The sequence below is a fragment of the Streptomyces chartreusis genome (genome assembly GCF_008704715.1).
Classification (GTDB): domain Bacteria; phylum Actinomycetota; class Actinomycetes; order Streptomycetales; family Streptomycetaceae; genus Streptomyces; species Streptomyces chartreusis.
Window position 1 is genome coordinate 3,093,409 of sequence record NZ_CP023689.1, and the last position, 57,671, is coordinate 3,151,079.

Here is a 57,671-nt window from a genome sequence, read left to right on the forward strand (position 1 = left end):
ACGCGGTCGGCTGACCAATCTCCGTCGGGGTATCGCACAGGGTCGTCAGGCCGGTACCGGTACCGGTCAGACCGGCAGCTTCCCGAGCCCCACTCACCAGCAGGAGCGTTAGTTGAGCCAGATGAGCCAGGCGGCACAGAATCTCAACTGGTTGATCACCAACTTCGTGGACAACACCCCGGGTGTGTCCCACACCGTCGTCGTGTCCGCCGACGGTCTGCTGCTGGCGATGTCGGAGGGCTTCCCGCGCGACCGAGCCGACCAGCTGGCGGCCGTCGCGTCGGGCCTGACCTCGCTGACGGCGGGCGCGTCCCGGATCTTCGAGGGCGGCGACGTCGCCCAGACCGTCGTGGAAATGGAGCGGGGGTTCCTTTTCCTGATGTCGGTCTCGGACGGCTCGTCCCTCGCCGTACTGGCTCACCCCGAATGCGACATCGGCCTCGTCGGCTACGAGATGGCGCTCCTGGTCGACCGCGCGGGCGCGGTTCTCACGCCCGACCTGCGCGCCGAACTGCAAGGCAGTCTGCTCCACTGATCGCCCGGATCCAACCCGTCTCACCAAATCACCGTCCGGCCGCCACAATCCCCCCACTGGCCCTCACCCAGACGGCTTGACTGACCGACTTGCTGTCCCAGCCCGGAGGATTCATGACCCCGCCCACCGCCTCTCATGATCCGTACGCGGAGCCGTACGAGGATGAGGGCGACCAGCCGCTGGTACGTCCGTACGCGATGACCGGTGGCCGGACCCGGCCGCGGTACCAGCTGGCCATCGAGGCCCTGATCAGCACGACGGCAGACCCGGCAGCGCTCATGGGGCTCCTCCCGGAGCACCAGCGGATCTGCCACCTGTGCCGTGAAGTGAAGTCGGTCGCCGAGGTCTCCGCTCTGCTGTCCATGCCGCTGGGCGTGGCCAGGATCCTCGTCGCGGACCTCGCCGAAGCCGGCCTGGTCGCCATCCACCAGCCTGGTGGCGACGAGAACAACGGCGGCGCTCCGGACGTGACGCTGCTCGAAAGGGTGCTCAGTGGACTTCGCAAGCTCTGAACCGGGTCGGGCGACCACTTCCGCCAAGATCGTGGTGGCGGGTGGCTTCGGCGTGGGCAAGACCACGTTCGTCGGCGCCGTCTCGGAGATCAACCCGCTGCGCACCGAGGCCGTCATGACGTCCGCCAGCGCGGGCATCGACGACCTCACGCACACCGGTGACAAGACCACCACCACGGTGGCCATGGACTTCGGCCGTATAACCCTGGACCAGGACCTGATCCTGTACCTCTTCGGTACGCCGGGACAGGACCGCTTCTGGTTCATGTGGGACGACCTGGTGCGCGGCGCCATCGGCGCGGTGGTGCTCGTGGACACCCGGCGCCTGGCCGACTGCTTCCCCGCGGTCGACTACTTCGAGAACAGCGGCCTGCCGTTCGTGATCGCCCTCAACGGCTTCGACGGGCACCAGCCGTACACGCCCGACGAGGTGCGCGAGGCACTGCAGATCGGTCCGGACGCGCCGATCATCACGACCGACGCCCGGCACCGGTCCGATGCCAAGAGTGCGCTGATCACGCTGGTCGAACATGCGCTCATGGCCCGGCTGCGGTAGGGCAAGTCAACAGCGCCATACGGCAGTTGTCGTAGATGTGCCGGAGCCGGCTGTGGCCTTTGACACGGTCGGCTCCGTTGTTCATAACGTTTCGGCAGAGGAATCGGGTGGTACGGCCACTCGTCGCGTTCGAGCCGTCTCGCTGCGCGTACAAAAGCCCCGCCTTTTGGCGGGGCTCGTTCTTTATGACCGTTTTATCTAGGGCATTCACGGCTCGGAATCTGTTCCTTCCACTGTTTGGAAGAGCGCAGGCCCCCGTGCTGGAATGCGAGAACTGCCCAATAGTCAAAGACGTACTCAGCAGTACTGCGTACTCCTCGATGACGAACTGGGCTCTGAGACACAGCGGCACAACGTTGGTGCCGACCCCGCCGGAAGGTTGTTGGTCGAGTGAGGCGAAGCAAGAACAGTCCCGAGCCGTCGGCCCGGGGCAACTTCACCCCGCCGCCGCGCGGAGCGGCGCCCGCCCCTGTGCCCGGATCGGAACCTACGGCGGCGCCCGCCCCGAGCGGCGGCCGCCTCTCGCCGCGCAACTGGCGCGTGCCGACCCGGCTGAACGCGATCCTGCTCATACCCGTGATGGTCGGCCTCGTCATGGGCGGCTTCCAGGTGAAGAGCTCGATCGACACCTGGCAGGAGGCCGAGGACGCGGAGAACACCGCGCGCCTGGTCGCCGCCGCCCTCACCTACGGCGACGCCCTCCTGGTCGAGCGTGACGTGTCCGCCGCCCCCCTCCTCCAGGGCAAGGGCGAGGACGACCCGACCGTCGTCAAGGTCCGCGCCGCGACCGACAAGGCCGCCGACGCCTTCGACGAAGCCGCCCAGAACATGCCTGACCGGGCCAACCTGGAGCGCCGTCTGGAGCGCTTCCGCGAGGTCGAGCCCGAGCTGACGGACCTGCGTGCCGCCGCCTACACCAACAAGCTCCAGGGCGTGGAGACCGAAGAGGGCTACGTCGAGGTCGAGCACCGTCTGCTCGAGTTCTCCAACGAGCTGGGTCTCGGCACCGGAAACATCACCAGCTACGGCCGTACCGTCTACGCCATCTCGCTGACCAAGGGCGCTCTCTCGCTGGAGCGCTCCATCGGCATGCACATGCTGGTCAAGCCGGGCCCCAAGGCCACGGACCTGTCCCGCCAGCGGATCGCCCTGTCCTCGTACGCCTACCTGGAGGGCATCGCCATCCAGGAGTACACCAGCGGTGGTACCGAGGAGGACAACCAGAAGCTGGTCGACGCCACCAAGGAGATCAAGGCCGAGGGTGCTGCGATGGCCAAGGCGGCCGCGCAGAAGAACCCCGACTACGTGGCGCCGCCGGCCGACCCGGTCAAGATGGTCGGAGCGCTGGCCCAGCTGAGCTCCACGGACACCAGTGAGCGTGCCGCGCTCGCCTCGCAGGGCATCACCGCCGAGAACTGGTGGGCGGTCAACACCCTCAAGTACAACGCCTACCGCGACATCGAGAACGACCTCGCCAACACCGCGGTGAACGAGGCCTCCGTCATCTCCGACGACGCCAAGCGCGACGCCCTGATCACCGGTGCCGCCGTCGTGGTCGCCCTGCTCGCCGCGTTCATCCTGGCCGGCATGGTGGCCCGCCAGATGTCCCGCTCGATGCGCCAGCTGCGCAACGCCGCCTTCGGCATCGCCGAGCAGCGTCTGCCGATGCTGGTCGACCAGCTCTCGCGCACCGACCCCGGCCGCGTCGACACCCGGGTCGCGCCCATCCCGATCAACACCCGGGACGAGATCGGCGAAGTCGCCCGCGCCTTCGACCAGGTCCACCGCGAGGCCGTCCGGCTCGCCGCCGAGCAGGCTCTGCTGCGGGGCAACATCAACGCGATCTTCACCAACCTGTCGCGCCGCAACCAGTCGCTGATCGAGGGCCAGCTGACCCTGATCACCGACCTGGAGAACAACGAGGCCGACCCGGACCAGCTGGAGAACCTCTTCAAGCTGGACCACCTCGCGACCCGTATGCGCCGCAACGGCGAGAACCTCCTCGTCCTCGCCGGCGAGGAGCCCGGCCGCCGCTGGGACCAGCCGGTCCCGCTGGTCGACGTCCTGCGCGCCGCCTCCTCCGAGGTGGAGCAGTACGAGCGCATCGAGCTCTCCGGCGTCCCGGAGGCCGAGATCCACGGCCGCGCCGTGACCGACCTCGTGCACCTGCTCGCCGAGCTGCTGGAGAACGCGACGACGTTCTCCTCCCCGCAGACCAAGGTTCGTGTGACCGCCACCCGTCTCCCCGACGGTCGGGTCATGATCGAGATCCACGACAAGGGCATCGGCCTCACCGCCGAGGACTTCGCGGACATCAACCACAAGCTGGCCAACCCGCCGACCGTCGACGCCGCGATATCCCAGCGCATGGGCCTGTTCGTGGTCGGCCGGCTGTCCGACCGGCACGGCATCCGCGTCCAGCTGCGCCCCTCCGGCGAGCAGGCCGGCACCACCTCGCTGGTCATGCTGCCGGACGCCATCACCCACGGTGGCGGCGGCGAGCAGCAGGCGCCGGTCGACGAGTTCACCGTCTCGCAGATCATCCCGGAGCAGCACTTCCAGGGTGAGAACTTCAACCAGCAGCCGATGCGTACGGCCGCCGAGCTCGGCTTCGACGACAGCCGCTACACCGAGGTCCCTGACGACCTGCGCGACCTGGACCCGGTCGGCCGCTCCCTGATGCGTGAGGAGCGCCGTGCGGCCCTGGAGGCCGAGATCCACGGCCCGGGCGAGACCCCGGAGCTGACCGCCTACGCGAACGACTTCCCGGCCGAGCCCGCCTACGGCAACGGTCAGAACGACTTCGGCGACCAGCGCGAGGGCTACGACCGCCAGGCGTACGAGGACCAGCAGCAGGCGGCGTACGACGAGCAGCAGATGCCGTCGTACGACGAGCGGCAGCAGACGTACGACGACACGTACTACGCGCCGAACGGCGGCCTGCCGCGCAACGACACCTTCTCGTCCGGCGGCGGCTACCCCGAGCCCTCCTACGCGGAGCCCGCTCGTGAGGAGCCCGCAACCCGTCCTTCCGCCCCGGAGTCCTTCCCGGCCTTCGAGCAGCGGCGTACCCAGGACGACTGGCCGCAGCAGGACGGCTACCGCAACGGCTACCCGGACCAGTACGCTCCGCAGGCGGAATCCGCGCAGGCCGATGACGCAGGTGAGCGCGACCGCGTAGGCTTCGACCGTCCGGGCGCGGCCCCCGCCGCCGGCCACACGATGACCGACGCCGGGCTTCCGCGCCGCGGAGCCCCCGCGAACGGCAGCAACGGCGCACGGCCCGCGCGGCAGGAAGCGCCGACGCCGGCGCCCGTACCGGAGAACAACGGCGACGACTCCTGGCGCTCGCAGAACGACGAGCGCTGGCAGCAGGCCTCGGCTCTTCGCAAGCCCAAGGCAGGCGGGGTCACCTCCTCCGGTCTGCCCCGGCGGGTACCCAAGGCCAATCTGGTCCAGGGAGCCGCCGAAGCCACCCCTCAGGGCGGCCCACAGGTCTCCCGCGCTCCCGAGGACGTCCGGGGCAGGCTGAGCAACCTGCGCCGGGGCGTCCAGCGGGGCCGCAGTGCGGGAAGTGAAACGAACGGCCAGGGCTTCGGTCCTGACAGCACCTACAACCAGGAGCGTTAGTGTGAGCCCGATGAGCCAGGCGGCACAGAACCTGAACTGGTTGATCACCAACTTCGTGGACAACACCCCCGGGGTGTCGCACACGGTGGTGGTCTCCGCCGACGGACTCCTTCTGGCGATGTCCGAAGGCTTTCCGCGCGACCGCGCCGACCAGCTCGCGGCCGTCGCCTCCGGTCTGACGTCTCTGACGGCAGGCGCCTCCCGCATCTTCGAGGGCGGCAGCGTGAACCAGACGGTTGTGGAGATGGAGCGGGGATTCCTCTTCCTGATGTCCATCTCCGACGGTTCCTCCCTCGCCGTGCTCGCACATCCCGAGGCGGACATCGGCCTCATTGGGTACGAGATGGCGCTTCTGGTCGACCGTGCCGGTACGGTCCTGACGCCGGATCTGCGTGCGGAGCTCCAAGGGAGCCTGCTCAACTAACAGACAGCGGTGCGTTTTGGCGTCCCGTGGCCGTAAGGTTTCGGGACGCGGCTCCACATGATGGGTGCCAGGCACAGTCGGAGGAGGAGAGAAAGTGGCAACACCCCCAGACGGTTCGTCATCGGGCAACTGGTCGTACGGCCCTGCCCAGGGCCAGAACGACGGTTCCCAGAACCGGTACAACTTCCCCTCCCAGCCGAGCCAGAGGCAGCCGTACGCGCCGCAGGGCCCCGGGCCCTCGCCGTACGACCAGCCCCCGGCACCGCGCATCCAGCCGGTGCAGCCGCAGCGACGCGCCCCTGAGCCGGCGCCCGCCGGGGCGTCGAACAACCCCCTGGTGCGCCCGTACGCCATGACCGGCGGCCGGACGCGCCCTCGCTACCAGCTCGCCATCGAGGCGCTGGTGCACACCACCGCGCAGCCGCATCAGATGCAGGGCCAGTTGCCCGAGCATCAGCGGATCTGCAACCTCTGCCGTGAGATCAAGTCGGTCGCCGAGGTCTCGGCCCTGCTGACGATCCCTCTCGGCGTGGCCAGGATCCTCGTCGCCGACTTGGCGGAGGCGGGACTGGTCGCGATCCATCAGCCCGGCGGCGACGAGAACGCCGGCGGCCAGCCAGACGTGACACTGCTCGAAAGGGTGCTCAGTGGACTTCGCAAGCTCTAGCGGCGGTCCTTCCCGCTCCACCACCTCCGCGAAGATTGTGGTGGCGGGCGGCTTCGGCGTGGGCAAGACCACGTTCGTCGGCGCCGTCTCGGAGATCAACCCGCTGCGCACAGAGGCCGTGATGACGTCAGCTTCGGCGGGCATCGACGACCTCACTCACACCGGGGACAAGACGACCACGACGGTCGCCATGGACTTCGGACGCATCACCCTGGACCAGGACCTGATCCTGTACCTCTTCGGTACGCCCGGTCAGGACCGCTTCTGGTTCATGTGGGACGACCTGGTACGCGGCGCCATCGGCGCGATCGTCCTGGTGGACACCCGACGTCTCGCCGACTGCTTCCCCGCGGTCGACTACTTCGAGAATTCGGGTCTCCCCTTCGTGATCGCCCTGAACGGCTTCGACGGCAACCAGCCGTACAACCCGGACGAGGTCCGTGAGGCCCTCCAGATCGGCCCCGACACCCCGATCATCACGACCGACGCCCGCCACCGCGCGGACGCGAAGTCGGCCCTGATCACCCTGGTCGAACACGCCTTGATGGCCCGCCTGCGCTAGCGGCCCCCCTCTCCGGCCCGTTTCGGTCGCGGCCCTCGTTCCTCCTGCGGGAGGGACGGGGGCCGTTCGCCGTTCGTGGGCAGGGCCCGTCCGGCGCGCTCGATGCCCTCTCTGCGGGCCGACCTGACGGGCCGTGAGGAAATGGGCCGCGAGTCCTCCGCGATGCGCGTGGCGGCCCCTCTGCGGGCGGGACGCACCACGGCCCCGCTCTCCCTCGGGGAGAGCGGGGCCGTGGTGACCGGCAGATGTCAGCGCCAGCTGTGCGGGGCGCGGAAGCCCGGCTCGCGTTCCAGGCGGCGCCAGCCCGCCTTCGGGCGGCCTCGGTGGGTCGGCGCGGCGGTGGGCCGGGCGGCGGCGCGGGCCAGGAGGATCGCCGTGATGGCGGCGACTTCCTCGGGCTCGGCGTGGCCCTTCTCGACGCGGATATCAGGGAGGTTCATGGGTGTCAGTCTCCGTGAGAGAGGTTTCCGCAGTGGTACCGGTGGGTTACTGCGGGGGGTTGCCGTGCTTGCGGGACGGCAGGTCGGCGTGCTTGGTGTGCAGCATCGCCAGGGAGCGGACCAGGACTTCGCGGGTCTCGGCGGGGTCGATCACGTCGTCCACCAGGCCGCGCTCGGCCGCGTAGTACGGGTGCATGAGCTCGGACTTGTACTCCTTGACCATGCGCGCCCGCATGACCTCGGGGTCCTCGGCCTCGGCGATCTGCCGGCGGAAGATGACGTTGGCCGCGCCTTCCGCGCCCATCACGGCGATCTCGTTGGTCGGCCAGGCATAGGTGAGGTCCGCACCGATGGACTGGCTGTCCATGACGATGTAGGCACCTCCGTACGCCTTGCGCAGGATGAGCGAGATCCGCGGCACCGTCGCGTTGCAGTAGGCGTAGAGGAGCTTCGCGCCGTGCCGGATGATGCCGCCGTGCTCCTGGTCGACACCGGGAAGGAACCCGGGGACGTCCAGGAAGGTGACGATCGGAATGTTAAAAGCGTCACACATCTGGACAAAGCGCGCAGCTTTTTCCGACGCCTCGATGTCGAGGACACCCGCGAGGGACTGCGGCTGGTTGGCCACGATGCCGACGACCTGGCCGTCGAGCCGGGCGAGGGCGCAGATGATGTTGCGCGCCCAGCGCTCGTGGACCTCGAGGTACTCGCCGTCGTCGACGATCTCCTCGATGACCTTGGCCATGTCGTAGGGACGGTTGCCGTCCGCCGGGACCAGGTCGAGGAGCACCTCGCTGCGGCGGTCGGGCGCGTCCGTGGACTCCGCGCGGGGCGGGTTCTCACGGTTGTTCTGCGGGAGGAGCGAGAGGAGGTAGCGGACCTCCGCGATGCACGTCTCCTCGTCGTCGTAAGCGAAGTGGCAGACGCCGGAGGTCTCGGCGTGCACGTCGGCGCCGCCCAGGCCGTTCTGGGTGATCTCCTCGCCCGTCACGGCCTTGACCACGTCCGGGCCGGTGATGAACATCTGCGAGGTCTCGCGGACCATGAACACGAAGTCCGTGAGGGCCGGCGAGTACGCAGCGCCGCCCGCGCAGGGGCCGAGCATGACCGAGATCTGCGGGATGACGCCGGACGCCTTGGTGTTGCGCTGGAAGATGCCGCCGTAGCCGGCGAGCGCCGAGACGCCCTCCTGGATACGGGCGCCGGCGCCGTCGTTGAGGGAGACCAGCGGCGCACCGGCCGCGATGGCCATGTCCATGATCTTGTGGATCTTCGTGGCGTGGGCCTCGCCCAGCGCGCCGCCGAAGATCCGGAAGTCGTGGGCGTACACGAAGACCGTGCGGCCCTCGACCGTGCCCCAGCCGGTGATGACACCGTCGGTGTACGGCTTCTTGGCTTCCAGGCCGAATCCGACCGCGCGGTGCCGGCGCAGCTGCTCGACCTCCCGGAAGGTACCCGGGTCCAGGAGCAGCTCGATGCGCTCCCGGGCGGTCAGCTTGCCCTTGGCGTGCTGCGCCGCGGTCGCCTTCTCGCTCGGGCCGGCCAGCGCCTGCGCACGGATCTCGTGCAGCTCGGCCGTCCGCCCGCGGGCGTCGATCGGCTCACCCGGTGCCTCATCCAAAACGGTCATGTAGCGACCTTACGAAGGACGCGCGCGAAAGCGAGCCGTTGACTCCGTACAGTCTCCGGACCCATTTCCTGGTGCCACTGAACAGAACCCTGACCGCATGCAGCCTTTCCGACTGCTCAGAGGGCGTCCGCGTTGTGGAGGTCGCACAAAGCCGTCACGCGAGAGCCACCTCACATCGATGGGTCGCACATACCATCCCCGGAGTGACGCGGACGCGCAGTCGGCGTCCTGTCGCGAGGATCTCGACCGACTCGTCCGCCCGCAGGATCCGTCGTACGGGATGGTCCCAGACGATCTCCAGCGGCTCGCCGGTGCGCGGCGGCTCGCTCACGCAGAGCGTAGCGGTACGGCCCCGGCGCCGGAGCAGCACACTCGCGCCCGCGGAGGCGGTGAGGTCACCGGCCGTGCCCGGCTGCCAGAAGTTCGCGGCCGTCAGCCCCAGGGAGGGGACACGGACCGCCTGGCGGCCGGCGTCGTTGGCGAGGACCGACAGCCATGTCCGGTCGGCGGCACGGGCGGCCACCTCCGCGCGGCGGGCGCCGGGCATGAGCAGATAGACGTAGGCCGCGTCCGTCGGGTCGGTGCCGTGCTCCAGCCACAGGGTCTGCCAGCGGCGGGTGCGGCGCTCGATGGTGCTGGTGGTGTTGATGTCGGCCCAGGCGCCGGTGCGCTCCTCGCGCAGGGTGCGCAGTTCGCCGTACGGCACCACCCAGCCGCCGTGGCCGGCGAGGTGGGCCCAGCCGGGGCCGCGCAGCAGGGCCTGGGTGCCGTTCTCCCCCAGGTTGCGGTTGTCGACGACGGTCTCGACGGGCACGCCGTCCGTGCAGGTGATCCCGGCGCCCAGGCAGATCACGGCGTCCGCGGCGCAGAACCACGACTTGCGGGCCTCCAGCGTCGACCCCAGCCCCTTGAGGTGCTGTCCGATCGCCGCGTACTCGCCGTCGGTGGTGCCGCCGACCCATCGCACGGCGGGCTTGGGCGCACCCCACTCGCCGCCGGCCCTGTCGGGGAGGCGGCGGGTGGAGACGGTCGTGCCGGGCAGGCGGTACCAGTCGACGGTCGGCCAGTACCAGTCCGTGTACTGATCGCCCGTGCCGTCGGCCCACCAGGAGAGCATTCCGGCGCCGGTGTGCCAGCCGCGCGGGTTCTCGCCGTTGCCGCACTCGTAGTGGGCGATGCGGTCGCTCGCCATGGCGATGTTCGCGACGAAGCGCGGGCGGCGGTGCACCGCCCTGTCCATCGCGGCGAAGAGGTGGTGGCCGACGGGTTCGGCGGCCGCGGGAACCGGCGACTCGGCGACGGCGTGCAGGCGGGCGAGGTCGGCGACGTCGAACTGACGAGCCGTCAGGATCGGCGTGACGGTGTCCCGTTGGATCCAGCCCTTGACCCTGCCGTACCAGCGCTCGCGCTCCGCCGCGCTCGCGCCGTCCGCGAGCAGTGCGATCGCGGCGATGATGCCCTGTCCGTGGTAGTGGTCGCTGCGCATCACCTGCCGGTCGTCGCTCTTGAGGTAACCCCGGCTGATCGCACGGCCGTTGACGGCGTCCAGCACCAGACCGTCGTGGATGAGGGGCGCGTAGGCCCGCTCGACGCTGTCGAGGACGATCTGCCGGTTCGGGTCGGTCACCTCCCACTCGGATCCGGCGAGCAGCGCGAAGAGCCGGCCGAGGCCGTCGAGGAGGACCTGGCCGTAGGTGCCGGAGTAGGCGACCCAGGTGTGCTGGACGAAGGAGCCGTCGGCGTAGAGGCCGTCGCCCCTGGTGACGTACGGGAAGACCGGGGAGAGCGCGTCCCGGGCGAGTGCGATCTTCGCCGGGGTGCGGCCGAGGACGCCGCGCAGGGCGACGCTGCGGCACAGGTCGACGCGGTTGGCCCCGGTGGAGGTGCCGGAGTAGTCGGTGAGCATCGCGTCGGGGATGAAGTGGTCGACGGCCGCGCAGGCTGCGGCGATGCGGTCTTCGCCGAGGTGGTCGTACAGCGCCGCCGTGATGTCGGTCAGCAGGCGGGGGCTGCCGATCTGCCACTCCCACCAGTTGCCGTAGCGGGTGGTGGAGGGGTTGTAGACGGTGGTGGAGAGGTGGTCGAGGCCGCGCAGGATGTCGGCGAGCAGGCCGAGGTCGGCGGTGGAGCCGGTGCCCTGCCGGCTGTAGGCCTGGGTCATCGTCCACAGGCGGCCGTAGCTCTGGGTGATGCCGGCGGGCGGGTCGAAGGGGTGACCGGGCCACAGCGAGTTCGGGGCGGGGGCCATCGTGGCGCGGAAGCCGCGCGCGAGGGTGCCGGTCTCCGCGAGGCGGGAGGCGTACGGCTCCGTCGCCGGGTCGTAACCGGTGCCGAGGGCGATGTCGAGCCAGCGCAGGCGGAGCCCGTCGTAGGGGTCGGAGTCCGCCGCGCGGGCCGGGGTTCCGGCGGCCTGGGCGAAGGTCGCGGTGAGGGCGGCGGCGTACAGGAAGGCACGGCGCGTCGGAGTCATGTCCATGACCTATCACGTGACGGCGGGTAACTCCACCGACACACCCCAGAAGATGTTGAAAGCTGAACGGAATAGGTCTACGGTGGTCCGCGTTGAGTAGTTCAAGATTCAACATCACCTCCCGAGGAGCACACCATGGGCATCTTCAACCGCAAGGACACCGCCGACACCGCCACCGCGACCGCTGCCGCCGTCGTCAGCCCCGACCTGGCCGCGCTGACCGGTGAGTACACGATCGACCCGGCGCACTCCACGATCGGCTTCGTCGCGCGGCACGCCATGGTCACCAACGTCAAGGGCAAATTCCTCGACTTCAGCGGCTCGCTGCACCTGGACGGCAGCGACCCCTCGGCGTCGACCGCGTCCCTCGACATCAAGATGGACAGCATCGACACCGGTTCCGCGGACCGTGACGGCCACCTCAAGAGCGCGGACTTCTTCAAGATCGAGGAGTTCCCGACGATGACCTTCCGCTCCACCAAGGCGGAGGCCCTCGGCGGTGACGACTACCGCATCACCGGCGACCTGGAGATCCTCGGCACCACCAAGTCGATCACCATCGACCTCGAGTTCAACGGCGCCGCGAAGGACCCGTTCGGCAACGAGCGCGTCGGCTTCGAGGGCAAGGCGGAGATCCTGCGCTCCGAGTGGGGCCTGACCTGGAACGCCGCGCTGGAGACGGGCGGCGTGCTGGTCTCCGACAAGATCAAGCTGAACTTCGACATCTCGGCGATCCGGAACGCGTGACGCCACGCACCCCTCGAAGCGCCGGTGAGCAGCACGCTCACCGGCGCTTCGCCATGTCCCGCACGATCGCGGCGACCCGGGCCGCCCGGCCGCGTTCGGTCCGGGCCTGCAGAAGGCCGAGCATGACCTGGTAGCGCTCGGACCTGCCCAGCTTCTCGAAGGCCGCCCCGGCACTGGGGTTCTCCGCCAGCGCCGCCGCGAGCTCGGGCGGGACCTCCGCCACGGCCTGCGACTCGTACGCCCCCGCCCATCGGCCGTCCGCCTTCGCCGCCGCCACCTCGGCGAGGCCCGCCGGACGCATCCGGCCCTCGGCCACGAGTTCCGCCACCCGCCGCACATTGACCATCGACCAGACGCTGCCGGGCCGGCGCGGAGTGATCCGCTGGAGGTAGGCCGAGCCGTCGAGCCCCTTGCGCTGCCCCGTGATCCAGCCGTGGCACAGGGCCACGTCGTTCACCTCGGCGGCGGTGACGGACGGGATCCCCGAGTCCTTCTTGGCAACCTTGATCCAGAGGCCGGGGTGCGGGGCGGGGTGGCCGGCCAGCCAGGTGTCGAGGGCCTCTGCGGACTCGAAGGCGAGGGGCTGGATGCCGTCGGAGGGGGTCATGAGGGCACGTTAGGCCGGAAAGAGGTCGGATTCGGTCCTAGTTCGTTCGGTCCTGGTTCAGGGCTCGCGCGGCACCGGGAATCGGGCGTGTACGGCATTCAGCAGGCGGTACGACCTCAGGCTTTGGCCGTCACGGTGTCGAGCAGGGCCGCCGCCTCGTCGCGGGCGTGTGCCACGGGATCCGGGAACACGTTCAGGCCGTGGGCCACGAGGGCTCCCTCGTGCAGCAGCATCAGCGTCCGGCCCAGACGCTCGGCGTCGTCCGGGGCGATGTCCCGGGCCAGGCCGGTGAACAGCGCGAGCATCCACTCCTTCTGCCCGGCGATGACCGGGAACGCCGGATGGGACGGGTCGCTGATCTCGGCGTGCGCGTTGACCATGCTGCACCCCTTGGCGCCGAAGCTCGCCGACCATGCGCGCGAGGCGTCGAACACCGCCAGGACACGCGCCCGGGGCGTCGCGCGCGCCGCGTCGAGGTACTGGGCGAGGAAGGCCCGCCAGCGCTCGTCCCGGCCGGCCAGGTACTCCACGACGATCCGCTCCTTGGAGCCGAAGCGGTCGTAGAGGGTCTTCTTGGTCACCCCCGCCTCCGCGGCGATGAGGTCCACGCCGACGGCGTGGATGCCGCGCTCGTAGAACAGCCGCTCGGCGGCCTCCAGGACGCGCCGCGCGGCACGCGTCATCGTCACGCGCTGCGGCTGCTCTGCGATGCCCATGCCGGAAAGTATACCGATCTGTATAGTCGAAGGCGGAGCCGGATATACCGATCTGTCTACTGGATGTGGTCTCGTGAACGCCCTGCTCTCGATCGCGTTCGTCCTGTGCTGGAGCTCCGGGTTCATCGGGGCGAAACTCGGGGCGGGCAGCGCCGCCGCGGTCACGGTCCTGATGTGGCGGTTCCTGCCGCTCGCCGTGATCCTGCTCGTCGTCGCCGCCACCCTGGGGCGCGCGTCCTGGCGGGGGCTCGCCGCGCGGGACGTCGTACGGCAGGCCGCGATCGGTGTGCTGTCGCAGAGCGGCTATCTGCTCACCGTCTACTACGCCATCCAGCTCGGCGTCTCCAGCGGCACCACGGCCCTCATCGACGGCGTCCAGCCGCTGGTCGCCGGGGCACTGGCCGGGCCGCTGCTGGGGCAGTACGTCTCACGCAGGCAGTGGCTCGGCCTGTGCCTGGGGGTGGCCGGCGTCGCCCTCGTCACCACGGCCGACGCCATGGCCGCGAACGGTGTCGCCGCTTGGGCCTATCTCGTCCCGTTCCTCGGCATGCTCTCGCTGGTGGCGGCCACCTTCCTGGAGAGCCGCTCGCGCACCCGGGTCGCGCCCGGGGTGGCGCTGACCGTGCACTGCGCCACCAGTGCCGTGCTGTTCACGGTGTTCGCCGTGGCGGCGGGAGCGGCGGCACCGCCCGCCGAGGCCGGGTTCTGGGCGGCGGTCGTCTGGCTCGTGGTGCTGTCCACCTTCGGCGGGTACGGGCTGTACTGGCTCATCCTGCGCCGCTCCGGGGTGACCAAGGTCAACGCGCTCATGTTCCTCATGGCTCCGGTCACGGCGGTGTGGGGTGCGGTGATGTTCGGTGAGGCGTTCGGTGTGCAGACCGGCCTCGGCCTGGGCGTCGGCCTCGCGGCGGTCGCCGTGGTGCAGCGCGACGGCCGCGGCGGTCGCTCGCGGAAAACCGGTCGCTCCCCGCTTCCGGATCCGCATAGCCTGCCCGCGTGTCCAGCCCCGAAGCCTCAAGACTCCGGCCACCGGCTCTCCGGTGGCTGCTCGTGACGCCGGCCTGACGAGCGTTCTCGCTCGCCCTCGGGCCCGCCCGCTTCCGGGCTCACTCCGCCGCCGGACGGCCGCTTCGACGTGCCGTTTTCGACCTCGACTTCGGGTTGCGGAGTTTCTTCATGCCGTTCGCTCTCTTTCTGCTGGGCGTCGCCGTGTTCGCACAGGGGACGTCCGAATTCATGCTGTCCGGGCTCGTGCCGGACATCGCCCGGGACCTGGGGGTCTCCGTGCCCTCGGCCGGGGCGCTCACCTCGGCCTTCGCCGTGGGGATGGTGGCCGGGGCGCCGCTCATGGCCGGGCTCGCGCGACGCTGGTCGCGGCGGGGCGCGTTGCTGGGGTTCCTGGCGGTGTTCCTCGCCGGCCATGTCGTGGGGGCGGTGACCGACAGCTTCACGGTACTGGTCGCCACCCGTGTCGTCGGGGCGCTGGCCAACGCCGGGTTCCTGGCCGTCGCGCTCGTCACGGCCGTGGGGATGGTCGGGCCGGAGGCCGGGGGGCGGGCCACGTCCACCCTGCTCGGCGGGGTCACGCTGGCGTGTGTGGTGGGTGTCCCGGCAGGGGCGCTGCTCGGTCAACTCTGGGGCTGGCGCGCCGCGTTCTGGGCCGTCGCGTTGCTGTCGCTGCCCGCCGTGGTGGCCGTGGCCCGGTCCGTTCCCGCGGGCGCGGCCGACTCCGGGCGTCCCTCGCTGCGCGCCGAACTGCGGTCGCTGCGCAACCCACGGCTCCGCGTCGCCCTGCTCCTGGGCGCCCTCGTGAACGCGGCGACCTTCTGCACCTTCACCTATCTCGCGCCCCTGGTCACGCAGGTGACGGGGCTGGGAAGCGGGTGGGTGCCCGTCGTGCTCGCGCTGTTCGGCGCGGGGTCGTTCCTGGGGGTCGCCGTCGGCGGGCGCCTCGCCGACCGCCGCCCCGGGGCGGTTCTGACCGGCGGCGGTGGCGCCCTCTGCCTCGGATGGGCCGCGTTCGCACTCGCCGCCGGGACACCGGCCGTGGCACTCGGGCTCATCCTCGTGCAGGGCGCCCTGTCCTTCGGCGTCGGCTCCACGCTGATCTCGCAGGCGCTGCGTACCGCGTCCGACGCCCCCACCCTGTCCGGCGGCTTCGCGACGGCGGCCTTCAACGTCGGTGCGGCGCTGGGGCCTTGGCTCGGCGGTACGGCGATCGGGGCGGGCCTCGGGTACAGGTCGCCGGTGTGGGTCAGCGCCGCACTGGTCGCGGTGGCGCTGCTGACGGCCGGCCTGGCCGCACGGCGAAATCGGCGCGCGCCCGGATGCCGCACTCGGGCATCATGGCCGGCATGACCGCCACGTCCCGCCCGGACCCCGCATGGCTCGCCATCGCCTCGTACGAGTTCGAGAAGGGGAGCCGCCACCCCCTGGCCGCCGTGCGCGCCTGACTGCGTGAGCGCGGCATCGACTGGATGCCGTTCACCGCGGGCGAGGTCCGCTGGGATCGCGTGTGTGCGCCCGGGACCGACGGGCACTGGCGCGCCTGGATCACCGTCCATGTCGACGCCGGTGCCCTCCGACTGCTCGGACTGCACCCCGAGCAGCCGAGCTCCGTCGTCAACGGCCCCTCCCCGCCCGGCTGGTGGCATGCCGCCGGGGAGCGGTACGCGCGACCGGGGCCGGGCGGGCAACCCCGTGCCTGAACGGGCGTGGCCGGATTTTGCCCCTTGTGGTGGCGGTCACAGGATTCCCATAATCCAGCAAAGGAATTGACCGAGGCATGCCAGCAAATCTTCACTCCCCGTTTGGCATGCTCTCGACATTTCCGTGCTCTCTCCACGTTCGTATGTCCAACCCCCCACGGAAGGCATCACGTTGAAGAAGCTCCTCACCGCGCTCAAGAGATGCGCGGCCCTCGGCGCCGCCGCTCTCGCGATCGTCAGCCTTCAGCCCGTCTCGGCCGCGCAGGCCGCCGACTCCCGTGTCGTCGGCGGAACCCGTGCCACGCAGGGCGAGTTCCCGTTCATGGTCCGGCTCTCCATGGGCTGTGGCGGCGCGCTCTACACCCAGCAGATCGTGCTCACCGCCGCGCACTGCGTGGGCGCGACCGGCGCCAACACCTCCATCACCGCCACCGCGGGCGTCGTGGACCTCCAGTCCACCAGCGGCCGGGTGCAGGTCCGCTCCACGTACGTGTACCGGGCCCCCGGCTACAACGGCGACGGCAAGGACTGGGCGCTGATCAAGCTCGCCCAGCCGATCAACCTGCCGACGCTGAAGATCGCCACGACCACGCAGTACAACACCGGCACCTTCACCGTCGCCGGCTGGGGCGCGGCCACCGAGGGCGGTGCCCAGCAGCGCTACATGCTCAAGGCCAACGTGCCGTTCGTCAGCGACGCCCAGTGCCGCTCCTACAGCGGCTACAGCGGCCTCATCGCGAACGAGGAGATCTGTGCCGGTCTGCCCTCGGGCGGCGTCGACACCTGTCAGGGCGACTCCGGCGGCCCGATGTTCCGCCGCGACGCGAGCAACGCCTGGATCCAGGTCGGCATCGTCAGCTGGGGCATAGGCTGCGCCCGCCCCAACGCCCCCGGCGTCTACACGGAGGTCTCCACCTTCGCCTCCGCCATCGCCTCGGCGGCGTCCTCGCTCTGACCTCGCAGCGCCTCTGAACCACCACTGATACGGGCCCGGTGTCCTCGGACGCCGGGCCCGTGCCGTGCCCTGCGGTCCCGGCCCGCCTCCTCAGAAGCCTCCGCCGAAGTCCCCGCCGCCACCGAAGTCCCCGCCGCCGAATCCCCCGCCGTCGAAGCCGCCGAAGTCTCCGCTGTCGAAGTCGGCCCCGGAGACGTCGCCGCCCTCGTAACCGCCGTAGCCGTAGCCCGCGCCGTAGTCGGCCGCGTAGGACGGGGTGGCCATCATGGAACCGAGCAGGGTGCCGACGAGCAGGCCGGGCAGCAGGCCGCCGCCGAAGTAGCCGCCGGCCCAGGGGCCGTAGGCGGGTCCGGCCTCCCAGTACGGGCGGCGGCCCTGCTCGGTGTCGACCTCGCGGACCACGGGGTCGCGGCCCTCGGACAGCCGGGTGCGGTCGGCCGCGCAGACCGGGACCTCGCGGCTGGTGCCGCCGGGCGGCGTCCAGGTCTCGTCGGCCACGGACGGGCCGTGCCGCGGATCGAAGAAGCACGGCGGCCGGCGTTCCGGCAGCGGCCGGTGCTCCCGGCGGGCGGCCAGCTGGGTGAGGGAGAACCTGCCGTCGTCCAGGGCCTGGGTGACCGCCTTGACGTCCTCCGGTCTGCGGGCGGAGTCCATCAGCCGTTTCGCCTGGTCGTAGGAGTCCAGGGCCCGCTCGTAGTCCCCGCGCATCGCGTCGTCGGCGCCGGGTTCCGCCGGATGGAAGTCCAGGCGGTCCAGTTCCTCGCCGAACGCGGTGATGTCCTCGTCGACCACGACCCGCAGCTTCTCCAGCGCCGCCCGCTGTTCCGCCTCGTGGCGCCTGCGGTTGCGCCGGACCAGGGCGTACGCGCCCGCGCCGCCCGCCAGCACCACAGCGCCCACCGCGATCAGACCGCTGACGTCGACGCCCGCGCCGCCGCCGTCGCTCCAGCTCGCCGGCGCGGTACCGCGCACATTGCGCAGCGCGGAGTCGACGAAGTCGTTCAGCTGGGCCTTGGGGTCACCGGCCGACTGCACCGAGGCGACCAGGTTGTCCACGGGCTGCCGGGACATCACCGACGCGTCGGCGGCCGCGTCGAAGCGGTCGCCGACCCGGACGCCGTACAGGCCCGTGATGCCGGTCTCCGTGCGGAGGTTCAGCAGCAGGTTCTGCGTCGGCTGGTCGGCCGGCAGAACGGCCACGAAGACCGGTTTGTCGGCGTCCTCGATCTTGTCGGCGAGCGCCTCGGCGTCCGACGACGACAGCTGGTCCGAGGCGGCGGGGTCCACGTACACGGGACCGTCGCGCAGCGCCTCGGCGACCTGCGAAAGGTCGGTGGCCGCATGTGCGCCGGGCGCGCCTGCCGTGAGCACCGCGAGTGCGGCGGCGGCCGGCACGATCAGCGAGCGCATGAGGCCCCGGAAGAGCGGAGTCCTCATACTCTCGACGCTACCTGATCGACCGGGCAAAGGCGCCGGTCCCGGTGGCTGGAACCCACCGGGACCGGCAGCCGCACGGCATCCCGCCGCGTGCCGTACGGCGGCTCAGGCCGCGCGGTACGCCGTCCGTGCGAGAGGTGAACGCGGTGAAGGGCGGGCCGGTCGTGGGCTGGCTCTGCGAAGGCGAGGTGGTGGAGACGAGCTGGGCGGTTCTTCGCATGGAAGGTCCCTCGACTCTCATCGGTCCGCCTATGACTTACCTCACGCCTTGAGTTAACTGCGGACATCATGTGGCGTCAAGACTTCACGTCAGAACCGGTACACCCCCAAGTCCCGGCTGGATCAATGGCGTTGTCCCTTCATCTCATGAACGCGCGACCTCTTGACGCGTACACGAAGCCGTCATTTACTCACGCCTCGCATGCCCCATCACCCCCACCTGAAGAAGGGCTGCGCTCCATGAGGAGATCCACTCGGACGCTCGGGCTGCTTGTCGCCGGGCTCCTCACCACCGCCGGTTTCTCGGCGGCCACGCCCGCGCAGGCCGCGGGCGAGCAGGTCACCGCCTGGCTCACCACGACGGACGACTCCGGCGGCCGCCATGTGGTCCGCGGGCTCCAGCAGCAGACGCCGTTCGCCTTCCAGGCGGGCTCCGGCGGCAGCGGCGAGAACATCACCGTCGACGAGAACACCCGCTATCAGACCTTCACCGGCGGCGGCGCGTCCTTCACGGACACCGCGGCCTGGCTGATGGACGGCAGCGGCGCGCTGTCGCAGGCCACGAAGGACGACACGATGCGCAAGCTGTTCTCCCCGACGGAGGGCATCGGTCTTTCGTTCCTGCGCAACCCCATGGGCGGCTCGGACCTCGCCCGCTTCGGCTACACCTACGACGACGTGCCGGCCGGGCAGACCGATCCGGACCTGTCCGAGTTCTCGATCGCACACGACCTCCAGGACGTCGTGCCGCTGACCAAGCAGGCGCGTCAGCTCAATCCACAGCTCACCGTGATGGCCTCGCCGTGGACGGCGCCGGCCTGGATGAAGGACAACGGGCAGCTCAACGGCGGCTGGCTGAAGGCGGAGCACTACGGGGCGTACGCCGCGTACTTCGTGAAGTACGCGCAGGCCTATCAGGCCCAGGGCGTTCCGATCGCATACGTCAGCGCGCAGAACGAGCCGACCTGCTGCGCGGGCTATCCGTCGATGAGCTGGAACGCGAGCGGACTCGCGTACTTCACCAAGAACGAGCTGCTGCCCAAGCTCCAGGCGGCCGGGCTGTCCACCAAGGTGCTGGCGCACGACTGGAACTGGGACACCTACGACGCCTACGCCGCGCAGACGGTCGACGACGCGGCGGTGCGCAACCACCCGAACTTCGGCGGCATCGCCTGGCACGGGTACGGCGGTGACGTGGCCAAGCAGACGCAGGTGCACAACCAGTACCCGCAGCTGGACGCCTTCGGTACCGAGCACTCGGGCGGCACGTGGATCGCCAACCAGCAGCGCGAGGACATGATGAACATCATCGACTACACCCGCAACTGGGCGAAGTCGGTGACGAAGTGGTCGCTCGCGGTGGACCAGAACCGGGGGCCGCACAACGGCGGCTGCGGCACCTGCGACGGGCTGGTCACCGTGCACAACGGGGACTCGCGGCACGGGCAGGTGGACTACACCGTCGAGTACTACACGATGGGCCATCTGACGAAGTTCGTGAAGCCGGGTGCGCAGCGGGTCGCGTCCACGGCGTCGTCGTCGGTGCCGAACGTGGCGTGGCGCAACCCTGACGGGTCGAAGGCGCTGATCGCGTACAACGACGGGTCGACCGCCAGGACGGTGACGATCAACTGGGGTTCGCAGCACGCGACTTACTCGCTGCCGGGCAAGACGTCGGCGACCTTCACCTGGGCGGGCACGCAGACCGAGGGGCCGTCGCAGTCAGGGGCGCTGGTGGGTCTCGCGGGCAAGTGCCTTGACGTGGCGGGCGGTTCGGCCGCCAACGGGACGGCTGTGCAGCTCTACGACTGCAACGGCTCCACGGCCCAGCGGTGGACCGTGCAGGCGGACGGGTCGGTGCGGGCGCTGGGCAAGTGCATGGACGTCACTTCCGGCTCGGCCGCGGACGGGGCGAAGGTCCAGCTGTACGACTGCAACGGCTCGGGTGCGCAGCTGTGGTCGTACAACGCCTCCACCGGGGACGTGGTCAACCGTGCCGCGAACAAGTGCCTGGACGTGACGGGCAACTCCTCGGCGAACGGTTCCCGCGCGCAGATCTGGAGCTGCACGGGGGCCGCGAACCAGAAGTGGCGTCTTCAGTAGCACGTCCCCCTGCGCTGTCGGCGGCTGCGGGACCGCAGCCGCCGTACGCGTGTGTCCCTATTCCGCCGGAGTCACACCCGCGCGCAGCAGGCCGTAGGTGTAGGCGTCCTCCAGGGCCTGCCAGGAGGCGGCGATGACGTTTTCGGCCACGCCCACCGTGGACCACTCGCCCGCTCCGTCGGACGTGGAGATCAGGACCCGGGTCGTGGACTGGGTGCCGTGCACGCCCTCCAGGATGCGGACCTTGTAGTCGACGAGGTCGAGCTTGGCGAGCTGGGGGTAGATCTTTTCGAGGGCCACCCGGAGCGCGCGGTCGAGGGCGTTGACCGGGCCGTTGCCCTCGGCCGTGGCGACGATGCGCTCGCCCTTGGCGAAGAGCTTGACCGTGGCCTCGTTGGCGTGGCTGCCGTCGGGGCGGTCCTCGACGATCGCCCGCCAGGACTCGACCTGGAAGTAGCTGAGCGGCTTGCCCTCGACCTCGGTGCGCAGCAGGAGTTCGAAGCTCGCGTCGGCCGCCTCGTAGGTGTAGCCCTTGAGCTCGCGCTCCTTCACGCGCTCGACCACCCGGCCGACCAGTTCGCGGTCGCCGCCGAGGTCGATGCCGAGCTCCTTGCCTTTGAGCTCGATCGAGGCGCGGCCTGCCATGTCGGAGACCAGCATCCGCATGGTGTTGCCGACCTGCTCGGGGTCGATGTGCTGGTACAGGTCCGGGTCGACCTTGATCGCGGAGGCGTGCAGTCCGGCCTTGTGCGCGAAGGCGGAGACACCGACGTAGGGCTGGTGGGTGGAGGGGGTGAGGTTCACGACCTCGGCGATGGCGTGGGAGATCCTCGTCATCTCGCGCAGGCGGCCCTCGGGGAGGACCTTCTTGCCGTACTTGAGCTCCAGGGCCGCCACGACCGGGAAGAGATTGGCGTTGCCGACGCGCTCGCCGTAGCCGTTGGCGGTGCACTGCACGTGGGTCGCGCCCGCGTCGACCGCGGCGAGGGTGTTGGCGACCGCGCAGCCCGTGTCGTCCTGGGCGTGGATGCCGAGCCGGGCGCCGGTGTCGGCGAGGACGGTGGAGACGACGGCCTGGATCTGGGCAGGGAGCATGCCGCCGTTGGTGTCGCAGAGGATCACGACGTCCGCGCCGGCCTCCGACGCCGTACGGACTACGGCTTTCGCGTACTCGGGGTTGGCGCGGTAGCCGTCGAAGAAGTGCTCGCAGTCGACGAAGACCCGGCGGCCCTGGGCGCGCAGGTAGGACACCGTGTCGCGGACCATCTCCAGGTTCTCGTCCAGGGTGGTGCGCAGGGCCAGCTCGACATGGCGGTCGTGCGACTTCGCGACCAGGGTGATCACCGGGGCGCCGGACTCCAGCAGCGCGTTGACCTGCGGGTCCTCGGACGCCTTGCCGCCCGCTCGCCGGGTGGCGCCGAAGGCGACCAGCTGGGCGTTCTTGAAGTCGATCTCCTGCTGGGCGCGGGCGAAGAACTCGGTGTCGCGCGGGTTGGCACCGGGCCAGCCGCCCTCGATGAAGCCCACACCGAACTCGTCCAGGTGCCGTGCGATGGCCAGCTTGTCCGCGACGGTGAGGTTGATGCCCTCCCGCTGCGCGCCGTCGCGCAGGGTGGTGTCGAAGACGTGGAACGAATCGTCGAGCTCGCTGGTTGCGGTCATGGTGTCAAGGCTCCTGCTGTTGGATCCCGTTGGATCGCGGTCTTTACCGGAATGACCGGCTCCACCGTCCTCCTATGATCCCTCGCGCTCTGCTCCCGGCTGAAGGTGGGCCAGAAAAGCGAAAAACCCCTCGCGGGTGCGAGAGGTCTGCGCGCGGGTCGAGGACGACGGTGTCCACCCGTACCTGGTCGTACGTGGTGGTCACTGCGGACCGGCGCGCCTGCTGCCAATAATCATGGCGAACGAGAGCACGGGGGCAGTCTGGCACAGACCGCCCCCGCACTCACCGTCCGTCTCAGGATGCGAGCACTGCGTTGATCATCGCGCCCGGCGGACGAAGCCGTCGCTCGCGCCGTTGGTGTCGCCGGCGACGAGCTGGGACGAGGCGGTGCTGATTCCGATGCGCTCCGCTCCCGCGCTCACCGACTGCACCCAGACCGACGCGTCCGTCACCGGCCCGCCGGCGAGGGCCGCGCTGACCAGGCGGGTGCTGCCGGTGCGCAGGTCGCGCAGGTAGACGTTGGCCGGGCCGAGCGTGCCGTCGGGCAGGCGCGGGGTGGCCTCGTAGCCCACGTACCGGCCGTCGTCGCTGAGCACGGGACGGTCGGGCATGCTCTCGCCGTCGGGGCCGGCGTCGATCCGCCGGGTGACGTCGGTGCGCAGGTCGCGGACGTAGAGGTCGGACGCGTCCGGGCCGCCGCCGGGGAGCAGGTCCTCGTCCCAGTTCTGGAAGGCGACGGAGCGGCCGTCCCCGGAGAGGGTGGCGGGCATCGCGTAGCGCGGGGCCGGGGAGCCGTCGGCCTTGACGTTGACGCGCTCCTCGGCGCCGGTACGGCGGTCGTGCACCCAGGTGACCCCGTCGGCGCTGCGCGGGACGAGCTGGGTGTAGAGGACGTACCGGCCGTCCGCGCTCACGTCCTGGAAGAGCGCCGGGTTGGTCGGCCGGTCCGGGTTGCTGATCCGTTTCGTGGTGCCGGTGGTGCGGTCGAAGAGGTACACCGCTCCGAAGAGGTCTGCGGCGCCCTCCTCCATCCGGTCGGCCTTGGCGTTGAAGGCGATGTAGCGGGCGTTCGCCGACATGGCGGCGCCGGCCGCGTAGGCGGAACCCCCGTCGAAGGCGATGCTGATCCGCTTCGTGGTGCCGGTGCGGCGGTCGTGCAGGTAGATGTCGTCGGCTCCCGCGTCCGCGGGCGGTGTGTCCCAGTGGACCAGGTTCCTGGCGTTGGAGCGGAACAGGACGTAGCGGCCGTCGGCGCTGATGCCCTGCACGGTCGACCGCTGGTCGGCCTGGGTGCCGTCCGAGGCGACGCTGACCCGCTCGACCGCGCCCGTGCGCAGGTCGCGCACGAAGACGTCCGACACCTCGTTGGTGTCGCCGGACACCAGGTTGGACGCGTCCGCCGTGAACGCCGCGAAGCGGCCGTCGGCGCTGAACTCCGGTGCGTAGGAGTCGCCGTTGCCCTGCTCCCCCGTCGCCGAGACGGTGACCCGCTCGACGGTCGGGACGCGGGGCCCGGCGCTCGCCTGTGTGCCGGCCAGTGCCGCCGTGGTGGCGGCCAGGGCTACGGCGACGGCGAGCGCGCGGACTCGCTTGCTGCTGTGCATGTGTTCCCCCGTGGACGATTTCCCCCGGCCCTCGCCGAAGGCTCCCTACGAGGCAAACGCATCGCGCGTTACATGGTCAATCCCCCATATTGAGTACAACCAGGGCGCGGGTTCAGGAGTCCGCGAGGAGGCTGTCGTCGAGGAACTCCCTTACGTGGCGCAGAATCTGCGCCCGGTCCGTGCCCCGCAGTCCGATGGCGACATGGATCGAGAAGCCGTCGAGGAGCGCCCGCAGCCGGGCCGCGAACCGGTCCGGGTCGACCGGCCGGAACTCGCCCCTCGACACCCCTTCGGCGAGCAGCGCCACCAGGTCGCGGTGCCAGGCGCCCTCGATCGCGGCCTGGCGCGCGCGGGCGTCGTCATCGGCGTTCTGCGAGCGGTTCCAGACCTCCAGCCACAGGGTCCAGTGCGGGTCGCGGTGGCCGACGGGGACGTACAGGTCGACGTAGGCGTCGAGCCGCTCGCGGGCGGAGGCGGACCGGGTGAGGAGCCGGCCGCGCTCGGTGCCGAGCCGGCCCTCGCTCCACTCCAGGGTGCGCAGCAGCAGCTCGTCCTTGGAGTGGAAGTAGTACAGGAGATGGCCGCTGCTCATGCCGACGTGGGTGCCGAGCGCCGCCATGGTGAGCTTCTCCAGACCGCGCTCGGCGATCATCTCCATGGCGGCGGCGAGGACCTCGTCACGGGGCGGCGCCTGCCTGCGCCCACCGGCCATCTGCGGCTCCTAGATCTTCGGCTGCTGCTGTGTGATGCAGTGGATGCCTCCACCACCCGCGAAGATCGTACGGGCGTCGACGAGGGTCACCGTCCGCTCCGGGAAGAGGCGCCGGAAGATGCCGGCCGCGATCTCGTCGCGCGGGTCGTCGAAGCCGCACAGCACGACGCCGCCGTTGCAGAGGTAGTGGTTGATGTAGGAGTAGTCGGCCCAGTGGCCGTCGGCCTCCAGGACGGTCGGCGCGGGGACCTCCACGACCTCCAGGCGGCGGCCGCGCGCGTCGGTCTGCGACTTCAGCAGGCCGACGATCTCCTTGGTCACCTCGTGGTCGGGGTGGGCCGGGTCCGGCTGCACATGGGCCACGACCACGCCGGGCCGGGCGAAGGCGGCGACGATGTCGACGTGGCCGAGGGTGCCGAAGCCGTAGGGAGGGTAGTCGCCGGTGAGGCCGCGGGGCAGCCAGATCGCCTTGCGGGTGCCGAGCATGCCGTGGATCTCGGCCTCGACCTCCTCCCGCGTCCAGTGCGGGTTGCGCTCAGGGCCGAGCTGGACGGTCTCGGTGAGCAGGACCGTCCCCTCGCCGTCGACATGGATCGCCCCGCCCTCGTTCACCAGCTTCGAGGCGTACGTCCTCGTCGAGCCGGCCAGATCCGAGACGTGTGCCGCGATCTTCGCGTCGTGCTCCCAGCTGGCCCAGTCCTGGGCGCCCCAGCCGTTGAACGTCCAGTCGACGGCGGCCAGTTCACCGGCCCCGCCGGTGAGGAACGTAGGGCCGATGTCGCGCATCCAGGCGTCGTCGAGGTCCCGTTCGACGGTCTCCACACCCGGGCCGAGCAGCGTCCGGGCCTCCTCGGACTGTCCCGGGCCGCACACCACCGTCACCGGTTCGAAGCGCCGCACGGCACGGGCGACCGAGGCCCAGGCCAGGCGGGCCGCCACGAGCTCCTCGGCGTCCTCGAAGGTCACGTTCGGCCCCGGCCAGGCCATCCAGGTGCGCTCGTGCGGGGTCCACTCGGCGGGCATACGGAAGCCGTCGGAGGCAGCAGACATGGCGGGGTCCTTAGAGGAAGTAGAGGCGGTTGAGGGAGACGGACTCGGCCGGCTCGGAGTGCAGCGGCTCGCCGTCGAGGGTGACCAGGCCCGTGCGCTGGTCGACGTCGACGGCTCCGGTACGGGAGTTGCGGCGCAGATCGGCGGGCCCGATGCCGCGCGTGCCGCGTACGGCGACCCTGCGGCGCCGGGTCGGCATCGTGTCGTGCCCCTGGTCGAGGGCGGCCCGCGCCACGAAGGCGACGGAGATGTCGGCGGGCGTGGCGCCGTACGCCCCGAACTGCGGGCCCAGGACGAGGGGTTCGCAGGTGTCGGTGGCGGCGTTCGGGTCGCCGGTCACGCCGTACGCCGGGAAGCCGGACTTGAGCACCAGCTGCGGCTTGGCGCCGAAGAACTCCGGGCGCCACAGCACGATGTCCGCCAGCTTGCCGACCTCGATCGAGCCGACCTCGTGGGCGAGGCCGTGGGCGATGGCCGGGTTGATGGTCAGCTTGGCCATGTACCGCAGGACGCGTTCGTTGTCGTGCTCGTCGGGCGCGCCGAACTCGGCCTTCATCTTCCCGGCCATCGCGAAGGTGCGGCGGACGGTCTCGCCGGCCCGGCCCATGCCCTGGGCGTCGGAGGAGGTGATGCCGATCGCGCCCAGGTCGTGCAGCACGTCCTCGGCGCCCATCGTCCCGGAGCGGATGCGGTCGCGGGCCATGGCGGCGTCGCCGGGCAGGTCCGTCTTCAGGTCGTGGACGGAGACGATCATGCCGTAGTGCTCGGCGACCGCGTCCCGCCCGAAGGGCAGGGTGGGGTTGGTGGAGGAGCCGATGACGTTCGGGACTCCGGCCATCTTCAGCACGTTGGGGACGTGGCCGCCGCCGCAGCCCTCTATGTGGAAGGCGTGGATGGTGCGGCCCTGAAGGACCCGCAGGGTGTCCTCGACCGACAGGCATTCGTTCAACCCGTCGCTGTGCAGGGCGACTTGGACGTCGTGCTCCTCGGCGACGCGCAGCGCGGTGTCCAGGGCGCGGGTGTGGGCGCCCATGTCCTCGTGCACCTTGAAGCCGGACGCGCCTCCTTCGGCGAGGGCCTCGATCAGCGGAGCCTCGTGCGAGGACGAACCCCGCCCGAGGAAGCCGATGTTGACCGGCCAGGCGTCGAAGGCGTTGAACGCGTGCCTGAGCGCCCAGGGCGAGTTGACGCCGACGCCCCACACCGGCCCGAACTCCTGGCCGATGATCGTGGTCACCCCGGAGGCGAGCGACGCCTCCATGACGCGCGGCGACAGCAGATGGACATGGGTGTCGACGGCCCCGGCGGTGGCGATGAGCCCCTCGCCGGACACGATCGAGGTGCCCGTGCCGACGACGACGTCCACCCCGTCCAGGGTGTCGGGGTTCCCGGCCCGGCCGATGGAGCAGATCCGGCCCTCCCTGATGCCGATGGAGACCTTGCGGATCCCCAGCACCGCGTCGATGACCACGACGTTGCTGATGACGACGTCACAGGTGTCGCGGACGGCGGCGGCCTTGAGGTGCAGCCCGTCCCGGGCGGTCTTGCCGAACCCGGCGAGGAACTCCTCGCCGTAGCGCTGCGAGTCGGACTCGACCCGGATCGTCAGCCCGGAGTCGCCGAGCCGGACACGGTCGCCGGCGCGGGGGCCGTGCGCGGCCGCGTACTCGTGCGGGGTGAGGCGGCGCGCCTCGGCGGGGTGGCCTCCCGGACGGCTCATCGCCGGCCCTCCTGATCAGCTGTTTCCGATACGCCGAGGTAGCCGCAGGCGGCGGCGCGGCGCAGTGCCTCCGCGCGGGCGCCGGGGGCGTCCAGCGGTCCGTCGACGAGGCCCGCGAACCCGATGGCGACGCGTTCGCCGCCGATCGGGACGAGGCCGACCTCGACGCTCTCCCCCGGTCCGAAGCGCACGGAGGACCCGGCGGGCACGGCGAGCCGCATGCCGTAGGCCCGCTCGCGCGGGAAGTCCAGGCGCGGGTTGGCCTCGAAGAAGTGGAAGTGGGAGGTGACGGAGACGGGCACGGTCGCGGTGTTGGTGACCGTCAGCCGTACGGCCGCCTCGGGTTCGGCGTGCTGCGGGCCCGGCAGCAGTGCGCCGGGGGCCTCAAGCCCGAGTCCGCCGCCGAGGGGGTCGGACACGACCGCGAGCCGTGAGCCGTCGTCGAAGACCGCCTCCACGTGCACCTCGGTGACGACGTCCGCGACGCCCGGCAGCACGTCGTCCGGCCCGAGCACACTGCGGGCGCGCTCGATCGCCTCGGCGAGCCGCGCACCGTCCCGGGCGGCCTCGCACACGGTGTCCGCGATGAGCGCGGTCGCCTCCGGGACGTTCAGCCGCAGCCCTCGGGCCCTGCGTGCCCGGGCCAGTTCGGCGGCTCCGAAGAGCAGCAGCCGGTCACGTTCCGTGGGGGTCAGTCTCACGACGCGGCACCTCCTTGCCAGACTCGAAGTTAGAGCATCACTCTAAACATGAAGTTCCATGGATCGAAAGGTTGACAGCAAACCTCGGGCACTTCAGATTGAACGTCACTCAAACCGAGGAGCCACCCATGCCGATGGAACAGCGCGGAGTCGACACCATCCCCGAGGAGGAACGCACCAGCGGCCCCCGGGACCTCGTCTCGATCCTGCTCGGGTCGAACCTCTGCCTCGGGGTGATCGTCTTCGGCTGGCTGCCCCCGTCCTTCGGCCTGGGCTGGTGGGCGTCGGTGAGCTCGATCGTGGTCGGCACGCTGGTCGGCACGGCCCTCACCGCCCCGCTCGCCCTGATCTCCCTGCGCACGGCGACGAACCTGTCCACCTCCTCCGGCGCCCAGTTCGGCGTGCGCGGCCGGCTGGTCGGCTCGGTGGTCGGCCTGCTGCTCGCCCTCGGCTACACGGCCCTGACCGTGTGGATCGGCGGCGATGTGATGGTGGGCGCGCTCGGCCGGCTGGTCGGGCTGCCGGCGAACGGGGTGTCGTACGGCGTGGTCTACGGGCTGCTGGCCGCGGCGACCGTCGCGGGCGCGGTGTACGGCTACCGGGTGCTGCTCGCCATGTCCCGCGTCCTCGCGGTCGGCATGACGGCCCTGCTGGCCCTCGGCGTGATCGCCTACGCCCCGCACTTCACGACCGACGCGCTGCCCGAGGCCGGCGGCTATCTGCTGGGCGGGTTCTGGCCGACATGGCTGCTGGCGACGGTCGCGGCGGGGCTGTCGGGCCCCATCGCCTTCATCACCCTGCTCGGCGACTACACCCGCTACATCTCCCCGGCCCGCCACACATCGCGCCGGGTGCTGCACGCGACCTGGCTGGGCCTGCTCCTGGGGCTGCTGGTCCCGCAGCTGTTCGGCACCTTCACGGCGTACGCGGCACGGGCCGCCCTCGACTACGCGGGCCCCCTGGTCGACGCCTCCCCCGCCTGGTACCTGGTGCCGCTGCTGCTCGCCGCGTCGGCCGGCTCGGTCGGCAACGCGGGCCTGATGCTCTACTCCATGGGCCTCGACCTCGACGCCATCCTGCCGCGCGCCTCCCGCGCCCGCGCCACCTACACGGTCGCGGTCGTCGCCACGATCTGTGTCTTCGTCGGCCACTACGCCTCGACCGCGCAGGACGCGATGACGTCCTTCGTGCTGCTGCTGACGGCCGTCGGCACCCCGTGGGCGGTCATCACCCTGATCGGCTTCGTCCGCTGCCGGGGCGTGTACGACGCGGACGCCCTCCAGGTCTTCAACCGCCGCGCACGGGGCGGGATCTACTGGTACCGCTCCGGCTGGAACATCCCGGCGACCGTCTCCTGGGCCCTGGGCGCGGCGGTCGGCCTGCTGGCCGTGTCCCTGCCGTCGTACGAGGGTCCGCTGCTGTCCCTGACGGGCGGGGTGGACTGCAGCTTCCTGCTGTCGGGGCTGGTGGGGGGTGTGGCGTACCTGCTGCTGACGCTCGGCGAGTCCTCTCCGGCACGGGAAAGGGCCGCCACGGACACGGAGTCGGTGGCGGCCCTGACGGTCACGGCCGAGAACTAGCCCAGCTTGTGCATCCACCCGTGCTGGTCCGCGGCAGTGCCCCGCTGGATGTCGAGGAGGGCCTGGCGGAGCTTGAGCGTGACCTCGCCGGGCTCGCCGTCGCCCTGCCGCCACTGGGCGCCCGTGCGCTTGACGAGGCCGACCGGGGTGATGACGGCCGCCGTGCCGCAGGCGAAGACCTCGGTCAGGGTGCCGTTCTCGGAGTCGCGCTGCCACTGGTCGACGGAGACCCGGCCCTCCTCCGCCTCGTAGCCGAGGTCACGGGCGACCTGGAGCAGGGAGTCACGAGTGACGCCCTCCAGGATGGAGCCGGTGAGGGAGGGCGTGACGATCTTGTCGCCGTACACGAAGTACAGGTTCATGCCGCCGAGCTCCTCGACCCACTTGCGCTCCACCGCGTCGAGGTAGCAGACCTGGGCGCAGCCCTCGGCGGCGGCCTCGGCCTGGGCCAGCAGGGACGCGGCGTAGTTGCCACCGGTCTTGGCGTCGCCCATGCCACCCGGCACGGCCCGGACGTGGTCCTCGGAGACCCAGATGGACACGGGCTTCACGCCGCCCGGGAAGTAGGCGCCGGCCGGTGAGGCGATGACGATGAACAGGTACTCACTGGCCGGCTTCACGCCCAGGCCGACCTCGGTGGCGAACATGAAGGGGCGCAGGTAGAGGGACTCCTCACCGCCGTGCGCCGGCACCCAGTCCGCGTCCTGTGCGACCAGCGCGTCGCACGCCTCGATGAACGTCTCGACGGGCAGCTCCGGCATGCCGAGCCGGCGGGCCGAGGACTGGAAGCGCCGGGCGTTCTTCTCCGGACGGAAGGAGGCGACGGTCCCGTCGGGCTGGCGGTAGGCCTTCAGACCCTCGAAGATCTCCTGCGCGTAGTGCAGCACCATGGTGGCCGGGTCGAGGGAGAGCGGCGCGTACGGCACGAGCTCGCCGTCGTGCCAGCCTCGGCCCTCGGTCCACTTGATCGTCACCATGTGGTCGGTGAAGTGGCGGCCGAACCCCGGGTTGGCCAGTATCGCCTCGCGCTCTGCGGCGGCGAGCGGGCTGGCGGAGGGCTTGAGCTCGATCGTGGGCGTCGTCATGAGTAGGTGTCCTTCACCGGTTAGGTTGTGGCGGGCCGCGCTCACGCCAGTACTGCCAGTGGCCAGTGCTAGGACGTCCGAGCATTCCCTCATTCCGCGGCTCCGCGTTCGATTATCGCAAGCGGCAGCCGTGGAAGAAATCGGCCTGTTCGGCGTGATCGGCGAGAAATCGCGACCCGGGGTCGATGGTGCCACCCGGCGGCGGACATGTGGAAGCCGCCGGGGGTGATGTGACCCGGCGGCTTCGAAAGGGTTCGAGTGGGCGCGGGGTCAGCCGGCTACTCGTACGGCCAGCGCGTCGCCGATCTCCGACGTGCTGCGGGCGGGCTTGCCGGTGCGCTCCGCGAGGTCGGCCGAGACGGCGTCCTCGATGCGGGTGGCCTCGGCGTCGTGGCCGAGGTGGCGCAGGAGCAGGGCGACGGACAGGACCGTGGCCGTCGGGTCGGCCTTGCCCTGGCCCGCGATGTCCGGGGCCGAGCCGTGGACCGGCTCGAACATGGACGGGAAGTCGCCGCTCGGGTTGATGTTCCCGCTCGCGGCGACCCCGATGCCGCCGGAGACGGCCGCGGCGAGGTCGGTGATGATGTCGCCGAAGAGGTTGTCGGTGACGATGACGTCGAAGCGCTCGGGCTGGGTGACCAGGTAGATGGTCGCGGCGTCGACGTGCATGTACTCGGTGGTGACGTCGGGGAACTCCTCGGCCACCTTGTTGAAGACGTTCGTCCACAGGTGACCGGCGAAGGCCAGCACGTTGTTCTTGTGGATCAGCGCCAGCTTCTTGCGCGGGCGGGCCTGGGCGCGGGCGAAGGCGTCCCGGACGACGCGCTCGACACCGTAGGCCGTGTTCACGGAGACCTCGGTGGCGACCTCGTGCTCGGTGCCCTTGCGGATGGTGCCGCCGTTGCCGGTGTACGGGCCCTCGGTGCCCTCGCGGACCACGACGAAGTCGATCTCGGGCTGGCCGGCGAGCGGGGTGGCGACACCCGGCAGGAGCTTCGACGGACGCAGGTTGACGTGGTGGTCGAAGAGGAAGCGGAGCTTGAGCAGGAAGCCGCGCTCCAGGACACCGGAGGGGACCGACGGGTCTCCGATGGCGCCCAGCAGGATGGCGTCGTGCTGCTTCAGCGCCTCGGCATCGGCGTCGGTGAGGGTCTCACCGGTGGCGTGGTAGCGCCGGGCGCCGAAGTCGTACTCCTTGGTCTCCAGCTTCACATCCTGCGGAAGGACGGCGGAGAGGACCTTCAGACCTTCGGTCACGACCTCCTGGCCGATGCCGTCACCGGGAATCACTGCGAGATTGAGGCTGCGAGACATGTCGGCACCCTACTCCTCGTCCCATGGGATGACATGCGGTGTCCGCCATGCGGACAGCCGGACGGGCGAAGGTTCCTGCGCTTCGACCGCCGTTCACCCGTATGTAGGACGGGCGTTGGCCTTCGCTGGGAACTTTCCCATCATGGACCTTCCCGACTTCGGCATCCCCCCGCAGCTGGCCCGCCGCATGAGCATGGCGGAGCAGCACGAGTACCTGCGCGCCAAGCTGACCCGGCGCCGCACGCTGGTGACCGCGGGCGCGGTCGCGGGCGGACTGCTGACGGGCTGCTCGGGGTCGGAGCCGGGTTCGGGCACTGCGGGCACACGCCCCTCCCCCTCCCCCTCCGTCTCCGCCAAGGTGCCGGGCTCCGCCGTCACGCCCTTCGGCCGCCATCTCGCCTTCGGCGCCGACCCGAAGTCGCAGATGCGGATCTCCTGGCAGGTGCCGGCCGCGGTGAAGAAGCCCTTCATCCGGATCGGTCTGCGCCCCGAAGACCTCAGCCGCAGGATCGACGCCGAGATCCGCGACCTGTACACCCCCGAACTGCAGGGCATCCGTGCGGCGCTGGAGCAGTACTACGTCCACGCGGCACTGGACTCCCTGCGTCCCGGCACGACGTACTACTACGGCGTGGGCCATGACGGCTTCGACCCGGCGGCACCGAGGAACCGCGCGACGATCGCCTCGTTCCGCACGGCTCCCGCGAGCCCGGAGACCTTCACCTTCACGGCCTTCGGCGACCAGGGCGTCAGCGAGGCGGCCGCCACCAACGACAAGCTCCTGCTGGGCCAGAACCCCGCCTTCCACCTCCACGCCGGCGACATCTGCTACGCCAACGTCAAGGGGCTGGGCGAGGAGTCGGACGCCTACGACCCCGGTTTCTGGGACGGTTACCTCAAGCAGACCGAGTCGGTGGCCAGGACGGTGCCGTGGATGGTGACGACGGGCAACCACGACATGGAGGCCTGGTACTCGCCGGACGGCTACGGCGGACAGCTGGCCCGCTGGTCCCTGCCGGACAGCGGCTTCGACGCCCGTAAGGCCCCGGGCGTGTACTCCTTCACCTACGGCAACGTCGCCTTCGTGGCGCTGGACGCGAACGACGTGTCGTACGAGATCCCAGCCAACCAGGGGCACACGGGCGGCCGTCAGACCAAGTGGCTGGACGAGCGGCTCGGTGAACTGCGGGCGGCGAAGGGCGTCGACTTCATCGTCGTCTTCTTCCACCACTGCGCCTACTCGACGTCCTCGCACGCGTCCGACGGGGGCGTGCGGGCCGAGTGGGTACCGCTGTTCGCCCGGCACCAGGTGGACCTGGTGATCAACGGGCACAACCACGTCTACGAGCGGACCGACGCCATCAAGAACGGGGAGGTGGGCGCGCAGGTGCCCATCGACGCCTCGACCGACCCGACGCGCGACGGCATCGTGTACGTCACCGCGGGCGGCGGCGGCAAAGAGCTGTACGGCTTCCCCCCGGGCGTCGAGGAGAGCTACGAGGGGCACGTGAACGACCGGGAGTCGGTCGACACCTTCAGGTGGACCAAGTCACGGAACACCAAGGCGGAGAGCGTGCAGTGGTCGCGGGTGCGCTACCGCGGCTTCTCGTTCCTCAGCGTGGAGGCGGAGGCCGGCCCGAAGCCGCGGCTGAAGGTGTCGGCGCTGGCCCAGACCGGGGAGCGCATCGACCGGTTCGAGGTGCGGCGCGGGGCATGAGCCCGCGCGCCGCACCCCGATCGGGTGCGGCTCCCGGCATTTCGGGTGGGCGGCCGGCGCCCCGAAGGGGCGCGGGGAACTGCGCGACCTGCCACAAGGGCGCTGCAGACGAACGATCGCCTGTCCCCCGGCGCCCCCAGCGGAGCGTTCAGGCGGCCTGGTGGCCGGTGCTGCCGCCGTTGTCCCTGCGGTCGAGGGCGCGCTGGAGGGCGGCGGCCGCGTTCTTGCGGTCGGACTCGTTCGTACGGGAGATGTGACGGACTCGACGGCGGGCGGTCGTCTCGGCCATGGGAAATCGACTCCTTCGACAATCGGGGAGTGCACAGAGGGGTTTCGAGACGCCGGGTGGGGCGGGGAGCGGGCCGCAGGGGTTGCCTGCACGGGGCCCGGCTCACGACCGCCATTCGCTTGATCGAGCGAGACGTTCGGCTCCTACAAAGCTAAGGGAGGAGGGCGCGTCTGTCTCCACAATTACTCGGACTTCCTACTATCTGAGACGGCGCAGTGGGTCACACGCCGCTGACCTGCACTTTCTACCGACGGCCCGTCACAGCACATCCCCGTCCCGCCAGTCGAAGACCAGCTCGAATGCGGGATCCAGCGGCCCGGCGAGTGCGGTCCGCACAAAGGTGCCGCCCTCCTCGTCCGGGAGATGGACGACGCCGTCGAGCCCGAGCCCGCAGACCCGCCCGCTCCACACCTGCCAGCCCCGGGCGGCGTACAGCGCGGCCCCCTCGTCGCTCGCGGAGAGCATCCCCGCGTCGTAGGCCCGGTCGACCACCCGCTCCAGCTCGGCCATCACCCGGCCGCCGAGCCCGGTGCGGCGCGCGTCCGGCCGTACGGCGACCGCCTCGACGTAGCCGACCCGCAGCCATCTGTCCCGGTGCCGCACCCGCCGCATGACCACGGACCCGTGAGCGACGAGCAGCCCGGCGTCGTCGTGCACCAGGGCGTGCATGCCGCCGAGGCCGTGCTCGAAGTCCTCGTCGGAGAAGTCGCCGTCGAAGGCGTCGTTCAACAGGGCGCGGATCGCATGCAGTTCGGCCGGGGTGAGGTCGGCGGTGTGTGCGGTGCGGGGCGCTGCGGCGGATACGGGTGCGGTCATCCGACCAGTATCCGCGCGGCCGGCGATCGCCCACTCGGCTGATCCTCCGCGCCGCACGGGACAGACGGTCACGGCGAGGGGAACGGTGAGGTCATGAACGACACGGCGAAAGTGTTCCTGGAGGGCGGCCCGGACGACCTGCCCGACCGGATCGTCCCCGCCCCGTCCCCGGGACCGGACGTGAAGATCGAGCTCCGCAACGGCTACGAACACTTCAGACCGACCGCGCGCCGGGCGGACACGTCCGAGGGCAGCCTCACCGTGTACGAGTGGTGGGAGCGGACGGAGATGCCCGGCTAGTGCTCCGTCCGGTGCGCCGGAGCACAGCGAAGGGGCCGGGCGAGACGCCCGGCCCCTCTTGCATGCCGCCCTGCCGTCAGCCCATGTGCGGGTACGCGTAGTCGGTCGGCGCGACCAGCGTCTCCTTGATGGCGCGGGTCAGCGTCCAGCGCATCAGGTTCTGCGGGGCGCCGGCCTTGTCGTTGGTGCCGGAGGCACGGCCGCCGCCGAAGGGCTGCTGGCCGACGACGGCGCCGGTCGACTTGTCGTTGATGTAGAAGTTGCCGGCCGCGTAGCGCAGCTTGTCCATGGTGTGCGCCGTGGCGGCGCGGTCGGCGGAGATGACCGAGCCGGTCAGCGCGTAGGCGGACACCGACTCCATCTGGTCCAGCATCTCGTCGTACTTGTCGTCCTCATAGACGTGCACGGCGAGGACCGGGCCGAAGTACTCGGTCGTGAAGACCTCGTTCTCCGGGTCGCTGCACTCGATGACGGTCGGGCGGACGAAGTAGCCGACCGAGTCGTCGTAGGAGCCGCCCGCGACGATCGTGCAGGTGTCGTCCTGCTTGGCGCGGTCGATGGCGGCCTTGTTCTTGGCGAAGGCACGCTCGTCGATGACGGCGCCGATGAAGTTGGACAGGTCGGTGACGTCACCCATGGTGATGTAGTCGACCTCGGCCGCGAACTCCTCCTTGAAGCCGGAGTTCCAGATCGACGCCGGGATGTACGCCCGGGAGGTCGCCGAGCACTTCTGGCCCTGGTACTCGAAGGCACCGCGGGTCAGGGCCGTCTTCAGGACCGCCTTGTCGGCGCTCGGGTGGGCGACGACGAAGTCCTTGCCGCCGGTCTCGCCGACGATGCGCGGGTAGGAGCGGTACTTCTCGATGTTGTTGCCGACCGTCTTCCACAGGTACTGGAAGGTCTTGGTCGAGCCGGTGAAGTGGATGCCGGCGAGGTCGCGGTGCTCCAGGGCGACCTTGGAGACCTCGATGCCGTCGCCGGTGACGAGGTTGATGACGCCCTTGGGCAGCCCGGCCTCCTCGAGGAGCTGCATCAGCAGCACGGCGGCGTGGGTCTGCGTCGGGGACGGCTTCCAGACGACGACGTTGCCCATGAGGGCCGGGGCGGTCGGCAGGTTGCCCGCGATGGCCGTGAAGTTGAACGGCGTGATCGCGTAGACGAAGCCCTCGAGCGGGCGGTGGTCGAGGCGGTTCCAGACGCCCGGGGAGTTCGCCGGGGGCTGCTCGGCGAGCAGGTCACGGGCGTACTTGACGTTGAAGCGCCAGAAGTCGACGAGCTCGCAGGGGGTGTCGATCTCGGCCTGCTGGGCGGTCTTGGACTGGCCCAGCATGGTGGAGGCGGCCAGCGTCTCGCGCCAGGGGCCGGCGAGCAGCTCGGCGGCGCGCAGGATGATCGCGGCGCGGTCGTCGAACGACATCGCGCGCCAGGCCGGCGCGGCGGCCAGGGCCGCGTCGATGGCGTCCTGGGCGTCCTGCTGGGTGGCGTTGCCGTAGGTGCCGATGCGGGCCTTGTGGTTGTGCGGCTGCACGACGTCGACGCGCTCGCCGGCGCCGAACCGCTTCTCGCCGCCGATGGTCATCGGCAGGTCGATCGGGTTCTCGGCCAGCTCCTTGAGCTTGGCCTCCAGCCGGGCGCGCTCGGGCGAGCCGGGGGCGTAGCCGTGCACCGGCTCGTTGACGGGGGTGGGGACCTGGGTCACAGCGTCCATGAGATCCGTAACTCCTTGAACTTGAGCGGGTGTTCGGGCTCAGCCCTTGCTGATCATGCTGCGGGCGAAGAAGCGCAGGTTGGCCGGCTTCTCTGCCAGGCGGCGCATGAAGTAGCCGTACCAGTCGGTGCCGTAGGCCGTGTAGACGCGCATGCGGTGGCCCTCGGCGGCGAGGCGCAGGTGCTCGTCGCTGCGGATGCCGTACAGCATCTGGAACTCGTACTCGTCGAGCTTGCGTCCGGCGGTGCGCGCGAGTTCCTGGGCGATGGAGATCAGGCGGGGGTCGTGGGAGCCGATCATCGGGTACCCGGCGCCCTCCATCAGAATCTTCAGGATCCGGACGTACGCCTTGTCGATCTCGTGTTTCTGCTGGTAGGCGACCTCGGCGGGCTCCTTGTAGGCGCCCTTGACGAGGCGCACCCGGCTGCCGCTCTCCGCGAGGCGGCGGGCGTCGGCCTCGGTGCGGAAGAGGTAGGCCTGGATGACGCAGCCGGTCTGCGGAAAGTCCTTCCGCAGCTCCTCGTGGATGGCGAACATCGAGTCGAGGGTGGTGTGGTCCTCGGCGTCGAGCGTGACGGTGGTGCCGATCGCGGCGGCGGCCTCGACGACCGGGCGGACATTGGCGAGGGCCAGCTCGTGGCCGCCCTCCAGCGCCTGTCCGAACATCGACAGCTTCACGGACATCTCGGCCCTGGTGCCCAGCTCCAGTTCCTCCAGGCGGTCGACCAGCGCCAGATAGGCGTCCCGGGCGGCGGCGGCCTGCTCCGGGCGGGTGATGTCCTCGCCGACGACGTCCATCGTCAGCTCCAGACCCCGGTCGCTGAGGTCCTGGATGATCGGCACGATCTCGTCGACCGTCTCGCCCGGGATGAAGCGGTCGACGACCTGCTTGGTCACCGGGGCCGCCGAGATCAGGCGTCGCATCCGGTCGCTGCGCGACGCGGCAAGAATCACGGGACCCAGCACGGGGCACCTCCACAGACAGGAGAAAAGCTGCCGAATCCCAACCAGTCGGGTACGGCACGGAGAACCACCGTGAAACCTAAGGATCCCTCCGATCGTCGGCCATCGACAGCTGTCACGCATCCGTGCCACATATCTCAGACAGATGTATGAAGAGCTCTGGAGAATGCGGGAGAATGCCCGGGTGACGTCGGAATTCAAGGGTGACTACCAGGAGCTGGTCGACGAGATCTCGGAGCTCCTGGGCGCCCCCGCGACGCTGGAGAACCGGGACTTCGAGCTGATCGCCTTCGGGGCCTACGACAGCGAGGACGAGCTCGACGCGTCGGCCCTGGACCCCGTGCGCGCCCGCTCGATCCTGACGCGCCGCTCCACGTCGGCCGTGCGGACCTGGTTCGAGGGCTTCGGCATCACACGCGCCACCGGGCCGGTACGGATCCCGCGCACTCCGGAGGCGGGGGTGTACCGCGGACGAATCTGCCTGCCGGTACGCCACCGGGGTGTCGTACGGGGCTACGTCTGGCTCCTGGACGACGATCCCGGGCCCACGGACCAGCAGCTGACGGCCGCGATGGAGGTGGCCGCCCGGATCGGCGCGCTGCTCGCGGACGAGGCGCAGCACGGAGCCGACCTGAGCCGGGAGCTGCGGGCCGCGCTGACCGCCGAGCGCGGCTGGCAGGGCGACATGGCGATCGCCGAGCTGCGCACGGCCCTCGGCCCGCGCGCGGACGGCGTCCATACGGTCGTCTGCGTGGCCCCGTGGCCCTCGGCCGACCCCGACGACGCCCCGTCGGTGCGGACGGTGCCGCACGCGACCGCGCTGTGCACGGTGCCGTGGGGCGCCTCGGGGCAGAGCCTGGCCGTGCTCGTACGGCTGCGCTCGCCCGAGGTGCGCACGGCGGCGCAGGCGGCGGCGTCCCGGCTGCTGAAGGAGACCCCGGCCGCCCGGCCGCCCAGGAAGGGCGGGGCACAGGTGGCGGCCGGTCTCGGCGAGCCGCGCACCGGCCTCGCGGAGCTGGGCACGGTGTGGCAGGAGGCGTCGGCCGCGGCTCGCGCCGCCCTCGCGGAACCGCGGCTCGGCCCGGTGGCGGAGTGGTCGCTCATCGGCCCGTACCGCCTGCTGACCTCGCTGTCCCCGCAGCCGGTCCAGGACCCTGTCATCGCCCCGCTCCTCTCCCCCGCCCAGCAGGAGCTCGCCCGCACCGCCGAGGTCTACCTCGACTGCGCGGGCCAGGCCGGCCGCACGGCAGCGGAGCTGGGCATCCACCGCCAGACCCTGTACTACCGCCTCTCCCGCGTCGAGCAGCTCACGGGCCTGGACCTCGACGACGGGGAGGACCGGCTGCTGCTGCACATGGCGCTCAAGGGGGCGCGGCTGTAGCCGGGGCCGGTCAGCGCGAGGTGATGGCGGTGAGGGCGTCGTGGAGGGTGCCGTCGCCGGGCGGTCCGGCGCTCCAGCGGGCGGCGATGTGGCCGTCGGGGCGGACGAGCAGCGCTCCCTGCGGGGGCAGGTCCCACTGGTCGGTGTGCTCGGCGGGCAGCGTCTCTACGCGCAGCGGCCAGGGCGGGGTGGCGGGTGACCGCCAGTCGGCGGGGGCGGAGGTGAGCAGGGTGAACCACTCGCCGAACGCGTCGAGGGTGGAGCGGCCGTCGGTGAGCCAGAGGTGCGGCACCCGGTGGCCGGGTTCGGCCGTGGGGACGTAGGTCGTGCCCGTCTCCGGCGGCATCGTCGCCTTGCCGTCGCCGGTCAGGACGGCGCCGGAGCGGTAGGCGACGCCGAGCACCAGGCCGAGTTGCGCGAAGTACTGTTCCGACCAGGGCGGTTCGATGCGGTCCGGTATCTGTCCGGGGCCCGCGCCGAGTTGTTCGCGGCGCACGTCCTGCACCTGGAACATCATCTTGGAGTTCTCCAGCGCCTGGCCGAGCGTGCGGTGGGCGACGGGCCGCCGTTCCTTCTCGTAGCTGTCCAGCAGGGCGGGTCCGGCCCAGCCGCGCAGCACGCCCGCCAGTTTCCAGCAGAGGTTGTGCACGTCGGCGACGCCGAGGTTCATGCCGAGCCCGCCGGCGGGCGGGATCGCGTGCGCGGCGTCGCCGGCCAGCAGGGTCCGGCCGCGCCGGAAGCGTTCGGCGACGAAGGCGTTCACCGACCAGTGCTGCACGCGCAGGACGTCGACCTTCGCTTCGGCTCCGAGTGAGCGCGCGACGAGGCGGGGCCAGTCGGTGCCGTCGGGGTCCTCGGGGGTGGGCGTGAACCAGGCCCAGCCGCCCTCGGGGTACAGCGGCAGGAAGGACCCCTGCGAGGTGAGGTAGACGCCGGCGGGCTGCCGGGCGGACCAGTGGCCGAGGTCGGCGTCGAAGACGACGGTGGTGACGCGGCCGACCGCGCCGGGGCCCTCGGTGCCGATGCCGAGCCGTTCGCGGACGGTGGAGTTGGCGCCGTCGGCGGCCAGTACGTATCGCGCGCGGACGCGGGTGTGCTCGCCGCTGCCGCGGTCGGCGAGCCGGGCCACGACGCTCCCGTCCTCCTCGGCCAGGTCGAGGAGTTCGACCCCGAACCGCACGTCGGAGGCGGCGGCGCCGAGCAGGGTGGGCTCCAAGCGGTCCTGCGAGGTGACCACGCCGGTCACCGGGCTCTCCGGCACGGGCCCGTTGACCCCGATCATCGCGGCCGAGGCGAAGTCGGGGGCATGCAGCGTGTCCCGGAAACGGATGCGGCCGTACTCCGGCGCGAACGCGGCCGCCGTGACCCGCTCGGCGAGTTCGAGCTGCCGGAAGATCTCCATCGTGCGCACGTTGATCAGCCGGGACCGCGGGAACGGCGACAGTTCACGGTGCTTCTCGACCAGCAGGGTCCGCACGCCCCAGCGTTCGAGCAGCGCCCGGGCGGTGAGCCCGACGGGCCCGCCGCCGACGATCAGAACCTCCGCCCCGGCGTCCGCCCCGGGCATGTCGGGCTGCATGGGATCCATCATCCGCGCGCGGCGCACGACCGCAACGACAGACGATGGCGCGAGCCGCTGCGGTCTGCGGAACCGACCGCCCCCGACTCACTTCCTCGTGGCCGCCTCGATGACCTGACGCAGCCCTTCGGTGAGCTGTTCCGCGCCGGGGGCGGTCTTCGGGTCGAAGTGCCACTGCGCGATGAGGCCCGTCATCAGGGTCACGTAGAACACGCCGAGGGTGTCCACGACGTCTTCCGGGACGTCCTCCTCCCGTCCGCCCATGAGCAGCGGGATCAGCCCGCGCGCGGCCTCCCGCTGGGCCGCCGCCAGATGGTCGCGGAGCTCGGGCAGCTGATCGCCCATGACGACGATCTCCATGCTGAGCCGCCACATCGAACCGGGTGCGCGCATGGTGCCGATGATGTTCGACCACACCTCCTGGAATCGTTCGGCCGAGCCGGGCTCGGTGGTGAGCCCGGTGGCCCCGTCGCCCTCGAAGGCGTCGCCCATCCCCTCGACCAGCGATACGTACGCCTGCGCGAGCAGCGCGTCCTTCGAGCCGTAGTGGTAGCCGATCGAGGCGAGGTTGGTCCCCGACTCCTTGACGATGTCCCGTGCCGTCGTGCGCGCGAAGCCCTTTTCGAGCAGGCAGCGCTTGGCGCCCTCCAGCAGATCCTCACGGTGTCCCATGCGACCACCCTACCGCCGATTCATACAACCGTCCCATACGAGCGTCTTATACAAGCGTTCTAGACAAGCGTTTAAGACGCGCGTACATTCACCGTCATGACAACGAACCCGACGGGCACCACCTCTTCGCCGGCCCGTGCCGGCCGCCGCGAATGGACCGCGTTCGGCGTGCTGATGCTGCCGCTGCTGCTGGTCTCGATGGATGTCTCGGTCCTCTACTTCGCGATCCCGGCGATCAGCGCGGACCTGGAGCCGAGCGGCACCCAGCAGCTGTGGATCTTCGACATCTACGCGTTCGTCCTGGCCGGACTGCTGATGACGATGGGCTCGCTCGGCGACCGCATCGGCCACCGCCGGCTCCTGCTGATCGGCGCCGCCGCCTTCGGCACCGCCTCACTGGCGGCGGCGTACGCGAACAGCGCCGAGATGCTGATCGCGGCCCGCGCGCTCCTCGGCATCGGCGGCGCGACCCTGATGCCGTCGACGATGGCCATGACCCGCACGATGTTCACCGACCCCGGCCAGCGCGCGAAGGCGATCGGTCTGTGGTCCGGCGTGATGACGGCCGGGATCGCGCTCGGTTCGGTGATGAGCGGGCTGCTGGTCGAGTACTTCTGGTGGGGCTCGGTCTTCCTGGTCAACCTGCCCGCGATGGCGCTCCTGCTGCTCCTCGGCCCGATCATGCTCCCCGAGTGGCGCAACCCCGAGCCCGGCCGCTTCGACTGGCTGAGCGTCCCGCTGTCGATGGCGGCCGTGCTCCCCGTGATCTACGGCCTGAAGGAGATCCCCTCCGAGGGCTGGAACGTCCGGTACGTCGTCTCGATCACCGTCGGCCTGCTGTTCGCGGCCCTCTTCGTGCACCGCCAGCGCACGGCGGCCTCGCCGATGATCTCCCCGGCCCTGTTCCGCGGCCGCGGCTTCGCCCCCTCGGTCGCCCTGAACCTCGTCTCCGCGTTCGGCATCATGGGCTCGGCGTACTTCACCACGCAGTACCTCCAGTCGGTGCTCGGCAAGAGCGCCCTGGAAGCGGCCCTGTGGGCGCTGCTGCCGTCGGTGCCGATCGGCGCGGCGGCCCCGGTCGCGACCCACCTGGTGCAGAAGGGCGTCAACCGCGGCTACGTCGTCACCGGGGGCTTCCTGATCGCCGCGTCCGGCTTCGGGGTGCTGTCCCTCGCGGGGACGGACTCGATGGCGCTGGTGCTGGTCGCGTGCGCGGTCCTCGCCGTCGGCGGCGTCGTGGTGATGTCCCAGATCATGGACCTGGCGATGGGCACGGCCCCGCTGGAGCGGGCGGGCTCCGCGTCCTCCCTGATGGAGACCGGCGGCGAGTTCGGCGGGGCGCTCGGCATGGCGGTGCTCGGTTCGATCGGCACGGCGATCTACCGCCACGAGATGCCGAGCTCGGCCCCGGAGGCCGCCCGCGAGACGCTGGGTGGAGCACTGGCGGTCGCCGACCGCACCCCTGGCCTGGCCACTGCCGCGCGGGAGGCGTTCACCAGCGGGATGCAGGGCGCGGCGATCGCGGGTGCGGTGCTGCTGGCGGGAGCGGCGGTGCTGGCGGCCGTCACGCTGCGGCGGGTCGAGGTCCGGGAGCAGACATGCGAAACGCCGGACGAACCGAGCAAGCTCAGTCCGTCCGGCGTCTGAGTGCGATCAGACCAGGTTCACGGAGCGGGCCGAGGTCGCGCCGATCTCCTCGGCCACCTCGGTCAGCACCGCCTGCGTCACCGTGTCGTCGACGGTGAGGACGGCCAGCGCCTCGCCGCCGGCGACCGCACGCGACACCTGCATGCCGGCGATGTTGATCCCGGCCTCGCCGAGGATGCGGCCGACGGTGCCGACGACACCGGGACGGTCCTCGTAGCGCAGCACGGCCATGTGGTCGGCCAGCGCGAGGTCCACGTCGTACTCGCCGACCGCGACGATCTTCTGGAGGTGCTTGGGGCCGGCCAGCGTGCCGGAGACCGACACCTCCTCGCCGTCCGCGAGCGTGCCGCGCACGGTGACGACGTTGCGGTGGTCGGTCGCCTCCGAGCTGGTCGTCAGCCGCACCTCGACACCGCGCTCCTGGGCGAACAGCGGGGCGTTGACGTACGACACGGTCTCGTCGACCACGTCCTCGAAGACGCCCTTGAGGGCGGACAGCTCCAGCACCTTCACATCGTGCTGGGTGATCTCGCCGTACACCTCGACGTCGAGGCGGACCGCGACCTCACCGGCGAGCGCCGTGAAGATACGGCCGAGGCGCTCGGCGAGCGGCAGACCCGGCTTGACGTCCTCGGCGATGACGCCGCCCTGGACGTTGACCGCGTCCGGGACCAGCTCACCGGCGAGCGCGAGGCGCACCGACTTGGCGACGGCGATACCGGCCTTCTCCTGCGCCTCGTCAGTGGAGGCGCCGAGGTGCGGAGTGGAGACGACCTGGTCGAACTCGAACAGCGGGGAGTCCGTGCAGGGCTCCTTCGCGTACACGTCGAGTCCGGCACCGGCGACCCGGCCCTCCTTGAGGGCGGAGTACAGCGCCTCCTCGTCGACGATCCCGCCGCGCGCGGCGTTGACGATGCGCACGCTCGGCTTGACCTTGCGCAGCGCCTCGTCGCCGATCAGGCCGAGGGTCTCGGGGGTCTTGGGCAGGTGGACGGTGATGAAGTCGGAGACCTCGAGCAGCTCGTCCAGCGTCAGCACCTTCACGCCCATCTGCGCGGCGCGCGCGGGCTGCACGTAGGGGTCGTAGGCGACGACCTTCATGCCGAAGGCGGACATGCGCTGCGCGACGAGCGCGCCGATGCGGCCGAGGCCGACGACACCGAGGGTCTTCTCGGCGAGCTCCACGCCCGTGTACTTGCTGCGCTTCCACTCGCCGTTCTTCAGCGCGGCGTTGGCCTGCGGGATGTTGCGGGCGGTGGCGAGCAGCAGACCGCAGGCGAGCTCGGCGGCGGTCACGATGTTCGAGGTGGGGGCGTTGACGACCATCACGCCGGCCTTGGTGGCGGCGGAGACGTCGACGTTGTCCAGGCCGACGCCAGCTCGCGCGACGACCTTGAGCTTCTTGGCCGCGGCGATGGCCTCGGCGTCGACCTTGGTGGCGGAGCGGACCAGGATCGCGTCCACGTCGGCGATGGCGGGCAGCAGCTCGGCCCGGTCGGCGCCGTTGCAGTGCCGGATCTCGAAGTCCGGACCAAGGGCGTCCACGGTCGCGGGCGACAGCTCTTCAGCGATGAGTACGACGGGTTTCGAGCTCACGTGAGTCCTCACAAGTCCAATGCGGACGGCCGTCCCGACGGCCGCAGGCGGTGGAGGGTGTCGCGACCCGGAGGGCCGCTTGAGCCGCGTGGAAGACGCACGACGCTGTGGGCCTGACGCGTATGTAGTACGGCAGTGTAGTGGCGCTGCGGTAGTCGTCCTGCGCCTCTTCGGAAGGATCACCCGTCCGTGATGCGACGGGATGGACAACGGGACCGGAGCGCCATGCTCCGGTCCCGTCGGCCGAGGCTTACGCGTCCTCGTTGACCCAGCTCATGAGCTTGCGCAGCTCCTTGCCGGTGGTCTCCAGCAGGTGCTCGGAGTCCTGCTGCTGGTACTCGTTGTACTTCTTCAGACCGCCGTGGTACTCGTCCATCCAGGCCTGGGCGAAGGTGCCGTCCTGGATCTCGGCGAGGACCTGCTTCATCTCGGCCTTGGTGGCGTCGGTGATGATCCGCGGGCCGGTGACGTAGTCGCCCCACTCGGCGGTCTCGGAGATCGACCAGCGCATCTTCTCCAGGCCGCCCTCGTACATGAGGTCCACGATCAGCTTCAGCTCGTGCAGGCACTCGAAGTACGCGATCTCCGGCTGGTAGCCGGCCTCGGTCAGCGTCTCGAAACCGGCCTTGACCAGGGCGGCCGTACCACCGCAGAGGACGGCCTGCTCACCGAACAGGTCGGTCTCGGTCTCCTCGGTGAAGGTCGTCTTGATGACGCCGGCGCGGGTGCCGCCGATGCCCTTGGCGTACGACAGGGCGAGCGCGAAGGCGTTGCCCGACGCGTCCTGCTCGACGGCCGCGATGCAGGGAACGCCGCGGCCCTCCTCGTACTGGCGGCGCACCAGGTGGCCCGGGCCCTTCGGGGCGACCATGCAGACGTCCACGCCGGCCGGGGGCTTGATGAAGCCGAAGCGGATGTTGAAGCCGTGCCCGAAGAACAGGGCGTCGCCGTCGTTGAGGTTGTCCTTGATGGACTCCTCGTAGACCTGGGCCTGGATCGGGTCCGGCACCAGGATCATGATGACGTCGGCCTCGGCGGCGGCCTCCGACGGCGTCACCACGCGCAGGCCCTGCTCCTCGGCCTTGGCCTTGGACTTGGAGCCCTCGTGCAGACCGACACGCACGTCGACACCCGAGTCACGGAGCGACAGCGCGTGGGCGTGGCCCTGGCTGCCGTAACCGATGACCGCGACCTTGCGGCCCTGGATGATGGACAGGTCGGCGTCGGCGTCGTAGAACAGCTCGGCCACTTTGGGTTCTCTCCTTGTGTGCAGGTGTTGCGTCCCACCGTATGACGGCGGGGGGAAGGGAAGTTTCGGGGTCTCGCCATACGGGCGGGATCCGGACGGCCGGTGTCACCCGACCGTCCGAACGCGCCCTATGCCGAGCGGTCGAGCGCGCGCAGCGAGCGGTCCGTGATCGAGCGCGCGCCGCGGCCGATCGCGATGGTGCCGGACTGGACGAGTTCCTTGATGCCGAACGGCTCCAGCATCTTCAGCATGGCTTCCAGCTTGTCACTGGAGCCGGTGGCCTCGATGGTGACGGCCTCCGGGGAGACGTCGACGGTCTTGGCACGGAACAGCTGGACGATCTCGATGATCTGGGAGCGCGTCTCGTTGTCGGCGCGCACCTTCACCAGGACGAGTTCGCGCTGAACGGCCGAGCCCGGCTCCAGCTCGACGATCTTCAGCACGTTGACGAGCTTGTTGAGCTGCTTCGTCACCTGCTCCAGCGGCAGGTCGGCGACGCTCACCACGATGGTGATGCGGGAGATGTCGGGGTGCTCGGTGACGCCCACCGCGAGCGAGTCGATGTTGAAGCCGCGGCGGGAGAACAGGGCGGCGATCCGGGCGAGGATGCCCGGCGTGTTCTCCACCAGGACGGAGAGCGTGTGCTTGGACATGGTCTTTTACGTCTCTCTCGCTCAGTCGTCTTCGTTGTCGCCGAAGTCGGGGCGCACGTCCCGGGCGGCCATGATCTCGTCGTTGGAGGTGCCGGCGGCGACCATCGGCCACACCATGGCGTCCTCGTGGACGATGAAGTCGACGACGACCGGGCGGTCGTTGATGGAGTTCGCCTCTTCGATGACCTTGTCGAGGTCGGCGGGGTTCTCGCAGCGGATCGCGTAGCAGCCCATGGCCTCCGACAGCTTCACGAAGTCGGGGACGCGGGTGCCCCTGGCCTCCGGGTTGACGTCGTCGGGCCCGGAGTGCAGGACGGTGTTGGAGTAGCGCTGGTTGTAGAAGAGGGTCTGCCACTGGCGGACCATCCCGAGGGCGCCGTTGTTGATGATGGCGACCTTGATCGGGATGTTGTTCAGGGCGCAGGTGGTGAGCTCCTGATTGGTCATCTGGAAGCAGCCGTCGCCGTCGACCGCCCAGACGGTCCGGTCCGGGACCCCGGCCTTGGCGCCCATGGCCGCGGGGACCGCGTAGCCCATGGTTCCGGCGCCGCCGGAGTTCAGCCACGTGGCCGGCTTCTCGTACTGGATGTAGTGCGCGGCCCACATCTGGTGCTGGCCGACGCCGGCCGCGAAGACCGTGCCCTCGGGGGCGAGTTGGCCGATGCGCTCGATGACCTGCTGCGGGGACAGCGAGCCGTCCTCGGGCTGGTCGTAGCCGAGCGGGTAGGTGTCCCGCCAGCGGCTGAGGTCCTTCCACCAGGCGGTGTAGTCGCCCTTGTGGCCCTCGGCGTGCTCCTTCTGGACGGCCTGGACCAGGTCGGCGATGACCTCGCGGGCGTCACCGACGATCGGCACGTCCGCCGCGCGGTTCTTGCCGATCTCGGCCGGGTCGATGTCGGCGTGGACGATCTTGGCGTACGGGGCGAAGCTGTCCAGGTTGCCGGTGACGCGGTCGTCGAAGCGGGCTCCGAGGGCGACGATCAGGTCGGCCTTCTGCAGCGCGGTGACGGCGGTGACCGCACCGTGCATGCCCGGCATTCCCACGTGCAGCGGGTGGCTGTCGGGGAATGCGCCGAGCGCCATCAGGGTGGTGGTGACGGGCGCTCCGGTGAGTTCGGCGAGGACCTTCAGCTCGGCGGTGGCGCCGGCCTTGATCACACCGCCGCCGACGTAGAGGACGGGCCGCTTGGCCTGGGTGATCAGCTTGGCGGCCTCGCGGATCTGCTTGGCGTGCGGCTTGGTGACGGGCCGGTAGCCGGGCAGGTCCATGACGGGCGGCCAGGAGAAGGTGGTCTTCGCCTGGAGGATGTCCTTGGGGATGTCGACCAGGACCGGTCCCGGGCGGCCGGTGGCGGCGATGTGGAACGCCTGCGCGATCGCCCGGGGGATGTCCTCCGCCTTGGTGACCAGGAAGCTGTGCTTGGTGATCGGCATGGTGATGCCGACGATGTCCGCCTCCTGGAAGGCGTCCGTACCGATCGACTTGGAGACGACCTGACCGGTGATCGCCACGAGCGGCACCGAGTCCATCATCGCGTCGGCGATCGGCGTCACCAGGTTGGTGGCACCGGGGCCGCTGGTCGCCATGCAGACGCCGACCTTGCCGGTGGCCTGCGCGTAACCGGTGGCCGCGTGTCCGGCGCCCTGCTCATGGCGGACCAGCACGTGACGCACCCGCTTGGAGTCCATCATCGGGTCGTACGCCGGAAGGATGGTGCCCCCGGGAATGCCGAATACCGTGTCGGCGCCGACCTCCTCGAGCGAACGGATGAGGGACTGCGCACCCGTGACGTGCTCGGGGGCGGACTGGTGTCCTCCGGATCGGGGCCGCGGCTGCGGATGATGGGCCCCGGAGGCCTGCTCGGTCATCGGCATTCTCTTCTCGATGCTGAGGGTTTTTGCGAAGTTTGAGCGGAGTTTCGATGCTGCACGACTGGCGCCTGTGCAACAAAAAACCCCTCGTGCCGTAAGGCAAGCGAGGGGAGCGCGTCGGTGGTGGTTGCTGGGAGTTCCGGGTCTGTCCGGACGTCACCAGCTTCAGCCGACGCGCTTTCCAAGTACGAGAATTCGGGTGCGCATGGCACTGACCCTCCCCCCGGCGCGCACCCGGTGTCAAGTGGGTGGGACGGGAGTCTCATTATGTGAACGCAGGGCACTGCCGCCTCCGAGAACAGCGGGGACACCACTGGTGTACACCGCCGTGCCCCCGCCGGCGAACGCGGGCTCCGCCGGCCCGTGCGGCACCGGATAGTGGCCGGAACTGAGCGCCCGGCGCAGCCGGTACTCGTCCAGCGGCCCGGAGAACGCCATGCCCTGCCCGTGGGTGCAGCCCATCGACCGCAGTGCGACGACCTGCTCGGGCAGGTCCACGCCGTCGGCCACGGACTGGAGCCCGAGGTCGCCGGCGATCCGCAGCAGCCCGCTGGTGATCTTGTGCAGCCGCGCCGACTCGACGACGCCCTCGACCAGCCCGCGGTCGAGCTTGAGCACGTCGACGGGGAGTCTGCGCAGCGCGGTGATCGCGGCGTACCCGCTGCCGAAGCCGTCCAGGGCCACCCGGACGCCGAGTCTGTGCAGGCCGCTCAGACGGCGCTCCAGGTCATCCAGCGCGATCCGCGGGTCGAGGTCGGACAGCTCGACGACCAGCGACCCGGACGGCAGCCCGTGCCGGGTCAGCAGCGCCTCGATCGAGCCGAGCGGCATCGACCGGTCCAGCAGCCGGCGCGCGCTCATCCGGACCGCGATGGGCACGGCGAGCCCGGTCGCGGTGCGCTCCGCGGCCTGCTCGACGGCCTCCTCCAGCATCCAGCGGCCCAGCTCGGCGGTCTTGTCGCTGTCCTCGGCCACCCGCAGGAACTCGGCGGGCGTGAACAGCACCCCTTGCGAGGACCGCCAGCGCGCCTGGGCGGCGACTGATGTGATCCGGCCGTCCTCCAGGCACACCACCGGCTGGTGCAGCAGCGCGAACTCGCCGTCGTGCAGCGCGGCACGCAGCCGCGTGGCCAGCTCCGCCTTGCGTACGACGTCCTGCTGCATCTGCGGTTTGTACAGCTCGACCCGGCCCTTGCCGCCCGCCTTCGCGCGGTACATGGCCAGGTCGGCGTTGCGCAGCAACTCCCCCGCGCCGAGGCCCGGTTCGGCGAAGGCGACGCCGATGGAGGCGTTGACCCGGACATCGTTGCCGTCGATGAGGTACGGCTGGGACAGGGTCATCCTGAGGCGGTCGGCGAGCTCCAGGATGTGCCGTTCACGGGCGGTGCGGTCCCGGGTGTTGTCCCCGACGATCAGGGCCGCGAACTCGTCGCCGCCCAGCCGGGACGCGGTGTCGCCCTGCCGGACCGCCTCCTGGAGTCGGCGGGCGGCCTGGACGAGCAGCTCGTCCCCGGCCTGGTGCCCGATCGTGTCGTTGACGCCCTTGAAGCCGTCGAGATCGATGAACAGGACGGCGGTGTTGCGCAGGGCGAGGCCGCGGTCGGAGGCCCGGCGGCCGGACAGGGCGTGCTGGACCCGCTTGGTGAACAGAGCCCGGTTGGGCAGGTCGGTGAGCGGGTCGTGCTCGGCGTTGTGCTGGAGCTGCGCCTGGAGGCGCACTCTCTCGGTCACGTCCCGGCTGTTGAAGATGAGGCCGCCGTGGTGTCGGTTGACGGTCGACTCGACGTTGAGCCAGCCTCCCCCGCTCTCGGCTCCGCTCGAGCGGGAGGTGCCCCCATCCCCGGACCGGAAACGGCACTCGATGCGCGTAGTGGGTTCCTCGAGCGGGCTGGCGGCGAGGAAGCGGCGCACCTCGTGCACCACGCAGCCCAGGTCCTCCGGGTGGATGAGATTGGCCAGTTCCGATCCCACCAGATCCTCGGCGGTGCGGCCGTAGACCCCGGCGGCGGCCGGGGAGACGTACCGGAGGATGCCGTTGGGTGCGGCGATCATGATGACGTCGCTGGAGCCCTGCACCAGGGAGCGGAAGTGGTTCTCCTTCTGCGCCAGTTCCTGGGTGAGGGTGATGTTGTCGAGCAGCATGATGCCCTGGCGCACCACGAGCGCCAGCACGACGGTGCCGCCGGTGATGAGCACCACGCGGTCGACGCTGCGGCCGTTGAGGACGTTGTAGAGGATCCCCAGGGTGCACACCGCGGCGGCGAGGTACGGCGTGAGCGCGGCCAGGGAGCCCGCGATCGGCCGGGTGACCGGGTACCGGGTGTGATCACCTCCCTGTGCGGGGTTGGGGTGATGGCCCCCGCCGCGCTGTCCGGGCAGGTGCTCGTGGACCACGCGCGTGTGCCCCGTCGAGCCGTGCCGGTCGCACTCCTCGGAGCCGTGCCGGGGCGTGGCCCACGGGGCGTACGCCAGGAGCAGGGAGCCGGCGAACCAGCCCGCGTCGAGCAGTTGGCCGGAGCGGTAGCTGTTGTGCAGCAGCGGCGAGGTGAACAGGGCGTCGCACATCACGGTCAGGGCGAGCGCGCCGATCGCGGTGTTGACCGCGGTGCGGTTGGCCGAGGAGCGCCGGAAGTGCAGCGCGAGCACCATGCTGACCAGTGCGATGTCGAGCAGCGGGTAGGCCAGCGAGAGCGCGGTGTGGGACACGCTCGCCCCGCCGCCGGCGTCGATCTTGGCGGCCTGGGCCAGGGCGAGGCTCCACGCCAGCGTCAGCAGCGAGCCGCCGATCAGCCAGGCGTCCAGCCCCAGGCAGACCCAGCCCGCCTTGGTCACCGGGCGCTTGGCGAGCACCAGGAGTCCCACGATGGCGGGCGGCGCGAAGCACAGGAAGAACCCGTCGGCGTACGAGGGGCTGGGGACGGGGCGCTCCAGGACGACCTCGTACCACCCCCAGACCAGGTTGCCGAGGGCCGCCATGGCCGAGGAGAGGGCGAACAGCAGCCATGCGGGTCGAAAGCGGATACGGCGGCTTCTGGCGTAGCGGAAGCAGGACACGGCGGCCGCTGCCGCCGCTGCCGCCAGCCCGAAGTCGCCCATGATCAGCGCCAGTTGCTCCGAACCCCAGCCGAGCGCAGAACCGACGGCGTATCCCGCGCACACCAGGGCCAGGGTCACTTGCGGGAACAGTCCCGAGCCATTGCCGCTCGACGAGGGACGAGGCAGCGTCACAGCCGACGGCCGCTGTGCCCGCAGCGCTCCGTCGAGCGTCGTCGTGGGGGGCGGTGGCGAGCTCACCGGTCCCTCCCGGTCCGTGCCGCTCGCGGCTCCCGAGGGTCCCGTTGCACCGGGTGCGCCTGCCGCCTGCGGCTGTTGTGCCTGCGCTGGTGATGGTTGTGACGGCAGCCGTGGATGCCGTGGTGGCCGCGTCTGCGCGCGGCAGCTCGCCAGGGTCGCCGCCGGCGGCCCCGTCGCGTCGGATCGCTCGTCCATAGGCCGTGCATCGCCCGTCGCCCCCCTCACAAATCTGAAATGTCCATCCCCGGCGCCCCAAGCTGCGCGGCGCTGCCCCTGTCGGGACGATACACCAGTCTCGTCACTCAGGGACATAGCACCTCTACGCTCCGTGACGACCAGCGCATATGCGAGTACGCACCGCTTCCGTGGGGTTGCGGACCGTACTCGAACCGGATTATGGGCTTGTTACGCGCGACACGCGCGGCGTCTTGGCGATACTCGACCCGTGAGCGTCACGTGTGCGTCGCGCCCGTCGTAAGGATCACGTTGCGCAACGGCTCCCGGTTCACGTAACGACTCAACTGGTCCACCAGCAACCGCTTGGCGCGCGGCAGGAACGCGGACGTCGGACCGCCCACATGAGGGCTGATCAGCAGGCCCGGGGCCCGCCACAGGGGGTGCTCGCGCGGCAGCGGCTCGGGGTCGGTGACGTCGAGGGCCGCGGTGATGCGCCCGGTCTCCAGTTCGGCGAGCAGCGCCTTGGTGTCCACCACGCCGCCGCGGGCGACGTTGACCAGCAGCGCGCCCTCCTTCATACGGGCGAGGAAGCCGGCGTCGACCAGGTGACGCGTGGTTTCCGTCAAGGGCGTGGACAGGATGACGACGTCGGCTTCCGGAAGCAGAGCGGGCAGTTCGGTGAGCGGATGCACTTCACCGCGCGCCGTGGTGCGCTGCGAGCGCGCAACGCGCGCCACCCGCGCGACCTCGAACGGAGTGAGCCGGTCCTCGATGGCGGCACCGATCGAGCCGTATCCCACGATGAGGACGTTCTTGTCCGCCAGCGCGGGACGGAAGCCGCCGAGCCACTCCCCCCTGTCCTGCGCCCGCACGAAGTCGGGGACGCCGCGCAGCGAGGCGAGGATCAGGGTGAGCGTGAGCTCGGCGGTGCTCGCCTCGTGCACCCCGCGCGCGTTGCACAGGCGTACGCCGGGACGCAGGTGCTTGAGGCCCGGCTCGACGTGGTCGGTGCCGGCGGAGAGCGTCTGCACGACCTCCAGGTGCGTCATCCGAGGCAGGGGACGCTGTCCGAGCCCGGGCGGCTTCATGTACGGGACGACGTAGAAGGCGCACCGGGCCGGCTCCGCGGGGAATTCCTCGGCGCCGTTCCAGAAGTGGTAGGCGGGGCCCTCGGGCAGACCTTCGATGTCTTCCGGCGGGATGGGGAGCCACACGTCAGCAGTCATGGTCAGGAGGCTAGAGCCTTCCGGCGGGTCAGGCCGAGGAAAGGTATCGGCACCCGATCGTCGCTGGTGAGCGGGGCGGGGTGCCCGCGGCCCCGGCAGCACCCGTCGGGCGGCCCCTAGGTCGGGCGAACCGGAGCGCAGAGGTTAGGTTGGGGTGCCGGAAGAGGGAGGGTTACGGCCAGGTGGAGCGCAGGACGATCGGCGCGGCGGCACTCGCGGTGGGAGCCGTCGGGCTCGGGTGCATGCCGATGAGCTGGGCCTACAGCTCGTCGCGGCAGCGGGGCGAGGAGTCGGTCAGGGCGGTGCACCGGGCGCTCGATCTCGGCTCGACGCTGCTGGACACGGCCGACATGTACGGCCCGTTCACCAACGAGCTATTGGTGGGGCGGGTGTTGAAGGAGCGCCGGCAGGACGCGTTCGTGTCGACCAAGGTCGGCCTGCTCGTCGGCGAACAGCACATCGTGGCCAATGGCCGCCCCGGCTATGTGAAACGGGCCTGCGACGCGTCCCTGCGACGCCTCCAGACGGACGTGATCGACCTCTACCAACTGCACCGCGCCGACCCCGAGGTCCCCGTCGAGGAGACGTGGGGCGCGATGGCGGAGCTCGTCCGGGCCGGAAAGGTACGGGCGTTGGGGTTGTGCGCGGTGGGCGCGCGGGGTGGCCGCCGGCTCGGCACCCGTCTGCACGACGCGACCATCCGGCAGTTGCAGCGGGTGCAGCAGGTCTTTCCGGTGAGCGCTGTGCAGGCGGAGCTGTCGGTGTGGTCGCCCGAGGCGCTGGAGGCGCTGCTGCCGTGGTGCGATGCCCGCGGGATCGGCTTCCTGGCGGCGATGCCGCTGGGCAACGGCTTCCTCACCGGCACGCTCACCCCGGGCCAGGGCTTCGAGCCGGACGACGTACGGGCCCGGCACCCACGGTTCACCGCGGAGATGATGGCGTCGAACCAGCCGATCGTGGCGGGCCTGCGCCGTGTCGCGGCCCGGCACGGCGAGGAGGTCACACCGGCGCAGGTGGCGCTGGCGTGGGTCCTCGCCCAGGGCCGGCACGTCGTCGCGACACCGGGCACCAAGCAGGAGCGCTGGGTGACGCAGAACGCGGGCGCCGAGGCGCTGCGGCTGTCCGCGGAGGATCTGGCCGAGGTGGCGGAGCTGCCGGGGGCACAGGGATCCTGGGACTGAGGCCGCGAGGGTTCCGCGGCCCCGGCACGCGACTGTCGGGGCGGCGCAGATCCGAGGTTCACGGATCGGGAACCTCTGAGGCGCGAGCGGTGTAAGAACAGTAGAACCCGCCGCATCGAAGGGACCGTGATCGTGCAACGTCGAGCTGTGTCGGCCGTATTGGCCGCGGCCGCACTCCTGCTGACGGCCGGCTGCTCCTCCGGCGACGGGGACTCGCCGGACAAGGGCGGAGACCGGGCGCCGAGCGGGACCACGGCCCCGCCCACCCGTCAGGCCGCCGAGACCCCACCGGCGAAGGGCACGGTCAAGGTGGTGCGCACGGTCGCCGAGGGCCTGAACACCCCCTGGGGCCTGGCCCCGCTCCCCGACGGCGACCTGTTCGTCTCCTCCCGCGACGACGCGACGATCACCCGTGTCGACGGCGAGACCGGCAAGAAGACCGAGCTGGGCGAGGTCCCGGGGGTCTCCCCGGCGGGCGAGGGCGGCCTCATGGGCTTGGCACTCTCCCCGGACTACGCCTCCGACCACATGATCTACGCGTACTTCACCTCGGCCTCGGACAACCGCATCGTCCGCATGGTGTACGACGAGCAGCGGGCGGCCGGTGATCAGCTGGGCGCACCCGACACGATCTTCAAGGGCATCCCCAAGGGCTACATCCACAACGGCGGCAGAATCGCCTTCGGCCCGGACAAGATGCTCTACGCGGGCACGGGCGAGAGCGGTGACACGGGCCTGTCCCAGGACAAGAAGTCCCTGGGCGGCAAGATCCTGCGGCTGACTCCGGAGGGCGAGCCGGCGCCGGGCAACCCCTTCCCCGACTCCCCCGTGTACTCCTACGGCCACCGCAATGTGCAGGGCCTGGCCTGGGACTCCAAGCAGCGTCTGTTCGCCTCCGAGTTCGGCCAGGACACCTGGGACGAGCTGAACGCGATCAAGCCGGGCGACAACTACGGCTGGCCGGAGGCCGAGGGCAAGTCGGACGACAGCGAGTTCCACAGCCCCCTGGCCCAGTGGGGCACCGACGACGCCTCCCCCAGCGGTATCGCCTACGCCGAGGGCTCGGTCTGGATGGCCGGCCTGAAGGGCCAGCGCCTGTGGCGCATCCCCCTGAACGGCACGGAGGCCTCGGCGGACCCCCAGGCTTTCCTGGAGGGTGAGTACGGCCGACTGCGGACGGTCGTCGCGGCCGGCGGCGACAAGCTGTGGCTGGTGACCAGCAACACGGACGGGCGGGGCGACCCCAAGGACGAGGACGACCGGATCCTGGAGCTCCAGGTGACCTGAGCGGCGCCGGCTCCTGGCTATGCCTTGCCGTCGGCTCCCTCTGCGCCCTCGGCCCCTTCGGCCTCGTCCCCCTCGGGCGACGGCTCGGGCGGGCGCACGACGACCTTCCCGGAGGCGAGGTCTATCGGACCGCGTCCGGGGTCGTTGTCGCCGACGTCCTCGCGGGTCAGTTCGAGGCGGTTCTGTTCGTCGCGGGTGTGCTTGCGGCCGGGGGCGAAGAGTTCCTCGAACGCGTTGAACACGGAGCCTCCCGGAGTCGACGTCCCTTACAGCGTATGCCTCAGCCGCTCGTCCCCGAGGTGAGCGTCTCGGCCGGAAAGAGCCCCAGCCGGTGGGCCACGGCGGCGGCCTCGCCCCGCCCCGAGACGCCGAGCTTGCCGAGGATGTTCGACACATGGACGCTGGCCGTCTTCGGGGAGATGAAGAGTTCCTCGGCGATCTGGCGGTTGGTGCGGCCGGCGGAGACCAGGCGCAGGACGTCCCGCTCGCGGGTGGTGAGGCCGAGGGAGTCGGCGGGGTCGGCCGTGGGCGGGTGCGGGGCCGCGGTGAGGCTGAGGCGGGCCCGCTGGGCCAGATGGGCCGCGGCGTCGGCGAGCGGGCGGGCGCCGAGGTGGGTGGCGGTGGCCCGGGTGAGGCGGAGCAGTTCGGTGGCGCGGGCTCGTTCGTCGTCGCCGCCGACGGCGAGCAGGGACTCGGCCAGGCGGTGGCGGACCTGGGCGAGGTCGTAGGGGCGTTCCAGGGCCTCGAAGGCGGTGACCACGTCGGACCAGGTGTCGGTGGTGGTGCGGCCGTCGGCCCGGTCGAGTTCGGCCCGGGTCCACTTCTCGTACGCCAGCCATACGGGGGCGCCGGTGGTGAGTTTGCGGACGGCTTCGAAGAGGCGTTGCAGGAAGGCGGCGCGGCCCTCCTGTGCGGTGGGCAGCGCTTGGGCGCGGGCGTCGGACTCGGCGACGGCGGCGGCCAGCAGGACCGGCCAGGCGTAGCGGTGGGTGCCGGGCGGGAAGCCGGCGTCCAGGGCCCGGTCGGCCTCCGCGCGGGCGTCCAGGAGGCGGCCCTCGGCGGCGGCCGTGCCCAGGGCGAGGAGGGACATCGGCAGGTTGTTCTGGGGCATGGGGTCGTGGGTGCCGTAGGAGGCGCGGGCGGCGGCGAGATGGCGGGTGGCCTCGGCGATCTCCCCGCGGGCGAGGGCGAGTTGGGCGAGGCGGTTGGAGGCGCCGCCGTGCGGCTTGGCTGACTGTCCCGTGCGCTGGGCGTTCACCGCAGCCTCGGCGGCCTCGTCCCACTGGCCCAGGGAGATCAGCGACTCGGCGAGGTTCGTCCACATCCAGGCCTCGGAGTCGCGCAGGCCCCACTCCTGGGTGAGGCGCAGGCCCTCGCGCAGGATGGCGACGGCCTCCTGCGAGCGGCCGATGCCTTCGAGGGCGGATGGGAGGTTCACATGGCTGCGGCCCACGACCGTGGTGAGGCCACGGGTCAGTACCTCCTTCTTGACCTCGTGCATCTGGGCCAGTCCGGCGTCGATCTCACCGGCGTCGACCATGAGGCCGCCGAGGGTGAGGCGCGCGTTGAGTTCGATGTCCTCGGCGCCCACCATGCGGGCGTACTCGACGGCGCGCTCGGCGGCCGACATGGCGTCGGGGCCGGGGGCACGCAGCATCGACCAGTTGGCCGCGGTGGCCAGCACCTCGGCGTGCACCTCGGACGGCGGCAGGCCGCG

49 protein-coding genes (2 of these 49 only partly in view) are annotated in these 57,671 nt (G+C 70.7%); 21 read left to right on the forward strand and 28 right to left on the reverse strand.

Going from position 1 to position 57,671, the window contains the following annotated elements; genetic code table 11:
- From CP983_RS12890 to CP983_RS12925, 8 genes are all read left to right on the forward strand, one after another.
- Positions 1-112, forward strand: partial view of a nitrate- and nitrite sensing domain-containing protein gene (locus CP983_RS12890; RefSeq protein ID WP_150499678.1) — the final stretch only. 3,581 nt of this gene lie to the left of the window's left edge; the window shows 112 of its 3,693 coding nt (coding positions 3,582-3,693); its start codon lies beyond the left edge, outside the window; it ends in the stop codon at positions 110-112.
- 9 nt (positions 113-121) lie between these two features.
- A complete protein-coding gene (locus CP983_RS12895) occupies positions 122-535 on the forward strand; it encodes a roadblock/LC7 domain-containing protein (protein ID WP_005479910.1) in 414 nt (137 codons plus the stop codon).
- 113 nt (positions 536-648) lie between these two features.
- Positions 649-1,047: a DUF742 domain-containing protein gene (locus CP983_RS12900; RefSeq protein WP_003997626.1), complete on the forward strand. Its 399-nt coding sequence runs from the start codon at positions 649-651 to the stop codon at positions 1,045-1,047.
- On the forward strand, positions 1,028-1,603 hold the full coding sequence (locus tag CP983_RS12905) for a GTP-binding protein (protein WP_030948707.1): 576 nt from the start codon (positions 1,028-1,030) through the stop codon (positions 1,601-1,603). The genes CP983_RS12900 and CP983_RS12905 overlap by 20 nt, the downstream gene beginning before the upstream one ends.
- Before the next feature lie 390 nt (positions 1,604-1,993).
- Positions 1,994-5,233 (forward strand): sensor histidine kinase, encoded by a 3,240-nt coding sequence (locus CP983_RS12910; RefSeq protein WP_150499679.1) that lies wholly within the window; start codon positions 1,994-1,996, stop codon positions 5,231-5,233.
- Between the two features lie 10 nt (positions 5,234-5,243).
- A complete protein-coding gene (locus CP983_RS12915; RefSeq protein ID WP_030948713.1) occupies positions 5,244-5,657 on the forward strand; it encodes a roadblock/LC7 domain-containing protein in 414 nt (137 codons plus the stop codon).
- Between the two features lie 94 nt (positions 5,658-5,751).
- Positions 5,752-6,324, forward strand: a complete 573-nt coding sequence (locus CP983_RS12920; protein WP_030948717.1) for a DUF742 domain-containing protein — start codon at positions 5,752-5,754, stop codon at positions 6,322-6,324.
- A complete protein-coding gene (locus CP983_RS12925) occupies positions 6,305-6,886 on the forward strand; it encodes a GTP-binding protein (protein WP_026248371.1) in 582 nt (193 codons plus the stop codon). The genes CP983_RS12920 and CP983_RS12925 overlap by 20 nt, the downstream gene beginning before the upstream one ends.
- A gap of 248 nt (positions 6,887-7,134) precedes the next feature.
- On the opposite strand, the gene CP983_RS12930 is transcribed toward CP983_RS12925, so the two are convergent.
- The 3 genes from CP983_RS12930 to CP983_RS12940 form a co-directional block, all read right to left on the reverse strand.
- Positions 7,135-7,326 (reverse strand): acyl-CoA carboxylase subunit epsilon, encoded by a 192-nt coding sequence (locus CP983_RS12930; protein WP_125524965.1) that lies wholly within the window; start codon positions 7,324-7,326, stop codon positions 7,135-7,137.
- Positions 7,327-7,372: 46 nt separating this feature from the next.
- Positions 7,373-8,956: an acyl-CoA carboxylase subunit beta gene (locus CP983_RS12935; RefSeq protein WP_125524966.1), complete on the reverse strand. Its 1,584-nt coding sequence runs from the start codon at positions 8,954-8,956 to the stop codon at positions 7,373-7,375.
- A 154-nt stretch (positions 8,957-9,110) separates the two neighbouring features.
- The gene (locus CP983_RS12940; protein ID WP_167537694.1) at positions 9,111-11,426 is read right to left on the reverse strand and encodes a polysaccharide lyase 8 family protein; all 2,316 of its coding nucleotides are present in this window, start codon (positions 11,424-11,426) and stop codon (positions 9,111-9,113) included.
- A gap of 135 nt (positions 11,427-11,561) precedes the next feature.
- Between CP983_RS12940 and CP983_RS12945 the strand changes: the two genes are divergently transcribed.
- A complete protein-coding gene (locus CP983_RS12945) occupies positions 11,562-12,173 on the forward strand; it encodes a YceI family protein (protein ID WP_150499681.1) in 612 nt (203 codons plus the stop codon).
- Positions 12,174-12,210: 37 nt separating this feature from the next.
- Here the strand turns inward: CP983_RS12945 and CP983_RS12950 are convergent, their stop codons facing one another.
- On the reverse strand, positions 12,211-12,780 hold the full coding sequence (locus CP983_RS12950) for a YdeI/OmpD-associated family protein (protein ID WP_150499682.1): 570 nt from the start codon (positions 12,778-12,780) through the stop codon (positions 12,211-12,213).
- Positions 12,781-12,896: 116 nt separating this feature from the next.
- The gene (locus tag CP983_RS12955) at positions 12,897-13,496 is read right to left on the reverse strand and encodes a TetR/AcrR family transcriptional regulator (RefSeq protein ID WP_150499683.1); all 600 of its coding nucleotides are present in this window, start codon (positions 13,494-13,496) and stop codon (positions 12,897-12,899) included.
- A 73-nt stretch (positions 13,497-13,569) separates the two neighbouring features.
- On the opposite strand from CP983_RS12955, the gene CP983_RS12960 reads away from it, so the two are divergent.
- The 4 genes from CP983_RS12960 to CP983_RS12975 all read left to right on the forward strand — a co-directional run bounded on the left by CP983_RS12960 (position 13,570) and on the right by CP983_RS12975 (position 17,159).
- Positions 13,570-14,550 carry a DMT family transporter gene (locus tag CP983_RS12960; protein WP_150499684.1) on the forward strand — a complete coding sequence of 327 codons (981 nt, stop codon included), beginning with the start codon at positions 13,570-13,572 and terminating at the stop codon, positions 14,548-14,550.
- 122 nt (positions 14,551-14,672) lie between these two features.
- Positions 14,673-15,854 carry a Cmx/CmrA family chloramphenicol efflux MFS transporter gene (locus CP983_RS12965; RefSeq protein ID WP_150499685.1) on the forward strand — a complete coding sequence of 394 codons (1,182 nt, stop codon included), beginning with the start codon at positions 14,673-14,675 and terminating at the stop codon, positions 15,852-15,854.
- A 119-nt stretch (positions 15,855-15,973) separates the two neighbouring features.
- Positions 15,974-16,204 (forward strand): hypothetical protein, encoded by a 231-nt coding sequence (locus CP983_RS12970; protein ID WP_150499686.1) that lies wholly within the window; start codon positions 15,974-15,976, stop codon positions 16,202-16,204.
- Between the two features lie 172 nt (positions 16,205-16,376).
- Positions 16,377-17,159 (forward strand): serine protease, encoded by a 783-nt coding sequence (locus tag CP983_RS12975; RefSeq protein WP_125524974.1) that lies wholly within the window; start codon positions 16,377-16,379, stop codon positions 17,157-17,159.
- Between the two features lie 90 nt (positions 17,160-17,249).
- On the opposite strand, the gene CP983_RS12980 is transcribed toward CP983_RS12975, so the two are convergent.
- Entirely contained in the window at positions 17,250-18,596 is a 1,347-nt protein-coding gene (locus CP983_RS12980; RefSeq protein ID WP_150499687.1) for a hypothetical protein, read from the reverse strand.
- A gap of 459 nt (positions 18,597-19,055) precedes the next feature.
- On the opposite strand from CP983_RS12980, the gene CP983_RS12985 reads away from it, so the two are divergent.
- Positions 19,056-20,918: a lectin gene (locus tag CP983_RS12985; RefSeq protein WP_150499688.1), complete on the forward strand. Its 1,863-nt coding sequence runs from the start codon at positions 19,056-19,058 to the stop codon at positions 20,916-20,918.
- A 57-nt stretch (positions 20,919-20,975) separates the two neighbouring features.
- On the opposite strand, the gene cimA is transcribed toward CP983_RS12985, so the two are convergent.
- The 6 genes from cimA to ureA form a co-directional block, all read right to left on the reverse strand.
- Entirely contained in the window at positions 20,976-22,580 is a 1,605-nt protein-coding gene (cimA, locus tag CP983_RS12990) for a citramalate synthase (RefSeq protein ID WP_107902485.1), read from the reverse strand.
- 318 nt (positions 22,581-22,898) lie between these two features.
- Positions 22,899-24,185, reverse strand: coding sequence for a TolB family protein (locus CP983_RS12995; RefSeq protein ID WP_150499689.1), 1,287 nt, complete (start codon positions 24,183-24,185; stop codon positions 22,899-22,901).
- Between the two features lie 112 nt (positions 24,186-24,297).
- On the reverse strand, positions 24,298-24,897 hold the full coding sequence (locus CP983_RS13000; RefSeq protein WP_107902489.1) for a TetR/AcrR family transcriptional regulator: 600 nt from the start codon (positions 24,895-24,897) through the stop codon (positions 24,298-24,300).
- 9 nt (positions 24,898-24,906) lie between these two features.
- The gene (locus tag CP983_RS13005; protein WP_125527918.1) at positions 24,907-25,947 is read right to left on the reverse strand and encodes an agmatine deiminase family protein; all 1,041 of its coding nucleotides are present in this window, start codon (positions 25,945-25,947) and stop codon (positions 24,907-24,909) included.
- A gap of 10 nt (positions 25,948-25,957) precedes the next feature.
- The gene (locus tag CP983_RS13010; RefSeq protein WP_107902491.1) at positions 25,958-27,667 is read right to left on the reverse strand and encodes an urease subunit alpha; all 1,710 of its coding nucleotides are present in this window, start codon (positions 27,665-27,667) and stop codon (positions 25,958-25,960) included.
- The gene (ureA, locus tag CP983_RS13015) at positions 27,664-28,368 is read right to left on the reverse strand and encodes an urease subunit gamma (protein ID WP_125527920.1); all 705 of its coding nucleotides are present in this window, start codon (positions 28,366-28,368) and stop codon (positions 27,664-27,666) included. The genes CP983_RS13010 and ureA overlap by 4 nt, the downstream gene beginning before the upstream one ends.
- A gap of 128 nt (positions 28,369-28,496) precedes the next feature.
- On the opposite strand from ureA, the gene CP983_RS13020 reads away from it, so the two are divergent.
- Positions 28,497-29,948, forward strand: a complete 1,452-nt coding sequence (locus CP983_RS13020) for a cytosine permease (RefSeq protein WP_150499690.1) — start codon at positions 28,497-28,499, stop codon at positions 29,946-29,948.
- Here CP983_RS13020 and CP983_RS13025 read toward each other — a convergent pair.
- Together CP983_RS13025 and CP983_RS13030 are read right to left on the reverse strand one after the other, a co-directional pair.
- On the reverse strand, positions 29,945-31,033 hold the full coding sequence (locus tag CP983_RS13025) for a branched-chain amino acid aminotransferase (RefSeq protein WP_107902497.1): 1,089 nt from the start codon (positions 31,031-31,033) through the stop codon (positions 29,945-29,947). The genes CP983_RS13020 and CP983_RS13025 overlap by 4 nt on opposite strands.
- A 270-nt stretch (positions 31,034-31,303) precedes the next feature.
- The gene (locus CP983_RS13030) at positions 31,304-32,347 is read right to left on the reverse strand and encodes a 3-isopropylmalate dehydrogenase (protein ID WP_107902499.1); all 1,044 of its coding nucleotides are present in this window, start codon (positions 32,345-32,347) and stop codon (positions 31,304-31,306) included.
- A gap of 142 nt (positions 32,348-32,489) precedes the next feature.
- On the opposite strand from CP983_RS13030, the gene CP983_RS13035 reads away from it, so the two are divergent.
- The gene (locus CP983_RS13035; protein ID WP_150499691.1) at positions 32,490-34,064 is read left to right on the forward strand and encodes a purple acid phosphatase family protein; all 1,575 of its coding nucleotides are present in this window, start codon (positions 32,490-32,492) and stop codon (positions 34,062-34,064) included.
- Between the two features lie 148 nt (positions 34,065-34,212).
- Here the strand turns inward: CP983_RS13035 and CP983_RS13040 are convergent, their stop codons facing one another.
- Entirely contained in the window at positions 34,213-34,353 is a 141-nt protein-coding gene (locus CP983_RS13040) for a hypothetical protein (protein WP_107902504.1), read from the reverse strand.
- 258 nt (positions 34,354-34,611) lie between these two features.
- Entirely contained in the window at positions 34,612-35,169 is a 558-nt protein-coding gene (locus CP983_RS13045; RefSeq protein WP_150499692.1) for a GNAT family N-acetyltransferase, read from the reverse strand.
- Positions 35,170-35,262: 93 nt separating this feature from the next.
- Between CP983_RS13045 and CP983_RS13050 the strand changes: the two genes are divergently transcribed.
- A complete protein-coding gene (locus CP983_RS13050; RefSeq protein ID WP_030950362.1) occupies positions 35,263-35,469 on the forward strand; it encodes a DUF5988 family protein in 207 nt (68 codons plus the stop codon).
- A 76-nt stretch (positions 35,470-35,545) separates the two neighbouring features.
- Here CP983_RS13050 and pruA read toward each other — a convergent pair whose 3' ends face one another.
- Positions 35,546-37,177 carry an L-glutamate gamma-semialdehyde dehydrogenase gene (gene pruA, locus CP983_RS13055; protein WP_107902508.1) on the reverse strand — a complete coding sequence of 544 codons (1,632 nt, stop codon included), beginning with the start codon at positions 37,175-37,177 and terminating at the stop codon, positions 35,546-35,548.
- Between the two features lie 39 nt (positions 37,178-37,216).
- Positions 37,217-38,143: a proline dehydrogenase family protein gene (locus CP983_RS13060; RefSeq protein ID WP_150499693.1), complete on the reverse strand. Its 927-nt coding sequence runs from the start codon at positions 38,141-38,143 to the stop codon at positions 37,217-37,219.
- Between the two features lie 163 nt (positions 38,144-38,306).
- On the opposite strand from CP983_RS13060, the gene CP983_RS13065 reads away from it, so the two are divergent.
- Entirely contained in the window at positions 38,307-39,521 is a 1,215-nt protein-coding gene (locus tag CP983_RS13065) for a PucR family transcriptional regulator (protein ID WP_189749099.1), read from the forward strand.
- Positions 39,522-39,531: 10 nt separating this feature from the next.
- Here CP983_RS13065 and CP983_RS13070 read toward each other — a convergent pair whose 3' ends face one another.
- Positions 39,532-41,100: an FAD-dependent monooxygenase gene (locus CP983_RS13070; RefSeq protein WP_229915070.1), complete on the reverse strand. Its 1,569-nt coding sequence runs from the start codon at positions 41,098-41,100 to the stop codon at positions 39,532-39,534.
- An 87-nt stretch (positions 41,101-41,187) separates the two neighbouring features.
- Positions 41,188-41,772, reverse strand: coding sequence for a TetR/AcrR family transcriptional regulator (locus CP983_RS13075; protein WP_107902514.1), 585 nt, complete (start codon positions 41,770-41,772; stop codon positions 41,188-41,190).
- A 96-nt stretch (positions 41,773-41,868) separates the two neighbouring features.
- On the opposite strand from CP983_RS13075, the gene CP983_RS13080 reads away from it, so the two are divergent.
- Entirely contained in the window at positions 41,869-43,419 is a 1,551-nt protein-coding gene (locus CP983_RS13080; RefSeq protein ID WP_150499695.1) for an MFS transporter, read from the forward strand.
- Between the two features lie 6 nt (positions 43,420-43,425).
- On the opposite strand, the gene serA is transcribed toward CP983_RS13080, so the two are convergent.
- The 6 genes from serA to CP983_RS13110 form a co-directional block, all read right to left on the reverse strand.
- Positions 43,426-45,015 (reverse strand): phosphoglycerate dehydrogenase, encoded by a 1,590-nt coding sequence (gene serA, locus CP983_RS13085; protein WP_107902516.1) that lies wholly within the window; start codon positions 45,013-45,015, stop codon positions 43,426-43,428.
- Positions 45,016-45,265: 250 nt separating this feature from the next.
- Complete coding sequence (gene ilvC / locus CP983_RS13090) at positions 45,266-46,264, reverse strand: ketol-acid reductoisomerase (protein WP_150499696.1); 999 nt, start codon at positions 46,262-46,264, stop codon at positions 45,266-45,268.
- Positions 46,265-46,392: 128 nt separating this feature from the next.
- On the reverse strand, positions 46,393-46,917 hold the full coding sequence (gene ilvN / locus CP983_RS13095) for an acetolactate synthase small subunit (protein ID WP_030051183.1): 525 nt from the start codon (positions 46,915-46,917) through the stop codon (positions 46,393-46,395).
- A gap of 21 nt (positions 46,918-46,938) precedes the next feature.
- A complete protein-coding gene (locus CP983_RS13100) occupies positions 46,939-48,786 on the reverse strand; it encodes an acetolactate synthase large subunit (protein ID WP_030948366.1) in 1,848 nt (615 codons plus the stop codon).
- 243 nt (positions 48,787-49,029) lie between these two features.
- Positions 49,030-52,083, reverse strand: coding sequence for a putative bifunctional diguanylate cyclase/phosphodiesterase (locus CP983_RS13105; protein WP_167537695.1), 3,054 nt, complete (start codon positions 52,081-52,083; stop codon positions 49,030-49,032).
- Between the two features lie 452 nt (positions 52,084-52,535).
- Positions 52,536-53,486, reverse strand: a complete 951-nt coding sequence (locus tag CP983_RS13110) for a 2-hydroxyacid dehydrogenase (RefSeq protein WP_150499698.1) — start codon at positions 53,484-53,486, stop codon at positions 52,536-52,538.
- Between the two features lie 182 nt (positions 53,487-53,668).
- Between CP983_RS13110 and CP983_RS13115 the strand changes: the two genes are divergently transcribed.
- Together CP983_RS13115 and CP983_RS13120 are read left to right on the forward strand one after the other, a co-directional pair.
- The gene (locus tag CP983_RS13115) at positions 53,669-54,667 is read left to right on the forward strand and encodes an aldo/keto reductase (RefSeq protein WP_107902520.1); all 999 of its coding nucleotides are present in this window, start codon (positions 53,669-53,671) and stop codon (positions 54,665-54,667) included.
- A gap of 147 nt (positions 54,668-54,814) precedes the next feature.
- Positions 54,815-55,954, forward strand: a complete 1,140-nt coding sequence (locus CP983_RS13120; RefSeq protein ID WP_167537696.1) for a PQQ-dependent sugar dehydrogenase — start codon at positions 54,815-54,817, stop codon at positions 55,952-55,954.
- 17 nt (positions 55,955-55,971) lie between these two features.
- Here the strand turns inward: CP983_RS13120 and CP983_RS13125 are convergent, their stop codons facing one another.
- Positions 55,972-56,196: a DUF6191 domain-containing protein gene (locus CP983_RS13125; protein WP_107902525.1), complete on the reverse strand. Its 225-nt coding sequence runs from the start codon at positions 56,194-56,196 to the stop codon at positions 55,972-55,974.
- Positions 56,197-56,234: 38 nt separating this feature from the next.
- Positions 56,235-57,671, reverse strand: partial view of a helix-turn-helix transcriptional regulator gene (locus CP983_RS13130; RefSeq protein ID WP_150506572.1) — the 3' portion only. The gene runs 1,620 nt beyond the window's last position; only the last 1,437 of its 3,057 coding nucleotides appear in the window; its start codon lies off the right edge, out of view; it ends in the stop codon at positions 56,235-56,237.

Coding starts and splice junctions, on each gene's coding strand:
- CP983_RS13100 (WP_030948366.1), bottom strand. CDS start 48,786: ATGACCGAGCAGGCCTCCGGGGCCCATCATCCGCAGCCGCGGCCCCGA.
- CP983_RS12980 (WP_150499687.1), bottom strand. CDS start 18,596: ATGAGGACTCCGCTCTTCCGGGGCCTCATGCGCTCGCTGATCGTGCCG.
- CP983_RS12945 (WP_150499681.1), top strand. CDS start 11,562: ATGGGCATCTTCAACCGCAAGGACACCGCCGACACCGCCACCGCGACC.
- ilvN (WP_030051183.1), bottom strand. CDS start 46,917: ATGTCCAAGCACACGCTCTCCGTCCTGGTGGAGAACACGCCGGGCATC.
- CP983_RS12935 (WP_125524966.1), bottom strand. CDS start 8,956: ATGACCGTTTTGGATGAGGCACCGGGTGAGCCGATCGACGCCCGCGGG.
- CP983_RS12940 (WP_167537694.1), bottom strand. CDS start 11,426: ATGACTCCGACGCGCCGTGCCTTCCTGTACGCCGCCGCCCTCACCGCG.
- CP983_RS13000 (WP_107902489.1), bottom strand. CDS start 24,897: ATGGCCGGTGGGCGCAGGCAGGCGCCGCCCCGTGACGAGGTCCTCGCC.
- CP983_RS13005 (WP_125527918.1), bottom strand. CDS start 25,947: ATGTCTGCTGCCTCCGACGGCTTCCGTATGCCCGCCGAGTGGACCCCG.
- CP983_RS13025 (WP_107902497.1), bottom strand. CDS start 31,033: ATGACGACGCCCACGATCGAGCTCAAGCCCTCCGCCAGCCCGCTCGCC.
- CP983_RS13070 (WP_229915070.1), bottom strand. CDS start 41,100: ATGCAGCCCGACATGCCCGGGGCGGACGCCGGGGCGGAGGTTCTGATC.
- CP983_RS13075 (WP_107902514.1), bottom strand. CDS start 41,772: ATGGGACACCGTGAGGATCTGCTGGAGGGCGCCAAGCGCTGCCTGCTC.
- CP983_RS13040 (WP_107902504.1), bottom strand. CDS start 34,353: ATGGCCGAGACGACCGCCCGCCGTCGAGTCCGTCACATCTCCCGTACG.
- CP983_RS12965 (WP_150499685.1), top strand. CDS start 14,673: ATGCCGTTCGCTCTCTTTCTGCTGGGCGTCGCCGTGTTCGCACAGGGG.
- CP983_RS12985 (WP_150499688.1), top strand. CDS start 19,056: ATGAGGAGATCCACTCGGACGCTCGGGCTGCTTGTCGCCGGGCTCCTC.
- CP983_RS12900 (WP_003997626.1), top strand. CDS start 649: ATGACCCCGCCCACCGCCTCTCATGATCCGTACGCGGAGCCGTACGAG.
- CP983_RS13020 (WP_150499690.1), top strand. CDS start 28,497: ATGCCGATGGAACAGCGCGGAGTCGACACCATCCCCGAGGAGGAACGC.
- CP983_RS12915 (WP_030948713.1), top strand. CDS start 5,244: ATGAGCCAGGCGGCACAGAACCTGAACTGGTTGATCACCAACTTCGTG.
- CP983_RS13010 (WP_107902491.1), bottom strand. CDS start 27,667: ATGAGCCGTCCGGGAGGCCACCCCGCCGAGGCGCGCCGCCTCACCCCG.
- CP983_RS12950 (WP_150499682.1), bottom strand. CDS start 12,780: ATGACCCCCTCCGACGGCATCCAGCCCCTCGCCTTCGAGTCCGCAGAG.
- CP983_RS13065 (WP_189749099.1), top strand. CDS start 38,307: ATGCGGGAGAATGCCCGGGTGACGTCGGAATTCAAGGGTGACTACCAG.
- pruA (WP_107902508.1), bottom strand. CDS start 37,177: ATGGACGCTGTGACCCAGGTCCCCACCCCCGTCAACGAGCCGGTGCAC.
- CP983_RS12995 (WP_150499689.1), bottom strand. CDS start 24,185: ATGCACAGCAGCAAGCGAGTCCGCGCGCTCGCCGTCGCCGTAGCCCTG.
- cimA (WP_107902485.1), bottom strand. CDS start 22,580: ATGACCGCAACCAGCGAGCTCGACGATTCGTTCCACGTCTTCGACACC.
- CP983_RS13045 (WP_150499692.1), bottom strand. CDS start 35,169: ATGACCGCACCCGTATCCGCCGCAGCGCCCCGCACCGCACACACCGCC.
- CP983_RS12930 (WP_125524965.1), bottom strand. CDS start 7,326: ATGAACCTCCCTGATATCCGCGTCGAGAAGGGCCACGCCGAGCCCGAG.
- CP983_RS13035 (WP_150499691.1), top strand. CDS start 32,490: ATGGACCTTCCCGACTTCGGCATCCCCCCGCAGCTGGCCCGCCGCATG.
- CP983_RS13030 (WP_107902499.1), bottom strand. CDS start 32,347: ATGTCTCGCAGCCTCAATCTCGCAGTGATTCCCGGTGACGGCATCGGC.
- CP983_RS12970 (WP_150499686.1), top strand. CDS start 15,974: ATGCCGTTCACCGCGGGCGAGGTCCGCTGGGATCGCGTGTGTGCGCCC.
- CP983_RS12895 (WP_005479910.1), top strand. CDS start 122: ATGAGCCAGGCGGCACAGAATCTCAACTGGTTGATCACCAACTTCGTG.
- CP983_RS12955 (WP_150499683.1), bottom strand. CDS start 13,496: ATGGGCATCGCAGAGCAGCCGCAGCGCGTGACGATGACGCGTGCCGCG.
- CP983_RS13080 (WP_150499695.1), top strand. CDS start 41,869: ATGACAACGAACCCGACGGGCACCACCTCTTCGCCGGCCCGTGCCGGC.
- CP983_RS13050 (WP_030950362.1), top strand. CDS start 35,263: ATGAACGACACGGCGAAAGTGTTCCTGGAGGGCGGCCCGGACGACCTG.
- CP983_RS13110 (WP_150499698.1), bottom strand. CDS start 53,486: ATGACTGCTGACGTGTGGCTCCCCATCCCGCCGGAAGACATCGAAGGT.